The sequence below is a fragment of the Haloarchaeobius baliensis genome, from assembly GCF_052060055.1.
Lineage (GTDB): Archaea > Halobacteriota > Halobacteria > Halobacteriales > Natrialbaceae > Haloarchaeobius > Haloarchaeobius baliensis.
Genome location: NZ_JBPPFR010000001.1, coordinates 1,495,560 through 1,550,718 on the forward strand (window position 1 = coordinate 1,495,560; position 55,159 = coordinate 1,550,718).

54 protein-coding genes and 1 pseudogene (2 of these 55 only partly in view) are annotated in these 55,159 nt (G+C 68.9%); 21 read left to right on the plus strand and 34 right to left on the minus strand.

Features of this window, described 5'->3' with window-relative positions; all coding sequences use genetic code 11:
• The 7 genes from ACSG06_RS07590 to ACSG06_RS07620 all read right to left on the minus strand — a co-directional run.
• Positions 1-868, minus strand: partial view of a hypothetical protein gene (locus tag ACSG06_RS07590; protein ID WP_440989659.1) — the 5' portion only. Its footprint begins 242 nt before the window's first position; only the first 868 of its 1,110 coding nucleotides appear in the window; the start codon lies at positions 866-868; its stop codon lies off the left edge, out of view.
• The gene (locus ACSG06_RS07595) at positions 865-1,137 is read right to left on the minus strand and encodes a hypothetical protein (protein WP_440989660.1); all 273 of its coding nucleotides are present in this window, start codon (positions 1,135-1,137) and stop codon (positions 865-867) included. Before ACSG06_RS07595 ends, ACSG06_RS07590 begins: the two co-directional genes overlap by 4 nt.
• Positions 1,134-2,609, minus strand: a complete 1,476-nt coding sequence (locus ACSG06_RS07600; protein ID WP_440989661.1) for a cell division protein FtsZ — start codon at positions 2,607-2,609, stop codon at positions 1,134-1,136. Before ACSG06_RS07600 ends, ACSG06_RS07595 begins: the two co-directional genes overlap by 4 nt.
• Before the next feature lie 159 nt (positions 2,610-2,768).
• Positions 2,769-4,385, minus strand: a complete 1,617-nt coding sequence (locus tag ACSG06_RS07605) for a hypothetical protein (protein WP_440989662.1) — start codon at positions 4,383-4,385, stop codon at positions 2,769-2,771.
• 9 nt (positions 4,386-4,394) lie between these two features.
• The gene (locus ACSG06_RS07610) at positions 4,395-5,999 is read right to left on the minus strand and encodes a cell division protein FtsZ (RefSeq protein WP_440989663.1); all 1,605 of its coding nucleotides are present in this window, start codon (positions 5,997-5,999) and stop codon (positions 4,395-4,397) included.
• An 81-nt stretch (positions 6,000-6,080) separates the two neighbouring features.
• Entirely contained in the window at positions 6,081-7,955 is a 1,875-nt protein-coding gene (locus ACSG06_RS07615; protein WP_440989664.1) for a hypothetical protein, read from the minus strand.
• 105 nt (positions 7,956-8,060) lie between these two features.
• Complete coding sequence (locus ACSG06_RS07620) at positions 8,061-8,348, minus strand: hypothetical protein (RefSeq protein ID WP_440989665.1); 288 nt, start codon at positions 8,346-8,348, stop codon at positions 8,061-8,063.
• A gap of 113 nt (positions 8,349-8,461) precedes the next feature.
• On the opposite strand from ACSG06_RS07620, the gene ACSG06_RS07625 reads away from it, so the two are divergent.
• On the plus strand, positions 8,462-9,502 hold the full coding sequence (locus tag ACSG06_RS07625) for a DHH family phosphoesterase (RefSeq protein ID WP_440989666.1): 1,041 nt from the start codon (positions 8,462-8,464) through the stop codon (positions 9,500-9,502).
• Positions 9,503-9,571: 69 nt separating this feature from the next.
• Here ACSG06_RS07625 and ACSG06_RS07630 read toward each other — a convergent pair whose 3' ends face one another.
• Together ACSG06_RS07630 and ACSG06_RS07635 are read right to left on the minus strand one after the other, a co-directional pair.
• Entirely contained in the window at positions 9,572-10,414 is an 843-nt protein-coding gene (locus ACSG06_RS07630) for a beta-keto acid cleavage family enzyme (protein ID WP_440989667.1), read from the minus strand.
• 5 nt (positions 10,415-10,419) lie between these two features.
• Positions 10,420-10,605, minus strand: a complete 186-nt coding sequence (locus tag ACSG06_RS07635) for a hypothetical protein (protein ID WP_440989668.1) — start codon at positions 10,603-10,605, stop codon at positions 10,420-10,422.
• A gap of 120 nt (positions 10,606-10,725) precedes the next feature.
• Between ACSG06_RS07635 and ACSG06_RS07640 the strand changes: the two genes are divergently transcribed.
• From ACSG06_RS07640 to ACSG06_RS07650, 3 genes are all read left to right on the plus strand, one after another.
• Positions 10,726-11,934 carry an iron-containing alcohol dehydrogenase family protein gene (locus tag ACSG06_RS07640; RefSeq protein ID WP_440989669.1) on the plus strand — a complete coding sequence of 403 codons (1,209 nt, stop codon included), beginning with the start codon at positions 10,726-10,728 and terminating at the stop codon, positions 11,932-11,934.
• A 64-nt stretch (positions 11,935-11,998) separates the two neighbouring features.
• Positions 11,999-12,409 carry an SRPBCC family protein gene (locus ACSG06_RS07645; RefSeq protein ID WP_440989670.1) on the plus strand — a complete coding sequence of 137 codons (411 nt, stop codon included), beginning with the start codon at positions 11,999-12,001 and terminating at the stop codon, positions 12,407-12,409.
• 54 nt (positions 12,410-12,463) lie between these two features.
• Complete coding sequence (locus ACSG06_RS07650) at positions 12,464-12,871, plus strand: translation initiation factor IF-2 subunit beta (protein WP_440989671.1); 408 nt, start codon at positions 12,464-12,466, stop codon at positions 12,869-12,871.
• Here the strand turns inward: ACSG06_RS07650 and ACSG06_RS07655 are convergent, their stop codons facing one another.
• From ACSG06_RS07655 to ACSG06_RS07675, 5 genes are all read right to left on the minus strand, one after another.
• Positions 12,872-13,051 carry a DUF7836 family putative zinc-binding protein gene (locus ACSG06_RS07655; RefSeq protein WP_440989672.1) on the minus strand — a complete coding sequence of 60 codons (180 nt, stop codon included), beginning with the start codon at positions 13,049-13,051 and terminating at the stop codon, positions 12,872-12,874.
• Positions 13,052-13,148: 97 nt separating this feature from the next.
• Entirely contained in the window at positions 13,149-14,144 is a 996-nt protein-coding gene (locus ACSG06_RS07660; protein ID WP_440989673.1) for a transcription initiation factor IIB, read from the minus strand.
• A gap of 216 nt (positions 14,145-14,360) precedes the next feature.
• Positions 14,361-16,439 carry a DUF7282 domain-containing protein gene (locus tag ACSG06_RS07665; RefSeq protein ID WP_440989674.1) on the minus strand — a complete coding sequence of 693 codons (2,079 nt, stop codon included), beginning with the start codon at positions 16,437-16,439 and terminating at the stop codon, positions 14,361-14,363.
• A gap of 203 nt (positions 16,440-16,642) precedes the next feature.
• Positions 16,643-16,945, minus strand: coding sequence for a DUF8036 family membrane protein (locus ACSG06_RS07670; protein WP_440989675.1), 303 nt, complete (start codon positions 16,943-16,945; stop codon positions 16,643-16,645).
• Between the two features lie 61 nt (positions 16,946-17,006).
• Positions 17,007-17,282 carry an ArsR/SmtB family transcription factor gene (locus ACSG06_RS07675; protein WP_440989676.1) on the minus strand — a complete coding sequence of 92 codons (276 nt, stop codon included), beginning with the start codon at positions 17,280-17,282 and terminating at the stop codon, positions 17,007-17,009.
• A gap of 144 nt (positions 17,283-17,426) precedes the next feature.
• Between ACSG06_RS07675 and ACSG06_RS07680 the strand changes: the two genes are divergently transcribed.
• Both ACSG06_RS07680 and ACSG06_RS07685 read left to right on the plus strand, forming a co-directional pair.
• Positions 17,427-18,587, plus strand: coding sequence for a trans-sulfuration enzyme family protein (locus tag ACSG06_RS07680; protein WP_440989677.1), 1,161 nt, complete (start codon positions 17,427-17,429; stop codon positions 18,585-18,587).
• Between the two features lie 4 nt (positions 18,588-18,591).
• Positions 18,592-19,794 (plus strand): M20 family metallopeptidase, encoded by a 1,203-nt coding sequence (locus ACSG06_RS07685; protein WP_440989678.1) that lies wholly within the window; start codon positions 18,592-18,594, stop codon positions 19,792-19,794.
• An 18-nt stretch (positions 19,795-19,812) separates the two neighbouring features.
• Here ACSG06_RS07685 and ACSG06_RS07690 read toward each other — a convergent pair whose 3' ends face one another.
• Both ACSG06_RS07690 and ACSG06_RS07695 read right to left on the minus strand, forming a co-directional pair.
• The gene (locus ACSG06_RS07690) at positions 19,813-20,097 is read right to left on the minus strand and encodes a DUF357 domain-containing protein (RefSeq protein WP_440989679.1); all 285 of its coding nucleotides are present in this window, start codon (positions 20,095-20,097) and stop codon (positions 19,813-19,815) included.
• Between the two features lies 1 nt (position 20,098).
• Complete coding sequence (locus ACSG06_RS07695; protein WP_440989680.1) at positions 20,099-20,446, minus strand: winged helix-turn-helix transcriptional regulator; 348 nt, start codon at positions 20,444-20,446, stop codon at positions 20,099-20,101.
• Between the two features lie 136 nt (positions 20,447-20,582).
• Here ACSG06_RS07695 and ACSG06_RS07700 point away from each other — a divergent pair, with 136 nt between their 5' ends.
• On the plus strand, positions 20,583-21,035 hold the full coding sequence (locus tag ACSG06_RS07700) for a DoxX family protein (RefSeq protein ID WP_440989681.1): 453 nt from the start codon (positions 20,583-20,585) through the stop codon (positions 21,033-21,035).
• A 26-nt stretch (positions 21,036-21,061) separates the two neighbouring features.
• On the opposite strand, the gene ACSG06_RS07705 is transcribed toward ACSG06_RS07700, so the two are convergent.
• Positions 21,062-21,493, minus strand: a complete 432-nt coding sequence (locus ACSG06_RS07705; protein ID WP_440989682.1) for an SRPBCC family protein — start codon at positions 21,491-21,493, stop codon at positions 21,062-21,064.
• 130 nt (positions 21,494-21,623) lie between these two features.
• Between ACSG06_RS07705 and ACSG06_RS07710 the strand changes: the two genes are divergently transcribed.
• From ACSG06_RS07710 to ACSG06_RS07720, 3 genes are read left to right on the plus strand one after another with little or no spacing between them, the layout of a single operon-like run.
• A complete protein-coding gene (locus ACSG06_RS07710) occupies positions 21,624-22,544 on the plus strand; it encodes an ABC transporter ATP-binding protein (protein WP_440989683.1) in 921 nt (306 codons plus the stop codon).
• Positions 22,545-22,600: 56 nt separating this feature from the next.
• The gene (locus tag ACSG06_RS07715; protein ID WP_440990300.1) at positions 22,601-24,442 is read left to right on the plus strand and encodes an ABC transporter permease family protein; all 1,842 of its coding nucleotides are present in this window, start codon (positions 22,601-22,603) and stop codon (positions 24,440-24,442) included.
• On the plus strand, positions 24,432-25,559 hold the full coding sequence (locus tag ACSG06_RS07720; RefSeq protein WP_440989684.1) for an ABC transporter permease: 1,128 nt from the start codon (positions 24,432-24,434) through the stop codon (positions 25,557-25,559). The genes ACSG06_RS07715 and ACSG06_RS07720 overlap by 11 nt, the downstream gene beginning before the upstream one ends.
• On the opposite strand, the gene ACSG06_RS07725 is transcribed toward ACSG06_RS07720, so the two are convergent.
• Complete coding sequence (locus ACSG06_RS07725; RefSeq protein ID WP_440989685.1) at positions 25,556-26,029, minus strand: PKD domain-containing protein; 474 nt, start codon at positions 26,027-26,029, stop codon at positions 25,556-25,558. The two genes, ACSG06_RS07720 and ACSG06_RS07725, sit on opposite strands and share 4 nt — an antisense overlap.
• Positions 26,030-26,102: 73 nt before the next feature.
• Here ACSG06_RS07725 and ACSG06_RS07730 point away from each other — a divergent pair, with 73 nt between their 5' ends.
• The gene (locus ACSG06_RS07730) at positions 26,103-27,077 is read left to right on the plus strand and encodes an aldo/keto reductase (protein ID WP_440989686.1); all 975 of its coding nucleotides are present in this window, start codon (positions 26,103-26,105) and stop codon (positions 27,075-27,077) included.
• Positions 27,078-27,126: 49 nt separating this feature from the next.
• A complete protein-coding gene (locus tag ACSG06_RS07735; RefSeq protein WP_440989687.1) occupies positions 27,127-27,492 on the plus strand; it encodes a hypothetical protein in 366 nt (121 codons plus the stop codon).
• 12 nt (positions 27,493-27,504) lie between these two features.
• On the opposite strand, the gene ACSG06_RS07740 is transcribed toward ACSG06_RS07735, so the two are convergent.
• Together ACSG06_RS07740 and ACSG06_RS07745 are read right to left on the minus strand one after the other, a co-directional pair.
• Entirely contained in the window at positions 27,505-28,008 is a 504-nt protein-coding gene (locus ACSG06_RS07740) for a macro domain-containing protein (RefSeq protein ID WP_440989688.1), read from the minus strand.
• Between the two features lie 487 nt (positions 28,009-28,495).
• A complete protein-coding gene (locus ACSG06_RS07745; protein WP_440989689.1) occupies positions 28,496-30,685 on the minus strand; it encodes a S9 family peptidase in 2,190 nt (729 codons plus the stop codon).
• Positions 30,686-30,778: 93 nt separating this feature from the next.
• On the opposite strand from ACSG06_RS07745, the gene ACSG06_RS07750 reads away from it, so the two are divergent.
• Complete coding sequence (locus tag ACSG06_RS07750; RefSeq protein ID WP_440990311.1) at positions 30,779-30,922, plus strand: hypothetical protein; 144 nt, start codon at positions 30,779-30,781, stop codon at positions 30,920-30,922.
• A gap of 41 nt (positions 30,923-30,963) precedes the next feature.
• Here the strand turns inward: ACSG06_RS07750 and dpsA are convergent, their stop codons facing one another.
• The gene (dpsA, locus tag ACSG06_RS07755; RefSeq protein ID WP_440989690.1) at positions 30,964-31,494 is read right to left on the minus strand and encodes a DNA starvation/stationary phase protection protein DpsA; all 531 of its coding nucleotides are present in this window, start codon (positions 31,492-31,494) and stop codon (positions 30,964-30,966) included.
• A 194-nt stretch (positions 31,495-31,688) separates the two neighbouring features.
• Here dpsA and ACSG06_RS07760 point away from each other — a divergent pair, with 194 nt between their 5' ends.
• A complete protein-coding gene (locus tag ACSG06_RS07760; RefSeq protein WP_440989691.1) occupies positions 31,689-33,116 on the plus strand; it encodes an aldehyde dehydrogenase family protein in 1,428 nt (475 codons plus the stop codon).
• A 152-nt stretch (positions 33,117-33,268) separates the two neighbouring features.
• On the opposite strand, the gene ACSG06_RS07765 is transcribed toward ACSG06_RS07760, so the two are convergent.
• The 4 genes from ACSG06_RS07765 to dgoD form a co-directional block, all read right to left on the minus strand.
• Positions 33,269-34,546, minus strand: coding sequence for a hypothetical protein (locus ACSG06_RS07765; RefSeq protein ID WP_440989692.1), 1,278 nt, complete (start codon positions 34,544-34,546; stop codon positions 33,269-33,271).
• A 58-nt stretch (positions 34,547-34,604) separates the two neighbouring features.
• Positions 34,605-35,933 carry a hypothetical protein gene (locus tag ACSG06_RS07770; protein ID WP_440989693.1) on the minus strand — a complete coding sequence of 443 codons (1,329 nt, stop codon included), beginning with the start codon at positions 35,931-35,933 and terminating at the stop codon, positions 34,605-34,607.
• A 72-nt stretch (positions 35,934-36,005) separates the two neighbouring features.
• Positions 36,006-37,307 (minus strand): hypothetical protein, encoded by a 1,302-nt coding sequence (locus ACSG06_RS07775; RefSeq protein ID WP_440989694.1) that lies wholly within the window; start codon positions 37,305-37,307, stop codon positions 36,006-36,008.
• A 59-nt stretch (positions 37,308-37,366) separates the two neighbouring features.
• Positions 37,367-38,515, minus strand: coding sequence for a galactonate dehydratase (dgoD, locus tag ACSG06_RS07780; RefSeq protein ID WP_440989695.1), 1,149 nt, complete (start codon positions 38,513-38,515; stop codon positions 37,367-37,369).
• 73 nt (positions 38,516-38,588) lie between these two features.
• On the opposite strand from dgoD, the gene ACSG06_RS07785 reads away from it, so the two are divergent.
• Positions 38,589-39,014 carry a DUF7988 family protein gene (locus tag ACSG06_RS07785; protein ID WP_440989696.1) on the plus strand — a complete coding sequence of 142 codons (426 nt, stop codon included), beginning with the start codon at positions 38,589-38,591 and terminating at the stop codon, positions 39,012-39,014.
• Positions 39,015-39,027: 13 nt separating this feature from the next.
• Here the strand turns inward: ACSG06_RS07785 and ACSG06_RS07790 are convergent, their stop codons facing one another.
• Positions 39,028-39,843 carry an enoyl-CoA hydratase/isomerase family protein gene (locus ACSG06_RS07790; RefSeq protein WP_440989697.1) on the minus strand — a complete coding sequence of 272 codons (816 nt, stop codon included), beginning with the start codon at positions 39,841-39,843 and terminating at the stop codon, positions 39,028-39,030.
• A gap of 83 nt (positions 39,844-39,926) precedes the next feature.
• Here ACSG06_RS07790 and ACSG06_RS07795 point away from each other — a divergent pair, with 83 nt between their 5' ends.
• A complete protein-coding gene (locus tag ACSG06_RS07795) occupies positions 39,927-41,297 on the plus strand; it encodes an NAD(P)/FAD-dependent oxidoreductase (RefSeq protein WP_440989698.1) in 1,371 nt (456 codons plus the stop codon).
• 17 nt (positions 41,298-41,314) lie between these two features.
• On the opposite strand, the gene ACSG06_RS07800 is transcribed toward ACSG06_RS07795, so the two are convergent.
• From ACSG06_RS07800 to ACSG06_RS07815, 4 genes are all read right to left on the minus strand, one after another.
• Complete coding sequence (locus ACSG06_RS07800) at positions 41,315-42,388, minus strand: hypothetical protein (RefSeq protein ID WP_440989699.1); 1,074 nt, start codon at positions 42,386-42,388, stop codon at positions 41,315-41,317.
• A gap of 609 nt (positions 42,389-42,997) precedes the next feature.
• Complete coding sequence (locus tag ACSG06_RS07805) at positions 42,998-43,897, minus strand: cupredoxin domain-containing protein (protein WP_440989700.1); 900 nt, start codon at positions 43,895-43,897, stop codon at positions 42,998-43,000.
• A gap of 18 nt (positions 43,898-43,915) precedes the next feature.
• Positions 43,916-44,941 (minus strand): methyltransferase, encoded by a 1,026-nt coding sequence (locus tag ACSG06_RS07810; RefSeq protein WP_440989701.1) that lies wholly within the window; start codon positions 44,939-44,941, stop codon positions 43,916-43,918.
• 143 nt (positions 44,942-45,084) lie between these two features.
• The gene (locus ACSG06_RS07815; protein ID WP_440989702.1) at positions 45,085-45,456 is read right to left on the minus strand and encodes a winged helix-turn-helix transcriptional regulator; all 372 of its coding nucleotides are present in this window, start codon (positions 45,454-45,456) and stop codon (positions 45,085-45,087) included.
• A 282-nt stretch (positions 45,457-45,738) separates the two neighbouring features.
• Between ACSG06_RS07815 and ACSG06_RS07820 the strand changes: the two genes are divergently transcribed.
• A complete protein-coding gene (locus tag ACSG06_RS07820) occupies positions 45,739-46,179 on the plus strand; it encodes a YybH family protein (protein ID WP_440989703.1) in 441 nt (146 codons plus the stop codon).
• Between the two features lie 24 nt (positions 46,180-46,203).
• Here the strand turns inward: ACSG06_RS07820 and ACSG06_RS07825 are convergent.
• Positions 46,204-47,874, minus strand: a pseudogene (locus tag ACSG06_RS07825) (lipopolysaccharide biosynthesis protein).
• Positions 47,875-47,903: 29 nt separating this feature from the next.
• Between ACSG06_RS07825 and ACSG06_RS07830 the strand changes: the two are divergent.
• Positions 47,904-49,124 carry a hypothetical protein gene (locus ACSG06_RS07830; protein ID WP_440989704.1) on the plus strand — a complete coding sequence of 407 codons (1,221 nt, stop codon included), beginning with the start codon at positions 47,904-47,906 and terminating at the stop codon, positions 49,122-49,124.
• 151 nt (positions 49,125-49,275) lie between these two features.
• Positions 49,276-50,142: a 2-oxo acid dehydrogenase subunit E2 gene (locus ACSG06_RS07835; RefSeq protein WP_440989705.1), complete on the plus strand. Its 867-nt coding sequence runs from the start codon at positions 49,276-49,278 to the stop codon at positions 50,140-50,142.
• 186 nt (positions 50,143-50,328) lie between these two features.
• On the opposite strand, the gene ACSG06_RS07840 is transcribed toward ACSG06_RS07835, so the two are convergent.
• Both ACSG06_RS07840 and ACSG06_RS07845 read right to left on the minus strand, forming a co-directional pair.
• Entirely contained in the window at positions 50,329-51,663 is a 1,335-nt protein-coding gene (locus ACSG06_RS07840; RefSeq protein WP_440989706.1) for a RimK family alpha-L-glutamate ligase, read from the minus strand.
• Between the two features lie 186 nt (positions 51,664-51,849).
• Positions 51,850-52,959, minus strand: a complete 1,110-nt coding sequence (locus ACSG06_RS07845) for a pyridoxal-phosphate-dependent aminotransferase family protein (RefSeq protein WP_440989707.1) — start codon at positions 52,957-52,959, stop codon at positions 51,850-51,852.
• A 161-nt stretch (positions 52,960-53,120) separates the two neighbouring features.
• On the opposite strand from ACSG06_RS07845, the gene ACSG06_RS07850 reads away from it, so the two are divergent.
• A complete protein-coding gene (locus ACSG06_RS07850) occupies positions 53,121-53,414 on the plus strand; it encodes a GYD domain-containing protein (RefSeq protein WP_440989708.1) in 294 nt (97 codons plus the stop codon).
• 82 nt (positions 53,415-53,496) lie between these two features.
• Positions 53,497-54,294 (plus strand): GNAT family N-acetyltransferase, encoded by a 798-nt coding sequence (locus ACSG06_RS07855; protein ID WP_440989709.1) that lies wholly within the window; start codon positions 53,497-53,499, stop codon positions 54,292-54,294.
• 24 nt (positions 54,295-54,318) lie between these two features.
• Here the strand turns inward: ACSG06_RS07855 and ACSG06_RS07860 are convergent, their stop codons facing one another.
• Positions 54,319-55,159, minus strand: the 3' portion of a protein-coding gene (locus ACSG06_RS07860; RefSeq protein WP_440989710.1) for an NAD(P)/FAD-dependent oxidoreductase. 527 nt of this gene lie beyond the right edge of the window; 841 of the gene's 1,368 nt are visible here — the last part of the coding sequence; its start codon lies beyond the right edge, outside the window — the gene reads right to left on this strand; its stop codon occupies positions 54,319-54,321.

Consider the following 55,159-nt stretch of genomic DNA (forward strand, 5'->3'; position numbering starts at 1 on the left):
TCGACCGTGCGTCGGCCGCCCGCGAATCGAGCGCCGACCCGTAGCTCGCCATCGCCTCGTTCGCGTTCGAGTCGGCGGTCCGTTCCTCCTCGCGCGAGGCGTCGATGGCGTCGACCGCGACCCCGGGCGTGGGCGACTCGCCGGCGACCCCGAACAGGTACGAGCGGTACGCGTCGCCGCTGCGGTCGGTCGCGTTGGTCGCCGACGCGAGCGCCCGGAGCGTCTCCGTCGCGTTCGCCGCCCGTGCCTCGGTCAGGCCACCGTCGTTCACCGCCGTCGCGAGGGACGCCAGCCGGTCGGACGCGGTGCGCGTGTCGTTGAGCGCCGTCCGGAAGCCGTCCTCGCGTTCCTCGTACGTTCCGACGCCGTCAGGGGTCGGGAGGAACAGCGTCCCGTCGACGAACGCCGGGTCGACGACGGTCGGCGAGGGCTCGGTGAACGTCGGACCGCGGTCGGCCTTCCCGGTCGGTCGGACCCGGTCCGCCACCGCGAGCTGTCCGTAGCCCTCGGTCAACCGGAGGGTGGCGCTGCTGTCGGTCGTGTTCAGGATCTCGTAGCCGTCGCCGTCCGCGAGGGACCAGGCGCCGTTCTCGCCGTAGGGCGTGACGACGCCCTCGGCGTCACAGAGCCGTATCGTGAGCTCCGTCCCCGCGTACAGCGCGCGGTCGTCACCGAGCGGTTCCTCGCTGCCCGCCATGGTCGCCACCGCGACGGTGTCGCTGCCCTCGACCGAGTCACAGACCGCCACGTCCGTCGGGCCCGGTGTGGACGACGGCTGGCCTGCTGCACCGCCACCGGCGACCGGCACGGCGAACAGGCAGAGGGCACAGAGCACGACGAGCGCCGTTCGGCTTGCGCTCCCTGTCATTCGTAGGTCTCGTCGATCCGCGACTTCTGGACCCGGTACATCACGACGCTGCCGACCACGATACCGAGCCCGAGCCCGATGCCGCCGCCGCCGAGGTACTGGAGCAGCGACTGGCCCGCGAGGGACTCCAGCTCGGCGACGCGGTCGGTACGGTCGATGGCGTCGTCGACGGTCGCGGTGTCCTGGGCGGCCACACTCTGCCCGACGCCCGCGACCACGAGCAGTGCGGCGACGGCCAGTCCGACGAGGGTGACCCGACGCGACCTCACTGGACCATCGCCTCTGTTCGGTCCTCGTACTCCGCTGCCTTCTCCTCTATCTCGGCGAGCCGGGAGATGTCGTCGCGCTCGTAGGTCAGCAGCGTCGTCACCGTCGCGAGGTTGCGGTCGTTGAGCGCGACGCCGAGGTTCACCTCCTGCAGCGCACACTGCGCCTGGAGGTACTCGCGGATGGTCGAGGTCTCGATGCGGTTGCTCCCGCCGGCGAGGTAGCTCGACGGCGCACGCACGAGCCCGATAGCCTTCTGTGCGTCCGACGGGTCGAGGTCGGAGACGGACTGCTTGCTCGTCGCCAGCCGCACGAGGGCGGCGCTGTCGATCGCCTTCTTCCCGACGAACGGCACGAGGTAGCCCGACAGCGAGCGCGTCATCGTCGCCGCGCGTCCGAGCGCCGCGTACCCGGCCTTCGAGTCGCCGCCGCCGACGCCGAACGAGAGCGACGTGACCACGTCCTGCACGTCGATGTCCGGCGTGTCGATGTCCGCATAGTCGCTCGGGTCGATGCCCGAGAGGACGGGGCCGGCGACGAGGTCGTAGATGCCGGCCGCGATGTACTCGTTGTACTCCGCGAACTGACTCTCGGCAGCCGCCTGGTACGAGATGCGCTGGTTGTCGACGAGCACGATGCCGTCGACCCGGTCCTCCAGCCGGTCGAGTCCGTACCGGGCGTTCCAGGCCTGCCGTCCCGCACCGCCGGCCTCGTCGTCGCCGCCGCTCGTCATCGGTCCCATCGTGTTCGGCAGGATGGCGAGTGCGACGATGCTCGCGCGGCCGTCTGTGTACTCGTCGATGGCGTCGACGACGTGCGGTGCGATACCACAGCCGGTGCCGCCCCCGAGTCCGAGGCAGACGAACGCGAACTGGATCTCCTCGCTCTCGGTCGCGTCCCCGGATTCGCCGCGTACCTCCGACTCCAGGTCCTCGACCTGGCGGTCGACTTCGTCACCGTCGTCCCAGGAGTCGCCGGTCTCCTCGCCCCACTCGTCGGCTGGTTCGTCGTTCCAGCCGTCCTCGCGGTCGTCGACCGGGTCCTCGCCCCAGCCGTCGTCGTACTCGTCGGTTCTGTCGTCCTCGTTCCAGCCGGGGTCGCCGCCATCGGTGGCCAGCCCGCGGCTGGCCCCGAACCGACGCTCGAGCAGGTCGACGAGTTCGTCGGCGTGGGCCCCCATCACCTCGTCCGCCTCGACCGGGTCGCGCCCGAAGCCGCCCGCGACCCGCTCCTCGAAGCCGGCGGTGGTCCCGTCGACGATACCGTGCTGGTCGGCGATGCCGAACTGGTCCGACTCGGCCACGTTCGAGAGGTTCTGCAGGTCCCGAACTGTCGAGTTGAACACCATCGGTTCGGCGAGCGCCCTGATGTCGTTGCCGCCGAACAGTCCGAGCGTCGAGTCGGACGTGTACTCGAACACGGCGTCGACGATAGCACTCCCTGCCTGTCCGGCCCCCACGAACAGATACGTCATTGATTCACTCGACTGTCTGTTCCGCTATCTGGAATAAAACAGTACTGGCCATTGAAACGTTGTTTCACGTCACCTGTTCTGCGTACGAAACGGGCGGTGGCAGAATTTGTCAGCTCCTGGAAACGGACGGATAACTCTGGTGGCCGGGGGACCCCGAACCTAGCCGCGGAGTCGCCGCAGCATGATGGAGAACTGGTTGCGCTCGTAGAGCTGTTCGGTCGCGTCGAGCAGCGAGAGCGCGGCCTCCAGCGTGCCCGTCGCTCGCTCCGGATCGCGGCTCGCCAGTCGCTCGCCCTCCTCGTGGAGCGAGCGGGCCAGCGAGACGAAGTGACGGGGAATCGTGTGGTTGTGGTCGTCCCGGAGCTGGTAGTACTCCTCGACCTCGTCGATGCGCTCGCCGACGCGCTCGACCAGCCGGGTCGGCGTCTCCGCCGTGGTGGCGTCCGACCCCGTCGAGTCGAGCGTCGGCAGCAGCGTGTCGCGGTAGAACGACAGCTCGTGGCGGACCACGTACGGCCGGACGAGGTCGGCCTGACCGGCTCGGTCGAGCTCGTTCTGCAGGTCGGCGACCCGCTCCAGCAGCGCGGACTCGACGGGGTCCGACGGGTCGAGGTCACGCTTCACCGAGTTGGCGAGCTCCGTCACCGACTCGCGGTCGACGCCCGCGACCAGCTGTCGCGTCGCGGCATGCTCGTCGAGCGCGCCAGCAGCCGTCCGGAGCGCCGCCCTGAGGCTGTCCTCGTCGGTCGTGGCCGCCGACTTCAGCTCGTCGAGCAGCCGGATCGCCGCCGCGCTGTCGGGCGACCGTCGCGACTCGACCGTGGCCGCGACCGATGCGACGTCCGTCTCGCCCGTGCTGAAGGAGAGGTCGCCGCGCTCCAGGCGCTCCACGAGGTCGTCGCCACGGGCGGCCGTATCACCGCCGTGGAGGGACACCGTCGTGTCGCGCTCCGCCCGGTCGCAGACATCGGCGAGGACGCTCGCGGTGGCGGACTGGCTCGACCGCGTCTCGTCGAGGTCGGCCAGTGCGTCGACCAGCCGCGAGGAGACGGGCCGGAGCGCCGACGCGAGCGGCCCGTCCACGTCGTGGAGTCGGTCGTCCAGCGTCCGGGCCTGGTCCACGCCGCGGACGTTCCCGGCACGCTCTGCCGCCTCCGTCACGCGGTGGGCGCGGTCGAGGTCGGCGACCGCGCGGTCGAGCGCGTCGTAGACGTCGCCCCGTCGGGCGTTCGGATCCGAGAGCGTGTCGAGCAGCTCCTGGCCGGCCGGCGCGTTCGGCGGATGCGACGACCGGAGCTCGCTCGCGACGCCGTCGACGGCCGGGCCGTCGGACTGCTGGGAACCGCCACCAGTGCCGGCGGTGCCGCCGCCACCGCCCGCCGCCCCGGGCCGCTGCTCGGTCAGGTGGAGGTCGCCACGCGAGAGCGCCCGCGAGAGCGAGGTCAGCGCCTCCGAGCGCGAGTCCTGCCGGCTCACTGCGGGGGTGTCGCTCGCCGCGCGAAGCACGGAGTCGGTCGCCTGCGTCAGGTTCGTCAGCTCGTCGTAGACCGCGTTCGCGTCCGGCTCGGTCGACAGCGGCTGGGCGAAGCGCGAGACGGGTGCGCCCGAGCCGCCGGAGCCGCCCGAACTCCCGAGGAGTCGGGCACCGAGCGCGCCCGCCCCGAGGCCGACGACGAGCGCGGCGACGGCGGCCGCGACGACGACCATCGTCGAGTGGCCGGAGGTCCGTTCGACGGTCTGCTGTAACACCAGGTCGGCCGCGAGTGTTGCCCCCATCGGCTCACCTCAGGGCATGTTCTTCCGGCCGAGGCAGTCGAACAGCGGTTCCACCTTGTCCCACACCTCGCGCACGCCGGCCGAGAGCTGGCTGTTCCCGTCCTGCTTCATCGTCAGCGCGTGCTCGTACATCTCCTCCAGCGACGGCATCTCGGGGTTCCAGAGGGTGCCCCAGAGGTAGACGTCGTCCAGGTACGGCGTCACGAGCTGGTGCGTGTGGATGTCGACCGTCTCCACGCCGGCGACGTTGTCCCGGTCGAGGAAGTCCGGACTCCCGAGCACCTCCGTCAGCACGCCGTCGTTGATGAGCGGCGCGACCTTCGACATCTTCTCCTCCGGCCCGTAGATGAGGAAGGTGCCACCCCACGCCGTCGTCGGGTCGAAGTCCGCGAGCTTGTTCTGGAACAGCGCCTTCCGGGCGAGCATCTGGAGCTTCGACCGGTCGAACGAGCTCGCGTGGATCTTCCCGAGCACCGGCGCGAGCACCACCGCCGGGTTGTACGCCCGGTCCGGGTCGAACGGGTACTTGTCCTGCACCGGCCGGAAGCTGTCCGCCGGGTCGAACACCTCGCCGCGGATGGAGAGGTCGGTCTCCTGCTCGACGACCTGCGGGATGGAGGACATCGTGAACGCCTCGAGGAACGCGACGAGCGGCTTGTTCAGGTCGGCGAACTCCGGCGGATTGTACCGGTCGACGCCGTGGATGCGCGGCTCGATGTCCTGTGTGGCCTCCCTGAGCTTCCGGTTGTCGAACGGGACGATGGCGTCCACGCTCGCCGCCGTTCTGGCCATCCCGATGACGCCGTTGACCATCGCCCGGCCCGACCGGTCGGCGTACTCGCTGGGGATGACGACCGACGAGAACACCGGCTTGCCGACGACCTTGTCGTCGTCCAGCACCGCCTCCCGGAGCTTCTCCGCGATGACCGGCGTCGACCCGCAGCCGGTCCCCTTCGTCACGCTGTGGACGAACATGATGGCCTGCGAGTCCCGGAGCTCCACCGGGTTCATGTCCCAGCGCTCCTGGAACGGGTTGCCGCCGTCCTCGAAGTCCGCGAGCACGAAGTCCCGGCCGTGGTCCCAGCGGTAGCCCGCCCCCGCGTAGTTGTGGACGCCCTGGCCGATGATGCAGTTCGCGACGATGTCGTGGCGGTTGTAGCCCTTCTCCTCCTGGGCGTAGTACGTCTCCTCGACCTCGGCGACGTTCGTGTTCAGCACGCCCGCCCCCGCGAGGCCGCCCTCCCAGATGCGGACCCGCTCCTCGTTCTCGTCGGCGAGCGTGTTCCGGCGCAACAGGATGGCGTCGACGATGTGGTTCCCCGCGCCACCGACGCCGATGACGTACCACTTCTTCCCCACCGAGGAGATGCCGAAGTCCGCCTCCGAACCGGTGGTCGCCCCGTTGCCGTTTCCACCCCCCGGAACTGGCTGCTCGTCCGCCTCCTCCTCGTCGTCCCAGTAGCGCTCCTCCACGAATATCGGGTCGTAGAGGTCCGGGTACACCTGTTCGACGGATTTCGGTTCGTCTCGATGCTCGTGAGCGATGTGTCCCTCCAGCGTGTCGTGGTCCCACTCCGCACGCGGAGAGACGCAGATTTTACACGTTTCGGACATGATAACCGACGGTCACTGTGGAGAACTGGTATCGGGGGCGATATGAACGTACTGGCCCCTAAAAGATGGACGTGACCCGAATCACACGTACTGCTCCTTGAACCGGTCGTAGAGCGAATCGAGTGCCGCAGGCGCGTCGTGCCGGTCCGTGAAGCGAACGTCGACGATGCCCGGCGGCGCACCGGCGGGCACGTCGACGGTCTCCACGAGGTCGCTCTGGCGGTTGCAGAACCGCTCGATGGCGGCCAGTGACTCGGACTGCACCGCGTACTCCGGGAGATCGCCGGTCTCCAGGTGGACGGTGTCCGAGCCGGCCTCGGCGACGGCCGAGAGCTCGTCGAACAGCAGGAGCACCTCGTCGACGTACTCCTCGGGGTTCACGTACTCGTCCCGACCGCTGCTGCCGTGACTGGATGTGGTGGTCGACCGCCTCGCCGACCGGTCGGTCGTCGGCTCCGCGGTGACGGGCTCGCCGCGGGTGTCGACGCTGATGTGGCCGTCTTCGACGTGGTAGTCGACGCCGTACTCGCTCTCGAAGGCGGGGGCGAGGTCGCGCGCCAGTTCGGGGTCGACCTCCCGCGGGAGGCTCACGCGGTCCTGTCCGTGGTCGAGCGCGCCGGCGAGGCTGCCGAAGAACTGGACCGTCGTCAGCAGGCCGTCGGCGGTCTCGCGGGCCTCGTCGACGAGCCGTTCGGCCTCGTCGAACCGGCAGTCGTGGAGCGCCTCGCGAGCCTCGCGGAGCCCCGCCTCGACGCTGTGGACGCTGTCGACGTCGGGGTCGTGGCCCTCGACGAGCTTCGCCTCGACGCGCTCGCGGACCGCACCCTCGAGTCGCTCCAGCTCGTCGCGGGCGCGCTCGACGTCGGTCTCGGCGGCCTCGTGTGCGTCGTGGAACGCCTCCTCGGTGTCTGCGACGTGGCGCTCGATGCGGTCCCGGTGGACCCGGATCTCGTCGAGGGCGTCGGCGACGGTCGCGAGGTCGACGTCGTCACGGTCGCACAGCCGCCCGATGGTCCGGTCGACCTCGGCGACGTGCGTGGGCTCGTTGCTCGGCGGGAGCCGGACCTCGCGGAACGTGCTCGGGAGGTTGACGACCTCGTAGGTACGGCCGTAGCGCGACCGCACCGTCAGGTCCACGTCGCCGCGTTCGACGGCCGCACGGACGCCGTCGGCGAGGTCGGACTGGATGCGGTCGACCGCGGCCTCGGGGTCCCGGCGCTTCGCGCTCTCCAGCAGCTCCGCGGCACGGCGGCGCCCCTCGCTCGCGTCGGCGACCGACGACCGGACGGTCTCTATCTCCGATTCGAGCTCGTCGTAGCTCTCGCGCTCCCGCTCGGCGGCGTCACGGGCCGCCGCGACGGCGTCGGGTGCGAGCCCGGTGACGCCCTCGAGGGTGTCTTCGCCGACCTGGCGACGGGAGGCCGACTCGAACGCCTCTCGCTTCCGGGCGACCAGGTCGGCCGCCTCCGAGAGGTCCGTCGCCGCGGCCGATTCCAGGTCGACCTCCCAGTCCCGGAGCCAGGCGCCACCGAGGGCACCGGCGCTGGCGACGAACGGGACCGCGAAGAACAGCCCGAGCTGTGCGACGCCGACCCCGCTGCCGAACAGCGACGAGTAGACGCCGAAGAACAGGACGAGAAAGAGCACCGAGACGAGGCCCGCACAGGCGAACGTGACGTCCCGGTTCCGCAGCAGCCCCATCGCGAGACCCTGGCCGACCCACGCCGCGGCGATGAGCACGAAGAGCACGAGCACGACCGCAGTGCTGGCCTTGAACTGGATGGCGGCCTCCCTGAACACCTGCAGCGAGATGAACGCGTCGACGACCCCGCCGACGACGGGGAGCGTGCGTGCCTCCACGCCGGCGAGTGCGAACGAAGCCTGCAGGAACGTCCCGACGACGGGGAGTCCGGCGAGCCCCCACCCGGCGAACGGCAACAGCTGTCCGTCTTGCATACCCACTCATCAGACGGGTTGCATGAAAACGTTTGTCGCCGTCTCCGACGATGGAGTCCGGTAGCACCGCCGCTGTGCGGACCGGGCTGGCAGGGTGCCGTGGTGCTACTCGTCTGTTCCGTCGCGGATGGCTCGTGCGAGCACGGGGTGGAGCATCGGGTTGCCGTCCTCGTCTCGCTGGAACAGCGGCTCGCCGCCGAGTCGGTCCTCGAGCGTTCCCGTTCGCTTCTCGACGGTCCGCTCGGTGTAGCCCGTCTCCTCGACGAGTTCGTCGAGCGTCAGTGGGCCCTCGGCGTCGGCGAGAGCCTCCGCGATCTCGTACTCGGACTGGACGTACTCCGAGGCCATCTTGTCGACGAGCGCGGCGACTTCGTCCGGTATCTCCTCGGTCATGTCCCGGGCTTGTACGTCGGGTGTCCTAAATGATTCGGGACGCCCCGACGAACCACCGGCAAACGGAGTTCGAGGCAGCAGACCGATGTACCCTCGGGACGAATGTCGACCAGATGAGTGCAGCTACCGACCTCCGGGCGCTCCTCGGCGAGGCGGACGAACTCACCATCGTCTGTCACAACAACCCCGACCCGGACTGTCTGGCGAGCGCCCTGGTGCTCGGCCGGATCGCGGCCGATGCGGGCATCGACGAACGGCGGATACTCTACAGCGGCGACATCTCGCACCAGCAGAACCGCGCGCTCGTCAACCTGCTCGACATCGACCTGCACGAGTTCGACCCGGAGCTGGTGCGGGACCGCGACCCGGGAGCGCTCCTGGCGCTCGTCGACCACTCGGTGCCCGGCGTGAACAACCACGTCCCCGAGGGCACGCCACTCGACGTCGTCATCGACCACCACCCCACCGACGAGGTGGAGGCGCGGTTCGTCGACCACCGGGAGGACGTCGGCGCGACCGCGACCATCATGACCGAGTACGTCAGGGAGCTGGGCGCGGAGATCGACGACCGACTGGCGACCGCGCTCCTGTTCGCCATCCGCCGGGAGACGCTCGGGTTCCTCCGCGGGGTGACGACCGCAGAGTACGAGGCAGCGGGCTTCCTCCACGAGCTGGCCGACCGCGACCTGCTCCGCCAGCTGTCCAGCCCGGCGGTCAGCAGCGCGACCGTGGACGCCATCGCCGACGCCATCGAGAACCGGACCGTGTTCGGGTCGGTGCTGCTCTCGAACGTGGGGCGGACCAGCGAACGGGACGCGCTCCCGCAGGCGGCGGACTACCTGGCGACGCTGGAGGGCGTGGGGACGACGATCGTCTTCGGCATCGTCGGCGACGCCATCCAGCTCAGCGGGCGGACGACGGACAACCGCATCAACGTCGGCGACGTCCTCCAGGACGCCTTCTCCGACGCGGGCAGCGGCGGCGGCCACCGGGAGATGGCCGGTGCGGAGATCCCGCTCGGTATCTTCGCCGACTACACAGACGACGACCGGCGACTGGTCGACATCGTCGAGCAGGTCGTCACCGCGCGACTGCTCGCGACCATGAACATCGAGGCGGACGACGACGACGACCACGGGAGCGAGGCAGACTGAGACCGTTCCGGGTTCCGGTCTCCGGGTCCCGGTCAGCTGTCTCGCTCGGCGGGCGTACAGGCGACTCGGCTACAGCGCGAGGAGCTCCCGCGCCTCGGCCGGCGATGCGACCGGGCGGCCGAGTTCCTCGGCGACGCGAACGACGCGCTCGACGAGCTGGGCGTTGCTCTCGGCGAGTTCGCCGCGGCGGTAGTAGACGTTGTCCTCGAGGCCGACCCGGACGTGGCCACCGAGCAGGATGCCGAGCGTCGCGAACGGGAGCTGATGTGGCCCGAAGCCGAGCGTGTTGAACTGGGCGCCCTCGGGGAGGTTGTCGACGGCGTTGAGGAGGTTCCGCGGTCGTGGGCGGGTGAGCGTGCCGCCGCCGAAGATGAGCGTCGCGTAGACGGGGTCGGCGAGGTCCCGTCGCGCCAGCAGGCCGTGGGCCTCGTTGCTGTGGCCGTCGTTGAACAGCTCCAGCTCCGGCTTGATGCCGCGCTCGACCATCTCCTCGTGGAGCGCGTCGACCATCCCGCGGGTGTTCTCGCTCGTCAGGTGGTCGTACCGGTTCAGCGGCCCCATGTCGAGCGACGCCATCTCGGGGGCCGGGTCGGTCCGAAGCGGGAGGTGCCGGTCCTCGGCGGGTGCCGCGGTCCCACCGGTGGAGTGCTGGATGACGACGTCGTCGGCGTACTCGCGAACCGCGTCGTCGATCTCCTGGAAGCGTTCGGTCGCGAACGACCGCTCGCCGTTCGGGGTCCGTGCGTGGAGGTGGACGACCGCCGCCCCCGCAGCCTCGGCCTCGGCGGCTGCCTTCCCGATCTCCTCCGGAGTCTCCGGGAGGTTCGGGTTCGCCTCCTTGCCGTGGACGCCGCCGGTGAGCGCCGCGGTGACGATGACCGGTTCCCGGTCGAGGTAGTCCGTGTATGTCACGTCACTCACCCACCGGACCCGGCGTCCCGGTAGATCTCGCAGTGCTCGGCGTGGTCGAGGTCGTACCGGTCATTGCAGACGTCGGCCCGCATCGGCTGGACGAACGCGTCGGTGACGGTGCAGTACGCTCGCGGCTCGTCGAACGCCCGTCCGTCGCCCTCCTGCCGGTACTCCAGATTGGGACAGCTCATACGGGTCGTTCACCGGGGACAGAGGTAATTGTTTGGCAATCGTTGACGTGTGGCGCATTACGGTCTGTCCTCCCCGTCGGCCGAAACGACATAGCGCGGGGGAGCGTACTCCGATGTATCATGCACCACGACTCCGGCGGCGACGTCCGCTTCGAGTACGACGCGCCGACGCTCCGACTCGGGAGCGGGGCCGTCGCCAACCTCGGTGAAGAGCTTGCGGCGGCGGGCTGTGAGCGCGCGCTTGTCGTCTGTGGCGCCACGGTCGGCGAGACCGACGACGTCATGGAGCCGGTTCGCGCCGGCCTCGGCGACCGGCTCGCCGGCGAGTTCCCACGGACGACGCCCGAGAAGCGACTCTCGACCGCCTACGACGGTGTCGCCGCGATGAGACGTCACGACGCCGACGCACTCGTCGCGGTCGGCGGCGGGAGCAGCATCGACGTGGCGAAGGTGATGAGCGTCCTGCGCGAGGACGACCGTGCCCCCGACCAGGTCGCCGCGGAGCTGGCCGAGACCGGCACCATCTCTGTCCCGGACGGTGGGCTCACCCCTATCGTCGCGGTGCCGACGACGCTCGCCGGCGCAGACCTCTCGCAGGTCGCGGGCATCACGGCCCACCCGTCCTCGAGCCTCGTCGAGGAGTTCGTCGCCGGCGGCGTCTCGGACGAGCGGTTGCTGCCGGCCGCCGTCGTCGGTGACGCGGCGCTCGTGTCGACGACGCCCGAAGCGGTACTCGCCGGCTCCGCGATGAACGGCTTCGACAAGGGCCTGGAGACGCTCTACGCGAGCACGCGGACACCGGTGACGGACGGTACCGCCAGCCGGGGGCTGCGGCTACTCGCCGAGAACCTCCCCCGGCTGCGGAGGGAAGGTGGGACCAGCGACGTGCTCGAACCCGTCGTCGAGGGTACCACGCTGGTCCAGTACGGTATCTCGCGTCCCTCGGCGACGACGCTCTCGGTCGTCCACGCCTTCGGCCACGGACTGACGCGCGGGTACGGGGTCCAGCAGGGCGTCGCCCACGCCGTCGTGGTCCCGCACGTCCTCGAGTACCTGTTCGAGCACGTCGACGGGCGCCGCGAACTGCTCGCCGACGCCCTCGGTGTCGACGACGCCACGGACCCGGCGTCCGCCGTCGTCGACGCCGTCACGACGGTCCGGGACGCACTCGAGTTGCCGACACGGCTCCGAGACGTCGACGGGCCCGAGCCGGAGGCGTTCCCGGCCGTCGCCGAGGTCGTCCTCGCGGACCCGTTCATGCGGAACGCGCCGTCCGGGCTCGACGCGACCGAGGCAGAGATCGAGGCCGTCCTCGAGGCCGCGTACTGACCCGGCTCCCGACGCGAACGTGTTCCCACCGGGACTTTTCCGGCACCGGGACGAAGCGTCACCGATGAACACCGTCTCCCTGTCCCGGTCGGTCGATGGGTCGGTCGAGTCCGTCAGGAGCGCGATGGCAGACCTCGAGGCCTTCACGGCGGCTGCCGGCTTCGACGATGTCGTCGTCGAGGGTGACACCGTGACCATCACGAACCACGTCGGGTTTCTGGAGCTGTCGCTCGAGCTCGTCGTCACGACGGACGACCCCGAGACGCTGGTGCTCGAGCAGACCGACGGCATCTTCGAGTCGATGACAACCCGGTACACCGTCTCCGGCGACTCGGAGTCGTGCGAGGTGACCGCGGAGACCGAGTTCGCCCTCGACGTCGCCATCGTCGGGCAGGTGCTCGATTCGACCGTCATCGAGCGACAGCGGACCCGGGAGCTGACGGGACAGCTCGACTGGCTCGAACGACAGGTGTAGGCGCAGCGACAGCGGACGAAGCAATTTTAGTTCCCTCACCGCATCCCTGTAGGTATGGACTACGAGGACCAACTGGAACGCGCGATGGAGGAGACGCCCGAGATCAGCTCCGCGGGCGAGCGCTTCAGCGTCCCCGACGCGGAGGTCCGCCAGGAGGGGAAGATGACCGTCTACGAGAACTTCAGGGAGACGACCGACACCCTGAACCGCGAACCGTCCCACGTCATGAAGTTCTTCCAGGACGAGCTGGGGACCAGCGGTCACATCGACGAACGGGGCCGGGCGCGGCTGAAGGGCGAGTTCCGTCAGGACCGCGTCGCCGACGCCCTCGCGGAGTACGTCGACTCGTTCGTCCGCTGTAGCGAGTGTTCCTCGCCGGACACCCGGCTGGTCACCGAGCAGGGGACGACGGTGTTGAAGTGTGACGCGTGCGGGGCGCTCTCGGCCGTCCCCGACCTGTAGTCACTTGAGCTGCTTCAGCGTCTCCAGATCGCGTTCTGTCCGCATGAACTCCGCCAGACGACGCGTCGCGTGACAGCTCGGGCAGCTGTAGTTCCGCTTCGGACCGGGGAGCTCGTCCGGAGCCAGTTCCCACTCCTTGTTGCATTCAGGACAGAGAAGCCGGACGTAGGTTTGCACCATGCCACCGGATAACACCACGTGGGGAGAAAAAGGTTGAGGCTACACCTCGTGATCACGAGCGATCTCCCGGCGGCGAACCGGGAGCCGGGTCGTCGTCTCAGGCGGCGGTGAAGCCGGTGTCGGACGCCTCGAGCAGCTCCTTGTAGCGGTTCCGGATGGTGACCTCGGAGATGTTGGCGACGTCGCTGACCTCGCTCTGGGTGACCTTCTCGTTGGTCAGCAGGGCGGCCGCGTAGATGGCCGCCGCGGCGAGGCCGACCGGCGACTTGCCCGAGAGGAGCCCCTCGTCGCGGGCGTTGTCGAGCAGCTGTCGTGCCCGGCGCTCGGCCTCGTCGCTGAGGCCGAGGTCGCTGGCGAACCGCGGCACGAACTTCTCGGGGTCGGCGGGCTGGATCTCCAGCTTCAGCTCGCGCACCACGTACCGGTACGTGCGGGTCAGCTCCATCTTGTCGACGCGGCTGACGACCGCCATCTCGTCGAGGCTGCGCGGGGTGCCGGCCTGTCGGGCGGCGGCGTACAGCGCGGCGGTGGCGACGCCCTCGATGGAGCGTCCCGGCAGCAGGTCCTCGCTGAGCGCGCGGCGGTAGATGACCGACGCGGTCTCGCGGACGTTCTTCGGGAGGCCGAGCGCGCTGGCCATGCGGTCGATCTCGCCGAGGGCCTGCTTGAGGTTGCGCTCCTTCGAGTCGCGGGTGCGGAACCGCTCGTTCCAGGTGCGGAGCCGCTGCATCTTCTTGCGCTGTCGGCTGGAGAGCGAGCGCCCGTAGGCGTCCTTGTCCTGCCAGCCGATGTTCGTCGACAGCCCGTCGTCGTGCATCATCTTCGTCGTCGGTGCACCGACGCGGGACTTCGAGTCCCGCTCGCCGGCGTCGAAGGCGCGCCACTCCGGCCCGCGGTCGATGTTCTGGTCGTCGACGACGAGGCCGCAGTCGGTGCAGACGGTCTCGCCGTGCTCGGCGTCGAACCGGACGTCACCGCCGCACTCGGGGCAGGTCGTCTCGGCTTCGCTGGTCTCCTCTCGTGTTCGCTCGTCCGTGCTGGACTCCGTCGTTCGTACCTCGTCTGTGAAACGAGTGGTTACTGAATCGCTCATGATGATCTCCTGAAGCTCGCCTCCGTTCGGGCCAGAAAGAAAGGGCGCCCTCCCCGGAGTACTCTTCACCCATAGTTAGCGCGACAAGTATATAAACCTTTCTCCCACTTTATAAACTAGCCGCCGGAGAGTACATTCTGAAGCCGCTTTCCGGTGAAAGCTTTAAATACCACTGTGGCACTGGTTCACGTGGAAATATAAAAGGGTTCGCCTTCCTCAGCGGCCGGTGCGCCGGCGCGCGAGGCCGGCGGCCGCGACGAGCGCGACGAGCGCCACGGCGATGCCGAAGCCGGGCGAGCCGCCGTCGTCGGACTCGTCCCCGCCGTCCATCCCGCCGTCGTCCATCGCGGTCGTCTCCTCCATCATCGTCGTGCCGTCGTCCATCTCGGTCGTCTCCATGGACTCGTCGTCGCTGTCGGTCTCGGTGCCATCGTCCATGCTCCCGGTGACCGTCGCGCTGGCCGTGTCGACCACCGCACCGCTGGTGGAGACGTACGGGCCGTCGGCGGCACCCTCGGACTCCTCGAAGGTGTACTCCATGTCACCGTCGCTGTCGTAGTGGGCCATGGGGACCAGCGTCGTATCCTCCTCGAGCGGCTCGTCGAGCGTGATCTCGACGTTCTCGTGCGTGCCCGGGCCGAGATACTCCGAGGTGCCGCGGATGCTCTCGAAGACGGCGCCCTCCGTGACCGTCGCGTCGTGGACCGTCACGAAGCCGCCGTTCTGGAGCGTGACGGAGTCGACGACGACCGTCTGGCCGTCGGTCTCCTGGTCGCTCATGCTGACGAACGCGCCGACCTGCACGCGGGCGGTGTCGACCACCGCGCCGCCGTCGTAGGTGTACGGGCCGTCCGCCTCGCCCTCGCTCTCGGCGAAGGTGTACGTCTCGTCACCGTCAGAGTCCATGTGCGCCATGGGGACCAGCGTCTGCGTCGAGCGGATCGGCCGGTCGAGCGTGACCGTCACCTGCTCGTGGTGACCGGCTTCGAGGTACTCAGAGGTGCCGACGACGCTCTCGAACACCGCCCCCGCGAACAGCGAGCTGTCGTGGATGGTCACGAAGCCGCCCTCTGCGAGGTCGACGTCCTCGACGACGACCGTGCGGCCGTCGGAGGTCTGGTCGGCCATGGAGACGCTGGCACTCAGCGTGACCATCCCGGTGTCGACGACGGCACCACCGTCGGCCGTGTACGGGCCGTCAGCGCCGCCCTCGGACTCCTCGAACGTGTACTCCATGTCACCGTCGGTGTCCTTGTGTGCCATCGGGACGAGGGTCGTGCCCTCGGTGACCGGCTCCTCGAGGATGATCTCGACGTCCTCGTGCGTGCCCGGTGCGAGGTACGCGGACGTCCCGCGGATGCTCTCGAAGACGGCGCCCTCGGTCACGGTCGCGTCGTGGACCGTCACGAAACCGCCCTCGGGCAGGAACACCTCGTCGACGACGACGCGCTCGCCGCCGGTGGACTGGTTCGCGAAGCTCAGGCTCGCTTCGGTGCCGATGGTGACCGCTGCCGTGTCGACGACGGCGCTCCCGTTGGCGGTGTAGGGGCCGTCTGCCGCGCCCTCGGACGTGTCGAAGGTGTACGTCTCGTCACCGTCGCTGTCAACGTGGGCCATCGGGACCAGCGTCGTGTCCTCGGTCAGGGGGTCGTCCAGCGTGATGCGGACGTTCTCGTGGACGCCTGCCTCGAGGTACTCGCTGGTGCCGCGGATGCTGTCGAAGACTGCTCCCTCCGTAACCGTCGCGTCGTGGATGGTGACGAAGCCACCCTCGCTCAGCTCGACCCGGTCGACGACGACCGTGTCGTTCGCGACGACGCCGTCGTCCATCGAGACCGTCGCGGAGACGGTTATCTCGGCCGTGTCGACGACGGCGCTCCCGTCGGCCGTGTACGGACCGTCGACCTCGCCGTTCGAGGCGACGAAGGAGTAGGTCCGGTCGCCGTCGGTGTCACGGTGCGCCATCGCGACCAGCGTCGCGTCCTCGCTCACCGGGTCGTCGAGCGTGACGGTCACGTTCTCGTGCGTGCCGGCTTCGAGGTACTGGGACGTGCCCAGCACGCTGCCGAACACGTTCCCCTCGGTGACGCTGGCGTCGTGGATGGTCACGAAGCCACCCTCGGCCAGCGTCACCTCGTCGACGGTCACCGTCGTGCCGCCGCTCGTCTGTGCTTCGAACGTCACCGAGGCGTGGTTCGACTCGGCCGTCGTGTCGGTACCTGCCGCCGCCACACCTGCGACCGCGCTGGTGCAGAGTGCGACGACGACGAGCAGTACTGTCAATCTGTCCCGCATACCCAGACCGTCGGCAAGGTATTAAAAAGGAATTTTCCGAACTGCGGCCCGCCTCTCACCCAATTTCGTTCCAGATGTCGCCGCAGTATCGTGGTTTCACGCCTCGAGAGCGTCACCAGCTTGCGCTCTCCCTTCAACAACACGCCGATATAAACGAGTCTGGTACGCAACCGGTCGTCTCAGCCCGACGAGAACCGAGGGGTTCAGTCCCAGCTGACCCAGACGAGGAAGGCGAGGCCGAACGTCTGGAGCCCGAGGATTATCATCTGAGCCTGCCAGACCGGGGATATCTGGTCGTGCCACCAGCCCGACAGCGTCGGGTCGACGAGGTAGTAGTAGAGCACGAGCGCGTTCTCCAGCAGCAGGAACACGGAGAATATGAGCAGTCCGAGCGTGTGCTTCGAGCGGAACGTGAGCCAGTTGCGACCCCAGATGTAGCCGAGGACCAGCAACAACGACACGTTGGCGACGGTCGACACCTTCGCCAGGTCCACCCAGATGCTCATCTGTCTCCTCCTTTGGCGAGTCGCATGAAATACTCTTTCCCAATTTCGGCCATAGTAGTGCTCAGTCCACCTGTTCGATGATCTGCTCGACCGTGTCCCAGTGGTCCCGCGCCTGTTCCGTCGGGAGGTAGACGGCCCCGTAGTCGTCGCCGCTGTTCTCCACGATGTCGTTCTCCATCAGCACGTCGAGGTGGTGTCTGACCGTCTTGTAGTCCAGATCCAGCTCCTCGGCGAGCTTGTTCGCGTTGCGCGGCCGTTCGTCGATGGCACGGAGGATGCGGACCCGGTTCTCACCACCGCGGGTCCCGGTCATCACGTACCAGAGAACGGCCTCCATCAGTACGACCCGACTCGGGCACCCCTTGTAATTCCATCGCCAACGGGCAGGGGTCCCCCACGATGCAGACGGCGACCGTCCCCCGACATCGGCAGGCCCTGCTTCGGGGAACACGTATAAATCAGAAACCGTCGTGGGTGGCGTATGGACGAGCGTCACTTCGAGACACGGGAAGTGCACTCACACGCCAGGAACGACCAGTACGGCGCGATGATGCCGCCGATCTACGCGAACGCGACCTACGAGTACGCGTCGCCGACCGAGCAGCGGAGCGAGCACCGCTACTCGCGGATGTCGGAGCCGACCCGCGACGCGCTGGAGCAGTCGTTCGCCATGCTGGAGGGCGGCAGCCACGCCTACGCCTTCGCGACCGGGATGGCCGCCATCGACGCGGTGTTCGCCTCGACGCTCTCGCCGGGCGACCACGTCGTCGCGGCGAAGAACCTCTACGCGGAGACGCACGACCTGCTCGCCGACGTCTACGCCGAGTACGGCATCGAGACGACCCACGTGCCGGTGAACGACGCCGACGCCATCGCCGATGCCATCGGGCCGGACACCGAGCTGGTCTACTTCGAGACGCCGACGAACCCAGTGCTCAGGGTCGGTGACATCGAGGCAGCCGCCGAGGCCGCCCACGAGCACGACGCGCTGCTCGCCAACGACAACACGTTCGCGTCGCCGTACCTCCAGCGGCCGCTCGAGCTCGGCGCCGACATCGTCGTCGAGTCGCTGACGAAGTACCAGGGCGGGCACTCCGACGTGCTGGCCGGGGCGGTGGCGACGAACGACCCAGCGGTGGCCGAGGACATCGAGTACACCCAGTACACCCGCGGTGCCATCCTCGGGCCCTTCGACTCCTTCCTGGTGCTCCGCGGGATGAAGACGCTCTCCGCGCGGATGGACCGCCACTGCGTGAACGCCCGCGCAGTCGCCGAGTTCCTCGACGAACAGCCCGGGGTCGACCCGGTGTACTACCCCGGTCTCGAATCCCATCCGAACCACGAGGTGGCGGCCCGGCAGATGGCCGACTTCGGCGGGATGGTCGCGTTCGAACTCGACGGCGACCGCGACACCGTCGCGGAGTTCGCCGCCGGGCTGGAGGTGTTCGCGCTCGCGGAGAGTCTCGGCGGCGTCGAGAGCCTCGTCGAGGTGCCCGCGCTGATGACCCACCAGGACCTCTCCACCGAGGAACTCGCCGAGGCCGGCATCGACGAGGGGCTCGTCCGCCTGAGCGTCGGGATCGAGCACCACGAGGACCTGCTGGCCGACCTCGAACAGGCGCTCGACGCGGCGCTCGAGTAGAGCCATGCCGGGGATCTCCGACGACGGCCCGGCTCCCGACGGCACGTACCCGACCGACGTGGTCGAGCTGGCGGCGCGGCTCGTCAGCATCGCCTCGGAGAACCCGCCGGGGAACGAGCGCCCCTGCGCCGAGTACGTCGTCGACTGGTTCACCGAGCACGGCGTCGACGCCGACCTGGTCCCGACGCCCGGGACCGACCGCCCGAACGCGGTGGCGACCGTCGGTTCGGGCGACCCGACGCTCGTGCTGAACGGCCACACCGACGTCGTCCCGGCGGACGACCCCGACGACTGGTCGCACGACCCGTTCGGCGGCGAGGTCGACGACGGTCGGCTCTGGGGTCGCGGTAGCGCCGACATGAAGACCGGCCTCGCGCTGGCGATGGTGACCGCCCGGAACCGCGCCGACGAGCTGGCCGAGGGCGAGGACCGCCCCGGGACGCTCGTCGTCCACGCCGCCGCTGGCGAGGAGACCGGCCTTCCCGGAACGCGGACCCTCGTCGACGAGGGGTACGGCGGCGACTACGCGGTCGTCCTCGAACCGACCGAGTTCCGCGTCGCCACGAGCGCGAAGGGGGTCGTCACCTACCGGGTCGTGGTCCACGGCGAGTCGACCCACGCCAGCAACCCCGACGAGGGCACGAACGCCATCGACGTGGCTCGCACCCTGATGGACCGCATCGACGAGTACGACGCTCGACTCCGGGAACGGAGCGACCCGCTCGTCGGGAGGGCGTACGCGAACGTCACCGCGTTCGAGGCCGGCACCGGCTCGAACATGGCCGTCGTCCCCGCCCGTGCGGAGTTCCTGCTCGACCGGCGCATCCTCCCAGACGAGTCCATCGAGGACGTGGACCGGGAGGTCGACGACCTGCTCGCCGCCGCCGAGCGCGAGGACGGCGTCGTCGCCGAGCGGGAGACGGTCCAGCACTACGCCTCGGCCGGGATCGAGCCGGACCACCCGCTCGCGGCACTCGTCCGTGACCACACCGGCGACCTCGCGCCGGACGAGCCGTGGGGCATGGCGGCCGCGACGGACGCCCGGGAGTTCGTCGCCGACGGGGTTCCGGCGGTCGTCTGGGGCCCGGGGTCACTCTCCGAGGCCCACACCGTCGACGAGTCGATGCCGGTCGCCGATGCGGAGCGGGCGCTGCCGCTGCTCGAGGGGATCGTCGACGACGTGCTCGCCGGGGAACTGGACGGCTGAGGAGGAGACGACCGGTGCTCAGACTGTGAACAGGTGCCCCTCGCGCGGTACGTCGAACAGGCCGACCCGGGCACCGGCATCCAGCCACGCATGGCCGTAGGAGAACGCCGCCAGGGCGTTCACGAGGTCGTCGTTCGCCCGGAAGTGCTCGCCGTCGTCGAGGTAGGACGCGGCCATCTCCAGACAGTCGAGCGCGGCCTCGCCCATGGGCGTGTCCTCGGGTGCCGAGACCGTCACCTCCTCCAGCGCCTCCGCGAGCAGGTCGTGGTACCGGTCGGTCTTCTCCTGGAGGTCCGCCGCCATCTCAGAGCCAGTCCGTCGCCCAGCTCTCAATCTCGTCGAAGACGGGACAGAGCGACTCGCCCTTGTCCGTGAGACTGTAGTAGGAGGCGATGGGCGCGTCGGCCTCGACCCGGCGCTCGACGAAGCCGAGTTCCGCGAGGTCGTCGAGCACGCGCGAGAGGGTGCGCGAGCTCGCACCGGTCGAGCGCTTCAGCTCGTTGAACCGCTTCTCCTCGCCGCGCAGGTCGTGCAGGACGACGAGGCGCCACTGCGAGCCGATCTGCTCCAGGGATTCGACGACGGGACAGGCACCGGCGTTCTTCTCGGCGGTGCCGTCCGTCTCCGCGGATTCGAGTGTTTCCGATGACATCGGTGTTATCTGGTTGCTGTATTGTCGCCTGAAGTATATATAGGTTCGGAATCGAACCAGGTAACGTAATGCAACCAGATTGCAGAACGAGACTCGTATCGATCCGGCCGACCCAGAACCGCACGGAGGCGACCCGATGACGCTCGCCATCACCGGCGAGGTGGCCGCCGTCTTCCTCGTCGCGCGGGTGCTCGTCGGGGGCGTCGTCGCGTTCATGGGCGTCAATCACTTCCTGAACGCCGAGGACATGGCCGGCTACGCCGGGATGAAGGGCGTCCCCGCACCGGGGCTCATGGTACCGTTCACGGGTGGCATGCTCCTGTTCGGCGGCCTCTCCATCGCCCTCGGCTTCTACCCGGTCCTCGGGGCGGGTGCCATCGCCGTCTTCCTCGTCGTCACGACGCCACTGATGCACGACTTCTGGCGGATGGACGACCCCGAACAGCAGCAGACCGAGATGACCGCGTTCCTGAAGAACGTCGTCATGCTGGGCACCGCACTCGGCTTCCTCGTGCTCGCCAGCACGACGTGGGAGTACAGCATCGCGACCGGCGAGATCGCCGCCGCACTGGCCGCACCGCTGTTCTGAGCGGCGCCCGGACCCCGGACACCACGTCAGAGTCCGCGTTCGTCGGCGAGCAGGATCGCCTCGATCTTCTTCAGCGCGCGCCGACACACCGGGACGTAGCCCGCCGCGAGCGGGGGTATCTCGAAGACGACCCGACAGCGCTCCTCGGCGACCGGCTCGACGCGGTGGCCCGTCGCGGGAATCCGCGCGACGTCCCACGTCCAGCGGCCGTCCCCACAGGACGTTATCTCGTAGGGGACCCAGACCGCTCCGAGGACGTTCACGCTGCCGTGGCTCCCCTCGGCGATGAACCTGGTCGGCGCGTCCACGTCGTGGACGGTCGGACCCCACTCCGACCAGCGCCACGTATCGGTCAGCAGCTCCCACGCCCGGCGGTGGTCGACGCCGACCTCGCGGGCGACCTCGACGCGCCGGCCGTCGGGGGTCGACCCCAGTGTGACGGTCGTTCCTGCTGGCACGGCTCCCACTGGGGTTCGTGTGCCGATAAGCGTGCCGTCGAGGTCGACGTCGGCGGGCGTTCGTGTCAACAGAACCGATAGACGGGGCCGGTATCTTCAAATCTCACGGGTCCTTGGCAGGTGACAACGGATGATAACGGTCGAGGACCTCCGCAAAGAGTACGACGGGTTCGTCGCGGTCGACGGCAGCACGTTCTCCGTGGGGCGTGGCGAGGTCTTCGGCGTGGTCGGGCCGAACGGCGCCGGCAAGACGACGACGCTCAAGACGCTCGCGGGCCTCATCGAACCGACGAGCGGGACGGTCTCGGTCGCCGGGCTGGCGGCCGACGACCCGGAGATGCGCCGCAACCTCGGTTTCCTCCCCGAGGAGTCGCCGCTGTACGAGGAGATGACCGCGAACTCCTACCTCGAGTTCTTCGCGGACCTCTACGACGTGCCGGGTGACGTGGCCACAGAGCGCATCACCGAGGCGCTCGACCGACTGGACCTCGAGCACAGGGACCGCCGCATCGGTGACATGTCCAAGGGGATGAAGCGGAAGGTCGCCATCGCGCGGTCGCTCGTCAACGACCCCGACGTGCTCATCTACGACGAGCCGGCGTCGGGGCTGGACCCGCTCACGACCAACTACATCATCGAGTTCACCGAACAGCTCGCCGAGCAGGGCAAGACCATCGTCTTCTCGGCGCACAACCTCTACCACGTCGAGAGCATCTGCGACCGGGTCATCGTGATGAACCACGGCGAGATCATCGCCCGCGGCACGCTGGCGGAGATCCGCCGCGAGCACGGCTCGACGTCGTACCACGTCTACACCGACGTCGCACTGGACGGCTCCGAGCCGGCGGGCGAGGACCGCTACGAGTCGGTCGTCGGCGACATGGACGCCGTCGAGGCGCTCCGGTCGCAGGCGACCGCGCGCGGTGGCTCCGTCGTCGACATCCAGACCCGCGACCCGAGCCTCGAGGACATCTTCCTCGACATCGCCGGCGAGACGCCGGAGCAGGCGAGCGAGGGCGAACGAGACCGGACCGTGGAGGCGGAGACGTGACGCGAGGCCCCCGCCTCACCTCAGTCACGTCACGTCTCCGTTCGCTCCCGTCCCGAATCCGCGAGAGCTGGCCGCCGCTGTCCCCGCGCAAGACGCTCCGCATCGCCCGCTGGGAGGTCGAGAAGAGTGCGGGCACCGTCGACAGGGGGACCGCTGCCGTCGCCATCCTCCTGCTCGTCATCGGCGGTCTCGCGGCACCGGTCGTCGTCGCGCAGGGCCCCGGCCTCGACGACGGCATCTACCGGGTCGGCGTCGAACCCGGCGAACCGTACTACGACGTCGTCCAGGAGAGCTCGCAGTTCGCGGCCAGACCGGACCACGCCTCCGCCGCCGCGCTGAACAACGGCGAGATAGACCTGCTCGTGACCGAACGGGGGCCACCCATCCCGCGTTCGACGCGGAAGGGACAGGCCGCCTACGCGGAGTTCCGGTCCGCGGTCGTCGAGTTCAACGACGGCCAGATGCGCCAGGACGACAACCAGAGCGCCGCGTTCCCCGTCGTCGTCGACGTCACCTACGAGTCCCGAAGCGGGTCGGCGTTCGCCCCGGACGGTGGAACTGACACCGCCGACGGCGGGACGGGGACCGACGGCTCCGACGGCGGCGCCAGCGGCACCGACGGGACCGACGACGACGGTGCCGGTACCGGTGGAACCAGCACGGACGACGGCGCGGGTTCAGACTCGGGCGGCGACGACATCCCCGCGCCGAACCTCGGCGGCGGCTTCGGGAGCGGTACCAGCTCGGGCGACCCCAGCAGCATCAGCCCGCCGTTCCCGTTCAGCTCGCTCGTGCTCGCGTTCCTGTTCATCGTCCCGATGAACTTCGTCATCCAGGCCTACGGCAGCACCATCATCAACGAGCGCATCAACCGCCGCGGCGAACTCCTGCTCGTCGCGCCCGTCTCCCGGCGGGACATCATCGCCGGGAAGACGCTGCCGTACTTCCTCGGGCTGGTCGCCGTCACGGTCGGTATCGCGTGGGCCATCGGCGGCGGCGTGGCGTCCGTCGGTGCCGTCATTCCCATCGCGCTACTCTTCCTCTCCTCGACGTTCGTCGGGGGGATGTTCGCGCGGTCGTTCAAGGAGCTCACCTTCGTCACCATCGCGGTGTCGGTGTTCCTCACGTCGTACGTGTTCGTGCCGGCCATCTTCACCGACGTGACGCCCATCGCGCTCATCTCGCCGCTGACCGTCGTCGTGATGGACCTGCAGGGGCAGTCGGTCTCCCTCGGCGAGTTCGCGTTCGCCACGGTGCCGTTCCTGCTCACGTCGCTCGTGCTGTTCACGCTCGGAGCGGGCACCTACCGCGAGGAGGACATGTTCAGCCAGCGCGCGGTGCACCAGAAGGCGCTGGACGCCATCGCGACGCGGGTCCGGAGCGTCCGGTCGGTGTTCCTCGTGACGATGCTGCTCCTCCCGTTCGTCTTCCTCGCGGAGCTGCTGGCGATCGCGCTGGTGTTCATCCTCCCGCGCTCCATCTCGGTCCCCGCGCTGTTCCTCACGGTCGCGGTCATCGAGGAGATCGCCAAGAGCATCCACGTCTACGCCGGCTTCGAGTACGCACGGTTCGAGCGCTCGAAGAAGGCGGCGGTCGTCCTCGGCGTCGCGAGCGGCGTCGGGTTCTTCCTCGCGGAGAAGCTGACGCTCCTCGTCCAGCTCGTCCAGCTCCAGACGCTGCCCGAGGGACAGAGCGCGTTCCCCGACGCGGCGGTCGGCGGTGTCGACCCGTTGCTCGCGCTCGGGCTGCTGACGCTGCCGCTCCTGCTGCACACGGTGACCGCGACCATCTCGGCGCTCGGCGCACAGCGCTCGCGGCGCGCCTACCTCGGCGCGTTCTGCGTCGCCGTCGTCGTCCACCTGCTGTACAATCTGGGGGTGTCCGGCCTTGTCGCGTGACGGGCCGCCGACCCACCACGTCCGCGACGACGACGAACCGGCGGTCGGGCGGGGCCGACGTGCCGCGATGCGCGCCCGGCTCGCCATCGCGAAGCGCGAGGTCGCGTCGCTGCGTTCGGAGAAGACCATCGTGCTCGCGCTGCTCATCCAGCTGTTCGTGGCCTCGTTCTCCTCGTTCCTCGTCGTCGGGCTCGTCTCGCTGTACGACCCGGGGAGCGTCGACGGCTACACCCTCCAGATGGCCGTCAGCGGCAACGCCTCCGACGAGGTCATCGAGGTTGTCGGGAACGACGACAGCATCGAGGTCGTCCGGTACCGGACGCCGGCCGACGCCCGCGAGGGGTTCCGGAACCGGCGCGTCGACGCGATGATGGTGGCGACCCACACCGGCAACGGCACGGTGGCGGTCAGTGCCACGGTCCCGGACGAGAACCTGCGGACGACGGTCATCATCGTCCAGGTGCGCGAGACACTGCAGGCGATGGAGGAGAACCTCCGCCAGGAGTACCGACACAGCCTCGACCGCGAGGTGCTCGACGTCCCGCCCAAGCAGGGCTCCAGCCCGTACTTCGGGTTCACCTACACCGTGCTGGTGCCGCTGCTGATGTTCCTGCCCGTGTTCATCTCGGGCTCCATCGCGGTGGACTCGCTCACCGAGGAGAGCCAGCGCGGCACGCTCGAACTGCTCAGGGTCGCGCCCGTCACGCTCGGTGACATCGTCGACGCGAAGCTGCTCGCGACGGCGACGCTCGCACCCGTGCAGGCGGCGCTCTGGCTCGGACTGCTCTGGTTCAACGGCACCGGCATCTCGAACCCGCTCGTGCTCGTCGGGCTGGTCGGCGCACTCGCGGTGCTCGTCGTCTCGGTCGGCATCGGCATCGCGCTCGCGGCCGCCGACCGGCGGCAGGCGCAGTTCCTCTACTCGACGGGCGTGCTCGGGGCCATCACGGTCGCCGGGCTGCTGCCGGAGCACCCGGCGAACACGGTCGCCCGGCTGGCCATCGGGAGCCCCGGCGAGTGGACGTGGGCGTTCGTCGTGGTGTACGCCTGTCTCGGGGGCATCGCGTACCTCGCGACCCGGCTCGCAGTCCAGTTCATGGACCCCGAGGGGCTCTAGATGGTCTGGTAGAACCAGGGCAGCACCCTGAAGTAGAGCAGGACGACGAACCCCATGAAGACGACCGAGATCCCGAGCATCCCGAGCACCGGGAGGGCCTGTGAGTCCCCTGTTCCGGACGTGTACCGGTAGACCTCGTAGTCGAGCGTCCGCGTCGTCGTGCCGGTATCGTCGGCGACCATCACCGTGACCGTCACGTTGCCCTCCCGCTGGAACCGGTAGCTCGCCTGTCGCGTGTCCGCGGTCGAGCCGTCGGGGAACTCCCACTCGACCGAGACGTCACCGGTCGCGTCGCTCACGCGCACCTCGAACGTCGACGTGGCGTTGAAGACGGCGCGGTCGGGCGCCTCGACGGTCACGTTCGGACCGCCCGTGTCGGCCTCCTGGGTGGGTGTTGCTGCGACGGGGACGCTGGCGGTACAGAGGACGAGACAGCACAGCGCGAGGAGGGTGTTGCGGCTCGCCGACATGTCCGGACGTGCTCGGAGCCCGAAAATAAGCGTTCCGCTCACGTTTTTGCCCCCTCGGTCCGTGGTCCCGTCCATGGAGTACACGACTCTCGGCGACACCGGACTGGAGGTCAGTCGCATCTGCCTGGGCTGTATGAGCTTCGGCGACCCCGACTGGCGCGGCTGGGTCCTCGACGAGGACGAGGGGAAGGAGCTGGTCGACCGCGCGCTCGACCTCGGTATCAACTTCTTCGACACCGCGAACATGTACTCGCAGGGCGAGTCCGAGCGCATCCTCGGCGAGGCGCTCGAAGGCCAGCGCGACGAGGCCGTCGTCGCCACGAAGGGGTACTTCCAGATGGACGAGCACGACCCGAACTCGGGCGGGCTCTCCCGGAAGGCCATCGAGCAGGAGCTCCAGAACAGCCTCGACCGGCTCGGGATGGACACCGTCGACCTCTACCAGATCCACCGCTGGGACGACGACACCCCCATCGAGACGACGCTCCGCGCCCTCGATGATGCCGTCCGCCGCGGCCAGGTCCGGTACGTCGGTGGCTCGTCGATGTGGGCCCACCAGTTCGCCGAGTCGCTCTACACGAGCGACGCGCTCGGCCTCGAACGGTTCGTGACCATGCAGAACCACTACAATCTGCTCTACCGCGAGGAGGAGCGCGAGATGCTCCCGCTCTGTGCGAAGGAGAACGTCGGCGTCATCCCGTGGTCGCCGCTGGCCCGGGGCTACCTCGCCCGGCCGCACGAGGAGTACGACGCGACGGCCCGGGGTGCGCGCGACGAGCACGCTCGCGGCCACCCCTACTTCGAGGGCGGCGGCCGGGAGATCAACGAGCGCGTACAGGAGCTCGCGGCCGAGCACGGCGTGACGATGGCCCAGATCGCCCTCGCGTGGCTGTTCTCGAAGGACGTCGTCGACGCGCCAATCGTCGGCACCACCAGCATCGAGCACCTGGAACAGGCCGTCGAGGCCCTGGACATCGACCTCAGTCACAGCGACGTGGCGTGGCTGGAGGAGCCGTACGAGCCCGTTCGCGTCTCCGGGCACGAGTGAACGGGCACGGACTCACGGTGCGGGACCGACCACGAGGTACTTGAGGCCGGTGAGCCAACGACTGCACGACATGGCCGACCGCCAACTCGCGGACACCCTCGCCGACAATCCGGTCGCAATCCTGGCGTTCCTCTGCTGGGCGGTCTCGGTGGCCGTCGCGGTCCAGCTCGGCGACCCGGTGCTCGTCGCCAGCGGCTACCTGTTCCTGCCGGCCATCCTCGTCGGCTGGGGCGGCACCATCCTCGCGTCGGCCGACGGATTCTCGCTCGGTGCCATCGGTGGCACCCTGCTCCTGCTGGGCGGCCTCGGGGAGTACGCGCTCTACTTCGGGCTGGGGCCGGCCGTGGAGCCGTTCGCCGTCACGGTCATCTGGCTCCTCGGACTCGTCGCCGTCGTCGCCGACCGGCGGGAGTAGTGCCACCCCCGGTCAGTCCAACGCCGCTGCCACCGTCCGGATGGTCTCGAACTCCTCGTCGCTGTAGGCGATGAACCGGACGTCCGAGAGCGTGGTCGGCTCCCACGCCGCCAGCTCCTCGCAGATGATGCGCGCGCCGTCTTCGAGGTCGAACCCGGCCACGCCACAGCCGAGGGCCGGTATCACGAGCGACTCGCAGCCCCGCTCCTCGGCGGCCGCGAGCGCGTTCCGGGTCGCGTCGCGGATGCTCTCCTCTGTCGCCTTGCCGTCGCCGTAGTGCGGCATCGCGGCGGCGTGGACGACGTACTCCGCGTCGAGGTCGAACGCGTCCGTCACCGCGACCGCGCCGAGGTCGACCGGCCCCTTCGCCATCGCGGCCTCGTCGATCTCCTCGCCCGCACCGCGTCGGAGTGCGCCGGCGACGCCCGAGCCCATCCGCAGGCTCGTGCCGGCGGCGTTGACGAGTGCGTCGGCGGACTGTGCGGCGATGTCGCCCTGGACGACGGTGAACTGCATCGTTGGTTGGCGTGTCCGGTTGCTGGATACCTCAAAATGGGGGCCAGAGTGAGTCGGTTGTCGGAACTGCTTTGACCGCAAACAGCCAGAAAGCCCCGGCCGTCTCGAATCGGGAGGCTCGCTGCGGTCCTCGTTCCTGCGGTCCTTGCGTCGCCTGCCGTCGTCGAGACGCTCGCCCCTTTCAGTCCCACCCACCGCAACCGCACCGCACCTCACACCTCCCCAGCCTCCTGCGTCCCCAGAAATCGAAGATTTCTGGTGTGCTCACGAGACGCGAGCGTCTCGTGACCGGTGCTCGCTGGCGCTGCGCTCCTCGTCCACTGCGAGAGCAAGCTCTCGCAAGCCTTCGGTCGCAAGCTCCCGAAGACCTCGCGCGGATGGCTCGCGGTCTCGCTGACGCTCGACACGCTCGCCAGCCGCGCGCCGGTGGTGGAAAGTTTACGATAATTGTAAACCCAGAGAGGGTCCGCGGGACGCGGGTGGAAACTCACCCGCCGTCGTCGTCCTCTTCTTCTCGCCCGTGCGGGTCGTACTCCTCCCGCGAAACGTCGTCCGTCGCGGGGTCGAACCGGTCGAACCAGCCGAGCAGCTCCTCCAGCCGGTGGATGGCGCGGTCGGGGGTGGAGATGTTGTGGTTCTCGTCGTAGATGACGAGTCGCGACGCCAGCCCCTGCTTGCGGAGGGAGACGTAGAACTGCTCGGCCTGTTCGGGCGGGCAGCGTCGGTCGTTCGCGCCGGCGGTGAGCAGCGTCGGGGTGTCCACCTGCCCGACGTCCGGGAGGCTGGAGATGTCGTCGTAGGTGTCGCCGTCCTCCCACGGCAGGCCGAACTCCTGGCCCCACCAGACGTGCGAGTCGTCGGTGCCGAAGGCCGAGCGGGCGTCGTAGATGCCGTGCTCGGCAGCGGCGGCGGCGAACCGGTCCGTGTGGGTGACCAGATAGGCGGTGTTGATGCCACCCTGCGAGAAGCCGGTTGGGAACAGCCGGTTGGGGTCGGCCCAACCGCGGTCGACGAGCTCGTCGGTGACGGCGAGCAGGTCGTCGACCTCGACGGAGTTCCACCGGCCACGCAGCGCGCCGGAGAACTCCCTGCCGTAGGAGGTCGAGCCGCGGTAGTTCACCCGGCAGACGACGTAGCCCCGGGACGTGAAGGCGGCGTCGGCGAACTGGAACCAGGGCTGGTCGTAGAACGCCGGCCCGCCGTGGATGGCGAGGACGGTCGGGCGCGGGTCGGGGTCCTCCGGGTCGAAGTCGGCCGGGTGGAACGTCCACGCGTCGACGGCCACGCCGTCGTGCTCGACGGTGAGCTTCCGACAGCCCGGCTGTTCGTACCGGTCCAGCAGGTCGTCGTTGAGCGCGGTGAGGCGGGTCCGTTCGACGGTCTCGTCGGCGGCCAGCGCGTCGACGTCGAGGCCGTAGAGGTCGACGCCTTCCCCCGGAGAGGAGACCACCGCCGCAGCGCTCCCGCCGGCTGCGTCGAACGTCATGACCGACTCGGTGTCGCGCTGCTCGTCGTAGCGCCGGGTCGCGCCGTTCCCGTCCGCGTCGAAGCGCGCGAATCGCGTCCGGCCCTCGTCGCCGACGAGCGCCAGGAGGTCGCCGTCGACCCAGCACGGGCCGCCGAAGTACCAGAGCGTGCGGTCGAGGTCGGCCGCCACCGACCCGTACTCCCCGGACTCCCGGTCGAGCACGAAGGGTTCGACGGGCTCGTACACGTCGTCGGCCCGGCTGGCGGCGAAGGCGAGCCGGTCGCCCGAATCGTTCCAGGCGGCCCGGCCGGCGCTCAGGCTGCCGTCGGTGTGGACGACGTGGTCGGTGCCGTCGGGCGCGACGCTATGGAGGTCGCGGGCGTTGCTGTCGTCAGCATCGTCGCGCCGGTTCGCGAAGAACGCGATGCGTTCGCCGTCGGGGCTCCACGCAGGGCCGAGTCCCTCTGCCGCCGCCGCCGTCCCGGTGGCGGTGTCGTCGAGTCGCTCCTGCTGGCGCGTCTCGACGTCGACCACGAACAGGTACGTCCGCACCTCGTCGAGGAAGCCCTGCCCCTCGTGGACGTGCTGGAGGCGCTCGGTCTCGGTCTTCACCGGTCCGTCCTCGCGTGCCTGGGCGTCTGCCTCCTCCCGCTCGGTCGGGTCCCGGGCGGAGACGACGATCCGGTCGCCGTCCGGCCCCCAGTCGAAGTCGGCGACGCCCTCCTCGAACGACGTGACCTGTCTCGCGTCGCCGCCACGTGCGAGGTCGAACAGCCAGACCTGGGGCTTCGGTTCGTCGCCGCTGGCCCCGCCTGCCCCACCTTCATCGTCGTCGTCTTCGCCGGCCGCGTCCGCTGCCTCGTCGGTGTCGTCGTCTGCCTCCTCGTCTGACTTCTCGTCGGCCTCGTCGGTCGCCGTGGACTCCTCGCCGGCGACAGTCAGGCCGAGGTCCTCCTCGCGGCCGGCCACGAACGCGAGCCGGTCGCCGTCGGGACTCCACTTCGCCGGCCCGGCGTCGGAGGCGCGGTTCAGTCGATGTGGCTCCCGGCTGCCGTCGGTCGGTACGACGAAGAGCGAGCCGTGTGGGTCGTCCTCGTCGGCGTCGAACTCGGTGACGGTGTAGGCGACGCGGTCACCGTCCGGCGAGACGGCGGGCTGGAACCCGGGGATGTCGAGATCGTAGTAGGCGTCGAGTGAGAGACCGTCCATGTCGGGCACTCTCCCGGCGACGTGATGAATCCTCTCCCCGTCGTTTAGGCGAACCAAAACCATTATAGCTTTAGGCCCGCCTAATCCCTGGTAATGAGTCAGATGCCGCGGCAGGATTCCACCGAGGAAACCGTCGTCAGGGCCAACGAGACCGCCCCCGGGAAGGTCGTCTTCTCCGAGGACGACAACACGGACGCGTGGATCGCGACGGACCTGACGGTCGACGTCCAGCGATAACGGAAGAACTGCGGTCGGTTCGACGGGCGAGTCGACCGATTCTACTGCTTCAGCGAGTCGTCCTCGAGGTAGTGCTCGAGGTGGTGGACGTTCTCCTCGAGCTCGGTGAGTTCCTCGCGGAGGATGTGCGCCGTCGCGTGGTCGCCGAGGTTCTGGGCGACCTCGATGTGCTCGCGCATCGTCTCGATGATGTCGCCGCCCATCTCCAGATCGTTCTCGAGCGAGGTGCGGATGTCGTAGACGTCCTCGTCCTCGGGTTCGACGGGCGAGCGCTCGGCGAGGGCCTGCATCCCGGCGACCGGGACACCGCCGAGGGCCTGGAGACGCTCGGCCTGCTCGTCTGCGGCCGCCTCGAGGTCCTCCGCGAACTCGCCGAGGAAGATGTGGAGGTCGCGGAACTCCGCGCCCTCGACGTTCCAGTGGTGCTTGCGGATCTGGTGGTAGAACGTGTACGTCGCGGCCAGGTCGGTGTTGAGCGCGTCGATGATCTGCTCCGCCTTCTCGACGTCGAGCCGTAGCGAACTCTCCTCGACTGTACCCGCCTCCTGAAGGACCGTCTTCTGGGTGCTCATTGCAACTACAGGTTCGCTCGCCACCCACTTAAAAGTTCACACTAATAAAATAATTCTTTGGCTATCCTAAACTCTGTTTATCGCTACCGGACCATTTGGGGACGGAAAGCGAACACCGGATTCTTTACTCACGCTTTCAGGCTCTTTATTCGCCCATGAGTAAATTTTTGTGCTCCGGCTCCGTTACAGTGAGTATGGCTACCAGAACCGCACAGCGAAAGGAACGGTTGCTCGTCGACGGCGAGTGGGTCGACGGCACGGACGTCATCCCGGTGACGGACCTCGCCGACGGCGGCCACTTCGCGGAGGTCGTCGCCGCCACGCCCGAGCAGGCCCAGGACGCCCTCGCCGCCGCCCAGCGCGCGGAGGCGACCATGCGCGAGACGACCATCGTCGAGCGCGGGGAGTGGTGCGAGGAGATCGCGGACCGGCTCGAGGCCCGTACGGAGGAGATCGCCGAGGTCATCGTCCGCGAGGCCGGGAAGCCAATCTCCAGCGCCCGCGGCGAGGTCGGCAGCGCGGCCGAGCGCTTCCGGCGCGCAGCCGAGGAGATCCGGCACATCAAGGGCGAGTTCCGCGAGGGGACCACCAGCGGCCACGAGGGCTGGGAGGCCGTCGTGAAGCACGAGCCGGTCGGCACCGTGCTCTGCATCACGCCGTACAACTACCCCCTGGCGACGACGGCGCTCCAGGTCGCGCCCGCGCTCGCCGCAGGCAACAGCATCGTCCTCAAGCCCGCGACGAAGACGCCCGTCAGCGCGGCCATCCTCGCCGACGTGATGCGCGACGTCGTCCCCGAGGGGGCCATCAACCTCGTCACCGGCCGCGGCTCCGAGATCGGTGACGTCCTCGCCGGCGACGACCGCGTGAACGCCATCGCGATGACCGGCTCCTCGGGCGCCGGCAAGCACGTCGCCTACGAGTCCGGGATGGTCAATCTCCACATGGAGCTCGGCGGCAACGCCCCCGAGCTCGTCTTCCCCGACGCCGACCTCGACGAGGCCGCCGCGGCCGCCGCGAAGGGCTCCCTGAAGTACGCCGGCCAGCGCTGCTCGGCCGTCTCCCGCGTGCTCGCCCACGAGGAGATCCACGACGACCTCGTCGCCCGCATCGACGACGCGATGGACGACTGGACGCAGGGCGACCTGTTCGACGAGGACACCGACCTCGGCCCGCTCATCTCCGAGGACCAGGCGGACTGGGTCGAGGAGCTCGTCGACGACGCCCTCGAGAAGGGCGCGACGCTCGTCCGGGGCGGGGGCCGCGACGGCCTGACCTACGAGCCGACGCTTCTGGCGGACGTGCCCCACGACGCCCGCATCCTGCAGGAGGAGCAGTTCGGGCCGGTCTGTGCGGTCACCTCGGTCGCGGACGAGGACGAGGCCGTCGACATCGCCAACGGCGGCGACCTCGCGCTGGACGCCTGCGTGTTCACCGCCGACTACGACCGTGCGATGCGGCTCGCGGACGTCATCGACGCCGGTGCAGTCCGCATCAACGGTGCGCCGAGCCACGGTCTCGGCGACATCCCGTTCGGGGGCAACCGCGACTCCGGCATCGGCCGCGAGGGCATCGACGCCTCCATCCACGCGTTCATGCGGAAGAAGAGCATCGTGCTCTGAGGCGTCCGCGGACATCTCTCCGCGAGTTCTTGGAAGTGCGAAGCAATCTCTCTCGCCATCGTCGCAGCTCCACCCAGCCGCCGCCTCGAGGTCGTTTCCACGGTCGATTCGCTGACAGCCCCGCGTGAAAAGACGCTACCTGGTGACGGTCATCAGGGGAGCACGAAGCTCGCGATGACCTGCTGGCTGTCGCCGTCGCCCGACCAGACGAGTCGGATCTCCGCCCCGTCCGCGGCGCCGCTCACGTCCACCGTGGTCGACGACCCGGCCGTGATCGTCTCGCCGTCCTCCGCGAACCGGACGGGCTCCTCGACGCCGTCTATCTGGATGGTGAGTCGACTCGCGTCGACCGCGTCTCCGCCCTCGTGGACGATGGTCACCGTCTCGGCGTCGTCGTCGTATTCGAAGCCGAACATGACCTGCGGCACGGCGGTGTCGTTCGACCCCGTGTTGCTCCCACCGCCACCGAACAGCGAGAACTCCTCGGTGGCGAGCGCGGCCGTCGTCGAGACGACACTCCCGTCGACGCTACCCTCGAAGTCGCTGTAGGCCATCGGCGTGGCGTCCTCCTCGAGGTACGTCGCGAAGTCGGCCGCCGCCGGCACGGAGTCCTCCGGGTAGACCGCGGTGGCGGTGAACGTCGTCTCGTCGGCCCCGATCTCCCAGGCGTAGACGAGCGTCTCCGCACCGGAGAGGAGGTTCTCACCGCCGCCGACCGCCGCCGCAGGGTCCGTACCGATGACGCGGATGTGTGCATCCGCGGTCCGTTCGTACAGCGTCGCGACGTCGTCGTTCGCATCGGCGAGCCGGGCCGCGTCCCCGGCCGCGGCGTCGACCAGTGTCTCCACGGTGTCGCCACGCCCCCGGACCATGACGTCGCCCTCGACCGCGATCGTCAACCCGGTGTCCGAACTGTCGCCGTCGGCACTGGCGTACAGCGTCGCCGACCCGTGGCTCCCGGTCTCCTCGAAGCCCGCGTCCACGACCGCGCTGCCCAGCTCGTCGCCGCTCATGTCCGTCCGGACGACCACCGCACGGACGGTCTGGATGGCGATGGCCGACTGGAGGCGGTCGTCGGGGACGATGGGGTCCCGGCCACCCGTCACCATCCCGCGGACCGCGCTGTCGTAGAGGCCGGCCGTGAGCGAGTCCTGCATCCCGCGGAGGGCCGCGAGGTCGGTGTGGTAGAACGCCACGGACTCGGTCCCCAGCGCCTCGGGGGTGGGGACCCAGTCGACGAGCGCCGGCACCGACCCGGTGTCCTCGTTCGAGGTCGTCTGCTGGGCGGTCGGCGTGGCGGTCGGTGTCGCGGTCTCGTCGTCGTCGCCACCGGTGTCGCCACCGTCGTCGCCGAGACAGCCCGCGAGGGCCAGGGCGGCGGTCGTCGATCCGAGGCCAGCGAGAACTCGTCGTCTGGAGGGATTTCGCATACAGTATTCTCTCGAGAACGGATGTAAAAAACCTGCTATCCGTCGCGCCCGCTCCCGGTTACTCGCGGTCCGACGCCGACGACGGAACGACCGACTCCGCGACGATCTGGGCGGCGTCACCGTCGGCGCTCGTCCAGATCACCTGCACCGCCGCGCCGCGCTCGACACCCGAGATGTCGACGGTGATGGCGTCACCGGCGGCGAACGTCTCGTGTTCGTCCGCGAACTGGGTGTCGGCGCGGGATTCGGCCACGTTGACGTGCAGCCGCGCGGCAGCGACGGAGCCCCCGCCTCCGTTGGCGATGGTCACGGTCCCGGCGTCCATGTCGTAGTCGAACTCGAACTCGATGACGGGCGCGCCGTCGCCGTCGTCTGGACTCCCGTTCGAGAAGGGGGCGAACCGACCGGTGTCGACCGACGCGGTGACGGTCCGGACGGAGCCGTCCACGGTCGGTTCGAACCCTGCGTACCGGTCGGTCGGGAGCTTCGACCGGACGAACGACGAGAACTGCTCGGCGGTCGGTCCCTCGCCGTCGCGGACCGTCGAGACCGCGGCGAACTCGGTCTGTTCGGCCCCCACCGTCCAGGTGAACGCGAGGGCGGTGACGCCGGGAAGGTGGTTCTGCGTCGCGCCCACGACCGGGGGGCCGACCGCCCGGATGTGGCTCTCGTCGACCCTGTCGTACAGCGTCGCGTGGGGGTCGCTGACCTCGAGTAGCCGGTCTGTCGCTCCGGCCCGGGCGTCGAGGACGGTCTCGACCGAGTCCCGACCCGGCTCGCCGGCCCCCTGGACGAGGACGCCGTCGACGACGGCGACCGTCTCGGGCCACTCCCGGCTCGACATCCGTGTCGAGGGGTCCTCGCCGGTGGTGGTCATCACCTCGGTCGACGGGTCGTCGTCGTCCGTCTCGTCCGTGGGCATCTGCGTCGTCGGGGCCGGTCCGTCGCGCCGGGAGTAGAGCGGCACATCGCCGTACGTGGCCACCTCCGAGAGCCCGGCGTCGGTGAGCGCGGCAGTGAGCTGGTCGTCCGAGCGGTCCGTCCGGACGAGGACGACCCGTTCCTGGACCATCTGCACGACCTCCTCCACGTGTTCGGTGGCGAGGTACTGCCCGAACCTGCCGGTCAGCACCGTCTCCACGAGGTTCCCGAACGTGCTCGCCGGCAGCGCGTCGCGGTGCTCCCCGACGGCAGCGACGTCGGCATCGTACAGGGTGATCGCGTCGCTCCGGGACGCGGACGGTGCGGGGAGCCAGGAACGGAACTCGCTGGCCGGTGGCGCATCGGACGGCCCGTCGAAGCCATCGTCGAGACAGCCGGCGAGCGCTGCCGTCGCGCCGACCGACCCGACGCCCGCAAGTATCTCTCGCCTGGAGGGACATCGCATGGAAGACATGTCCGAAACCGGACCGAAAAGGCTGGCGAAAAGCCGCGGGCCGAGACGGGTCGACCGGGAGGGTCAGGGAACGGACGACTGGGCCAGAACGGCTGTGCTTCCCTCGCCGGACCAGGTGACGAACACGTCGGTTCCGCTGTCGAACCCGGAGATATCGACGGAGATCGAGTCACCGGCCTGCAGCTCGTCGTACTCGTCGGCGAACTGGACGTCGGCCGGGGTCTCCCCGATGATGAGCGTGAGGTTCGACGTCGTGACCGCGTCGCCGCCATCGTGTGCGATGGTCATCGTCCCGGCATCGAACTCGAAGACGAACTGGACGGCCGGCGCCGCCGTGCCCCCACTCCCCGATTCACCGGGCGTCCCGGCACTGAGGAGGTCGAACTCGTCGGTCGCGATGTCGGCTCGCAGGAGGACACTCCGCCCCTCGACCGACGTCTGGACGTTGCTGTAGTCGGAGAAGGCGGCCTGTCCGGTGAGGTAGTCGGCGAGCGCAGACTCGTCGGCGGTCCGGCCCTCGGTGTACGTCACGGCGATGGCGATGTCCGACCGGTCAGCCTCGAACTCCCACCCGTAGCCGATCGCGGACGAGTCCTCGAGCGACGGGTCGTTGGCGGTGTTGCCCTCGGGGCGCTCCGCGACGACGAGCAGCTCCGTCTCGCCGACGGCATCGACGACGGACCGCACCTCACCGTTGTTCGACAGGAGTCTGGCCGTCTCGCCGGAGCGAGCCGCCAGCACCGCCTCGACCGCGCTCGACGCGTTCGAGCTGAACGACTGGACGACGACGCCATCGACGACGGCGACCGTGGAGGGCGTGCTGTTCACGCTCCCCTCGTAGATGGTGGCGTCGCCACGCGTGGTGGTCTCGGAGAGCCCGGCATCGGTGAGCACCGTGGCGAGTTCGTCGTCGTTCATCGACGTCCGCAGGACGATGGTGAACGCGGGGACGATCTGGACGACGTGCTCCCGACGGTCGGACGGGACGAGGTCAGCGAGCTCCGCCCCGAGCAGGCTCCGCGTGACGCGCTCGAAGGTCCCGTCGTAGAAGTCGTCCTCGTGCTCGGCGAGGGCGGTGAGGTCGGCCTCGTAGTAGCTCGTCGCCTGGAGGTCGAACTCGAACCCGTCCGTGACCGGTATCCACCGGGCGAGCTGGTCGGCACCGACCGGTTCACCGGAGCCGCTGGTGTCGGTCCCCTCGTCGGTCGTCGGTTCCTGTGTCGTGGTCCCGTCCGTCGACGGCGCCTGCGTGTCGGTCGGTGTGCTCTCGTCGGTCCCCTGGTCGGACGAACAGCCCGCGAGTGAGAACGATGCGGCGGCAGCGCCCGTGGCTGCGAGGAGGCGCCGTCTGGAGGTCTCTTTCATGCAGAACCGTACGCGAGTGGACGTAAAGGTCTTCTGACCTGTCTGAGCCGACGTATCCCTCACCACTCGGCGACGCTGCCGTCCGCGCGTCGCCAGACGGGATTGTGCCAGTCCGGCTCCCTGCTCGCCCTCGCGAGCGCCTCCTCGTCGATCTCGACGCCGAGACCGGGGCCGTCGGGGACCTGGACGAAGCCGTCCTCGTAGTCGAAGACGGACGGGTCCCTAACGTAGTCCAGCACGTCGGCGCTCCCGTTGTAGTGGATGTCGAGGCTCTGCTCCTGGATGAGCGCGTTCGGCGAGACAGCGTCGACCTGGAGACAGGACGCCAGCGCGACCGGGCCGAGGGGACAGTGGGGCGCGAGCGAGGCGTCGTACGTCGCGGCGAGGTCCGCGATGCGCTTGCACTCGGTGATGCCCCCCGCGTGGGAGAGGTCCGGCTGGACGACGTCGACCGCGCCCGCCTCCAGCAGCGGCCTGAAGTCGGTCCGGTGGTAGCACCGCTCCCCGGCCGCGATTGGCGTCGAGGTCCGTTCGGCGATGCGGGGCAGTGCGTCGGCGTGCTCCGGGGCGACGGGTTCCTCCACGAAGAACGGGTCGTGCGGTTCCAGCGCCTCCACGAGCTGTTTCGCCATCGCGACCGTCGCGCGGCCGTGGAAGTCCACCCCGACATCGACGTGCGGCCCGACGGCCTCGCGGACCACGCGAAGCCGGTCCGCTGCTGCCTGCACCGTCGCGGGGGAGTCGATGCGCTCCAGCTCCGGCGTCGCGTTCATCTTCAGCGCGGTGAACCCGGCGTCGACCTGCTCGCGCGCGGCATCGGCCACCCCCTCGGGCCGGTCCCCGCCGACCCACTGGTACACCCGGACGCGCTCTCTGACCGGCCCGCCGAGCAGTTCGTGGACCGCCGCGCCGAACTGCTTCCCGCGGATGTCCCAGAGCGCCTGGTCGATGCCGGCGAGCGCGGACGAGAGGACGGGCCCGCCGCGGTAGAAGCCGCCACGGTACAGCCGTTCCCAGTGGTCCGCCACGGGAAGGGGGTCCTCCCCGAGCAGGTAGTCCTCGACCAGTTCCTCGACGGCGGCCCGGACCGTGTGGGCCCGTCCTTCGACGACCGGTTCCCCCCAGCCGACGGTGCCGTCGCTGGTCTCCAGTTTGAGGAACAGCCAGCGGGGCGGGACCGGATACAGCTCGTAGTCGACGAGTTCCATCGACTCGGCGGTGGGCTGCCCGCTACTTGGACGTACCGTTGCGGTTTTGTCCGGGCCCGTCGAACGGCCGGGCGTGACAGCCGACGCTGCCGGCCGTGCACGCGAGCACGTCCTCGACGAACACGCGGACCTCGTCACCGACCTCGGCGACTGTGCGGACCGGGTCGCCGCGGCCTGGAAGACGCCGCCGACCGACCGGGCAGGCGTCGTCGTACCCCTCCGTACCGTCCTCGCAGACTCAGGCGCACTCGACGGGCTCCCGATACTGCTCGCCGACGCGGTGGAGGCGGCGGGCTACGACCTCCAGGCACGGCCCGTCGCCGCGCCGCCGTACGTCGCGGTGACGAGCGTCGGCCCGGTCTGCCGGGCGACGGTCGCGGACGGGCGGCTCGTCGTCACGTTCGAGCTGTTCGAGCTGGACCGGGCCGGCGACGCGGCGACATACCGTCGGCGCGACTGCCCGCCGATGGAGAGCGTGGTGGTCGAACTGCGGGACTGACCGACTCTCTCCACTAACGGCCCTCGAAGTCGGGCTCCTCGTCGCCGAAGAACGCCTCGTAACCGGTCGCGTAGTCCGCGCTCCCGGAGAGACGGGTGATCGTGTCCTTCTCTGCGGCGAGCTGGGCCGGCAGGTCGCGGTCCTCACCGCGGGCCAGCAGCCGCTTGATGTTCGCGTAGGCTCGCGTCGGGCCGTCGGCGAACTGCCGTGCGACCTCGTCGACGCGGGCCTCGAACTCGTCGTCCGGGACGGCCTCCGTCGCGAGCCCCTCGGCAGCCGCCTCCTCGGCGGAGATGGGCTCGTCCAGTAGCGCGAACTCTCGGGCGCGTCGGTACCCGAGCAGCCGCGGGAGGAACCAGGTCGAGCCGCCGTCACCGGAGAGGCCGATGCGGGTGTAGGTGAACTCGAAGCGCGCGTCCTCGTGGGCGAGCACCACGTCGGCGGCGAGGGCGAGACCGAGCCCACCGCCGGCCGCGACGCCACCGACGGCCGTCACGGTCGGCTTCTTCGCCGTCGCGAGCGTCTCGACGGTCTTGTGCAGGGGCGTGGCGACCGAATCGAGCCGCTTCCGGTCGGTCTCGTCGCCCGCGAACGAGCCGAGGTCCGCGCCGGAACAGAACGCCGGCCCGGTACCGGCGAGGACGAGACAGCGCACCTCGTCGTCCGAAGCGAGCTCGACGACTGCAGCACGGAGGTCCCGTGCCGTCGCCGCGTCGAGGGAGTTGTACGCGTCCGGCCGGTCCAGCGTCACCCGGCCGACACCGTCCTCGCGCTCGACGGTCACGTTGTCGTACTCCGTGGCTCCCGTGTCGTCGGATTCGTCCGTCATGCGCGGACCTGCGGGGGGCACCGTGAAAAATCCGCCGAGGCGGTTCAGGGGGTTTAATACGCCACCATGAAACCACTCAGGGTATGGAACACGTGGACGTGGCCATCGTCGGCGGCGGTCCCGCCGGGACCAGCGCCGCCATCGAGGCGGCCTCCCACGGTGCGGACACCGTGGTGCTGGAGAAGGGCGTCCCCCGCGCCGACCGCGAGGGACTGGGCCCCGACTCGACCGACGCCGCCGGGATGCTCGACTACTGGATCGACATCATGGACCTCGACGTCTCCGAGCTACCCGACGGCGTCGTCCTGCAGGAGCTAGACGGCGTGGACTTCATCGGGCCGGCGACGACGACCCACATGAGCAGCACGGGCATCGACTCGTCGTACGACCGGTTCGGCTTCACCTTCCAGCGCGCCCGGATGGACGACTGGCTCCGCGAGCGCGCCGAGGACGAGGGTGCGCAGTACCGCGTCGGCGTCTCGGTTCGGGGCGTGGACTCGGACCTCGACGAGGAGTACCGCCACACCGTCCACCTCGCCGACGGCGAGGACGTGGCGGCGCGGTACCTCATCCTCTCCGACGGGCCGCAGCGTACCGTCACCATCCCGACGCTCGACCAGTTCCTCCCCGAGGGGCGCAGCGTCGCCGACGTGATGGCCTCGACGAAGGCCAACCACATCGCCTACCAGGAGCACCGCAGAGTCCCCGAGGAGGTGTTCGAGGAGAACAACCTCAAGTTCTGGTGGGGCTGGATGCCGGGCGAGACGGCCTACCCGTGGATCTTCCCGAACGACGAGAACATCGCCCGCATCGGACTGACGATGCCCATCGGGATGACGCTCGACGACGTGGAGAACCCCGACGCCTACCGCCTGCTCGAACCCGAGGACGAGAGTCTCCCCCGCGCCGGCGAGTACATCCGCCGCCTGCTCGAGATCGAGTACGGCGACGAGTACGACATCGAGGAGGACTTCCCGCTCGTCGAGGACCGCGGCAAGTCCGGGGGCACGGAGACGTACCCGATCTCCTCGACGAAACCGATAGACTCGCCCGTCGAGGCCGGCGTCGCCGTCACCGGCGGTGCGATGGGGACCACCTCCGCGTTCCACGAGGGCGGCTACCACGTCGCCTCGCGGTCCGGCAAGCTCGCCGGCCGCCTCGCCGCGGTCGACTCCCTGCACCGCTACAACGACGTCTGGAAGAACATCATCGGCGAGGAGCTCGTCCGCAACCTCTCCTTCGCGGACATCGTGAAGTCCTACGAGCCCGACGACTGGGACCGCACGTTCGGCATCGCGAACAAGCTCATGTCCGAGTCCGCCCACGAGCTCATCGAGACGAGACTCTCCGGCGGCCTCGCCGGCCTGAAGCTCGTCTACCAGTACAAGAAGCGCAAGCGGAGCTTCCTGAAGAACGGCTACGTCCAGATCCGCGAGGACGAGTACACGGTCTGACGGTCCGACCGACCGCGTCAGAAGACGCTGTTCTTGAGGTAGGTCTCGAGCAGGAAGATGCCGATGGGGAGCAACAACGATCCTGCGAGCTGCAGCAGGATGTCTATCTGGATCGGATACAGTCGCACCTTCTGGTAGTCGGTGTTGGTCTCCCGAACCTCCCGGATCTGTAACCGCCTGTTGAGCTCGGATAGTTCGTCGTCTGCACCGCCCCGGGCGCCGGCTTTCAGCGCGTCGATCCGGCTCTGCAGCTCCGACAGCTTGGCGTCCCGGACCGTTGCCGCGGCCCGGTTGATTCGGTACGTCGGGTAGATGAAGGTCAGGAGCAGGGTGAGGACGTACACACCCGTCACGAAGAAGACGAGGAGCTCGCTTCCGGAGCCGGCGCTGAACTGCAACGACAGCGGGATGAACAACGACGCCGACGAGAAGACGAGCGTCGTCCTGATGGAGAAGTAGCCGACGGTGCTCAACCCACCCAGCTGGTCCGGGTGGAGTGGCTGGATGTCGAACTCCAGGTCCGAGACCTCACGCATCAGCAGGATCGTCGTGACCGGCCCCTTGAACCCCGGCTCGGCGAGCACGAGTCCGATGTAGACGGCCCAGAGGTAGGTGAGATAGAGGAACAGACGGCCGTAGGCGTCCATGCCCTGTTCGAGCAACACGGGCGTTCCCGCCCAGCCACCGACGAGCAACAGTACCGCCCAGAGGATACCGATCGAGAGTCTGTAGTCGGCGTAGAACTCGTTGTACCGCCGCGAAACCGCGGAGAGGTGTGCCTCGTCCGAGTAGATGTCCCGGAACTTCGCGAAGAACTCCGGGATCACCCGCTCGTCGTAGTACCAGATGAGGAACGGTGAGACGTTGATCCACACCTGTCCCAGGAAGGAGGCGAAGAGGAAGCCGGCCGATAGCGCTCCCCAGCTGGTCCACAGGTAGATGGCGGTGATCACGTTCCAGGGTGTCCCGAACTTGAGTATCCCGGTCAGCAGCGGTCCGGTGTCGAACCCGAGGACCCCCCCGGCGCACTGCTCGCTCACCCAGTGTGTGGCGTAGTCGAACTGGTGGTCGTCCGTCTCGTTCTCAGCCATGATGGTGTTGCTCCACGCTGACGGTGCCCCCGTCGCGTACCACTACACGGCTCGACGACATGGATAAAAATTCTGGGCGTTCGGCTGTCGGCCCCATCCGCGACACGGCGACCGACTGTCGAAACTTGGCGCGACGGGCCGCTCGGGGAGTCGATACACCGTCCGACCCGCAAGACCTTACCGCGTCCGTCGGCTACCCACTCCTGCGTGCCACTAGTCCCCGCCCGAGCGCACCCGTTTCGGGAGCGATGAACCGGCGGAGAACCCAGGCACGCGACAGTGCGCCGGCCGCTCTGCGGCCCGCCGACCAGGTTCACGCCGGTCGGCACTCGGCAGTGCTGGCACACTGCCCGCCCGGCACGAGGGTTTCCCGGTCGACGCGGCACGCCGCCACGGGATGAGACCGGTCGTTAGTGTTCCGGGCGCACATTTCACCCATCTCCAGTGACGATGCTCTCTCCGCGTGGTTTCGGGCGGTTCCGGAGGCGGCCATCCACGTCCGGCGGACGAATAGAACGGCGGAGCGGAGGGACCCATCGTCAAGGCGTACAGGGCCGCTGTGGAGGGCAGCGTGGCCAAGCGCGCACGCCTGGGCGGCGGTCACCCTGTCTACTCCTGGTGCGCCCCACCGTTGATGCGGTCGATGTCGGCGAGCACCGTCTCGAACGACACGGTCCCGTCGCCTGACTGGATGTTGCCCGGATCGAGCGCCGGCGTGGCGAGTACCTCCTGTGGAGTGAGCCACGCCCATTCGAGGTTGAGGTTCTCGCCCGGTTCGCTGTAGTGCTCGAGCTCGCCCTCGAGGAACTGCTGGCTGAACGGGGCCAGCAACGGCGGTGGACCCGGCTCGTTCGCGAAGTCGTCCTCGTACGCCGGCACGTCGCTCTCGCTCATCTCGCCGACGACGATGCGCATGGCCATCCCGAGGATGTGGTGTGGCGCACAGAACACGTCGTACAGGCCCGGCTCGTCGAACCGGTAGAGCCACGCGCCCTCGAAGCTGATGACCGGCGAGGAGAACGGCGGCACCCCCTCGGGGACACGCCGCTGGTAGCCGTGGCCCGGATGGTACGCCGTGACCGAGTGGTCGGGGGTGGTGGCAGTGAACTGGACGATATCTCCGGGCTCGACCGCGAGCCCCGTCGGCTCGAAGTGGAACAGTGGCCCGTGGACGGTGGCAGGTGGCTGCCGCGGCTCCCAGGGCGTGCCCTCCTCGACGTGCAGTTCGACCGTGTGGTCCGGCTGGAGCTCGTCCGGGACGCTGTCCGCGTTCGGCGTCGCGTAGCCGTAGAGCGGATCGATGGTCTGCTGACTCCCGTCGGGGTCGGCGGTTACGGTCGAGCTGCCGGCCGCGGTGAGCGCGGTCCCGGCCCCGAGCGCCCACAGCAGGGCCCGCCGGCCGACGTCGGGCAGCGACCCCGACTGGTCGACGGTCCCCTCGGACACCGTGCTGTCTGCTGTCGATTCGCCTCCGCGTTCGGCCGCGTCGGTATGCGTCTCATCTGACATTGTTCTGTGGTGAGTCACTCACTTCCGTGCCACGACCATCGTGTCCGGCCCGGGCAGCGGTCTGGCCTCGCCACCCTCGAAGCCGGCCCGATGGAGCCACTCGATGCAGCGCCGGGGCGTGTAGTCCGAACCGTTCGGCGTCTCGATGAGCATGTTCAGGCTCATGAGCAGCGGCAACGCGTCCTCCCGGCGGTCGTCGTCTATCATCGTGCCGTAGACGACGACGGCACCGCCGGGCTCGACCGCCTCGTACACCTTCGAGAGGATGGTCCGCGTGTCGTCGTGCGACCAGTCGTGGAGGATGTGGCCGAGGACGTAGACGTCGGCCGCGGGCAGCGCCTCGTCGGCGAAGAAGTCGACGGTCCGGAACTCGATGCGGTCGGCGGCAGGGCTCTCCTCGGTGAAACGCCGGAAGTGCGGTTCGATGCGTGGGAGATCGGCACCGATGGCGCGGACGTGGTCGTTGACCTCGGCGACCCGGCGCGGGACGACACCCTCGCTGGTCCCCAGGTCGACCACCACCTCGTGGTCCGTCCAGGGGAACTCGTTGGCGATGACGTCAGCGGCGGCCATGCTCAGGCTGGTCATCGCGCCGACGAACTGCTCGAGGAGCTCGTCGTCGTGGTAGACGACGCCCTCGAACGGATGGGTCTCGCCGTCTTCGAGTTCGTTCTGGGGGCGACCCGTCCGGAGTGCGGTCTCGAGGTCGTCCCAGAACGGGTAGAGGCGGTCGTCGACCATCTCGAACCAGCCCGCAAAGGACGTCGGTTTCCCCGCCACGAGGAACGCCGATGCCTCCGGCGTGTTGCGGTACTCGTACGCCTCGCGCTCCAGCAGGTCGAGAGCGACGAGAGCGTCGAGGAAATCACGGGAGCTCCGTGGATGCAGCCCGAGCGCGTCCTCCAGCTCCTCGACGGTGCGCGGCCCGTTGCGTTCGAGCTCGGTGAAGACGCCGAGACTGGTGGCACTCAGCAGCGCCTTCGCCGCCCAGAATCCCTGGCCGAGCTCGAGGACTCGTTCCGGTGTTGGCTCGTCTGCGGACATGGCTGGTACCTCGGTGGTCTCGGTGACCACGGCTGGAACTATCGCGACCACCAGATGTATAATTTTTGTGATAGTAATGCAACCCGGTGGGACCAGCGCTACCGGCTAACCGGAGGTAACCGCCACCGGTCCGACGCCTGCGGTCACTCCCTGACCTCGACGGCGGGCATCTCCGCCGCGGTGTACTCGAACGCCCAGTCCTCGAACGCCTCGAACACGGTCTCGAGTGCCGCACCCGGTTCGGTCAGGTCGTAGTAGGTGGCGATGGGCCGGTCCTCCAGCCGCCGCGTGACGAGCTCCTGGTCCTCGAGTTCCTCGACGACCCTGGAGAGCGTCGACGAATCCGCGGTCGTCGTCTCCTGCAGTTCGCTGAACCGCTGTTCGCCGTGCAGATGGAGGCTCCGGAGGACGGCGAGTCGCCACTTGGAGCCGACGATCTCGAACGCTCTGGCGACTGGGCAGACCTCGAACAGGTCCTCGTCGGGGTCGGGTTTCGGTGGGTCGTCGTAGTCCATGGAATGTTGTATGCTACCATGGCACGCATCAAAAGTGTGTCCCGATTGGTCGTCGGAGAGACGCGAGCGAGCGACCCCTGGTCCGTTCGTCGTCGAGCGGTGCACCACCACGACGTGTCGCCATCGGGGTGGAACCGCACGGTCCGGAGGGCGCTCCCTGAACCGGTATGGCGTTGTTTCGGGCGGCCCGTGGGTCGTCACGACTCCCGGACAGAGCCCTATCTGGTCGCTGTCATGCTAACTGTGCTATAACAATCACCTCGTCGCGCGTCGGGAACCGGGATGACAGCGACACATACCGACGCGGCGGTCACCGACGCGTCGGACCGATTCTACGATGCGCTCGAACGGATGGCCAACGGGGATGCGGAGCCGATGTCCGCGGTCTGGTCCCACGGCGACGACGTGACCACCATGCACCCCATCGGTGGGCGGGAGGTCGGGTGGGATGCGGTCGCGAACTCGTGGGCCTCGGTCGCCGAGCTGGCGACCGACGGGCGCGTCACGCGGGGGGACCAGCTCGTCCGCGTCGTCGGCGACCTCGCGTACGAACTCGTCACCGAACGCGTCGACATGACGCTCGGGGGTGAATCCATCGACGCGGAGTACCGGGCCACGAACGTCTACCGCCGCGAGGACGGCGAGTGGCGGGTCGTCCACCACCACGCCGACCTCGACGAGGAGTTCGTCGACATCGTTCAGCGACTGGCCGGCGGTGAGTGAGTTCGGTGGGTTCGGCGCCGGGTCCTACGGATCGTTCGAGGGCTGTGAACGACGGTCGCCGACGGTCGCAGCGACTCCGTCACGGTACCGGGCGGCCAGCCCGGTGACCACGAGCCGGTCGCGGTCGTTGACGCCGAGCAGGAGGAGTGTGCCGACGTAGGTCACGGCCCCAAGCGCGACCCCGACTGCGACCCCACCGAACCCGGGGAGTGACTCGCGGACGAGGAGCATCACGCCCACCGTCGCACCACCCGCGCCGAGCGGTTTCAGGAACGTCGCGTCGAACGGCCAGAGCCCCTCGAATCGTCGCAGGAGGAACACCTGGATGCCGTTCTGGACCGCGATGGCGACGGCCGTCCCGAGCGCGGCACCAGCCAGCCCGAACTCGCGGACGAACGCGAACGTCAGGAGCGTGTTCAACACGGCGAGCAGCCAGTCCAGCGCCATCCGTGCGTACTGGTGGTCGGTCATCATCAGCAGCCAGCCCGTCGCACCGACGGCGCTGCCGACGAGGACGCCACCGAGGTACACCACCAGGGGAACGTAGCCGGCGGTGAAGTTCGAGCCGAACACCGAGAGGATGGCCTCACCGTAGACGACGAGTACGGCGAGGATGGGGACGACGCAGGTGACGATGAGCCGCGTAACCGCCGAGTAGACCGCGTTCAGCGTCGTCATCTCGTCGTCTGCGTACAGCCCCGAGGCGACCGGTGGCAGGAGCATGTTGAACGAGAGCAGGGGGATCCACGCCAGCGACACGAGGACGAGCACGACGTTGTACACCCCGGCGGCGCTCGCGGTCAGCAGGAAACCGACCAGCATGACGTCGACCCGGTTCTGGAACACCTTGCCGAGGCTGCTCAGCGCGATGGGGCCGGAGTGGTTGTAGAACCGCCGGGCCTCCGAGCGAACTCCCGAGAGGGCCGGTCGGATGCCGGTCGCCGAGACGACCACCGGGAACCCGACGAGCGCGAGTCCGGCCATCCCGAGGACGAACGCGCCGGCGACGCCGACGACCGAGTAGCCGAGCACGAGCGCGCCCACGGCGCCGACCAGCCTGACCGCCGGCCGGAGCACCCGGTTGAACAGCACCTCGCCGCGGGCCGACCGCATCGCCCGGAGGACGCCGGCGTGGATGTTGACCAGCCCGACGAGGAGTATCAGCGCGGCGAACAGCCGCACGGTCGGCGGGAACTCCGGGTGAGAGACCGTCGTACGGTTGAGCCAGTCGCCGCCGACGACCAGCCCGCCGGCGAGGACGAGGCCGACGACCACCGTCGTCAGGTACGCCAGCCCGACCACCCGGCCCTGGCGGTCGGGCTCGCCGTCGTAGGCCGAGAGGTACCGCTGGAGCGTCCCGACGGAGCCGAAGTTCACCAGCCTGAACAGCAGCTGGGCGACCCGTCAGGCGAACGCGTAGACCCCGTAGACGACCGGGCCGAGCCCCTGGGCGAGGGCGTACTCCGTCCCCGTCGTCAGCGCCCGCTGGAGGGACTGGCCGCCGGAGGTGACGACCGCGCCGTGGCCGATGGTCAGCAGGGCGTCGCGCTCGTCGTCGGGGATATCGGTTTCGGAGGTGTCGTCGCTGGCTGGCTCGGGGACCACTGTGGTGTCTCGGTCTCTCGGCTGCGTCGCGCATAAGTCGCCTGATTCCGCCCGGGGGTGGTTCGGCAACCGACTGGTCGGCCGGACCATTCATGCCGGGCGCACCACCATCGAGTCACGTGTCAGAACAGAACGACCTCCTGCTCTCCTTCGGACTCGACCGGCACCCGCTGTCGGCCGCCGACGAACTGGTCGCGGTGTGCCGCGCGAACGGGTTCGAAATCGCCCCGTTCGACGACGACACCCGCATCGAGTACACCATCAAGGTCGACGGGGAGGACCAGACGCGGTCGGCAACATCGCCCGAGGACGTCGCCGCCGATGGGGCCAGGGACGACGTCTCGAAGGTCGAGTTCCGGTGCGAGTTCGACGGCGTCGAGTGCGTCGTCGTCACCAGCGAACACGAAGCGGGCACGTTCGTGATGGACCTGTTCGCGATGCGGTTCGGCAGGACGCTGTTCGACGGCGACGGCCTCACACGGGAGACGGCCCGGGCGCGTGCGGACCGACTCACCGACTTCGTGGCCGATGCCGCCACCACCTTCGATGCGTGGTACGTCACCGGGCATCGCGACCTGCAACGGAAGAAGATGGCACTCGGTCGCCCGCCCGACAGCGACGTCAGCGAACTGGGCTGGCTGACAGTCTTCGACGACTCGTGGACCGAGGTCGTCGGCGACAGGCAGCGACTGCTCGACGCGCCCGTCTACGAGACACGCGCCCTCGACGACGAGCGGGTGCTGCTCAGGCGCCGCGACGTCCCCGCGGACCTGCGCGACGACGTCGACGACGACGGTCCCGCATCGCTGGCGACGGAGTACGTCTTCGAGGGCATGACCCACGAGGAGGTCCTGACCGAGGCCGGCTTCGAGGCGCGGAAGGCCGAACTCGACGAGCGCACCCACCGGGACCCGTTCCGCGCCTTCGACGACGGTGAGGTCGGGAGCGACGTGCTCGTCTGCCAGTACGACGCACCGTTCGACGTGGCCGAGATCGACTACGACGCCTTCCCGGACGAGATCGATCGCGAGGACTGGTGCTTCGTCCTCGCGGTCCGACGCGAGGGCGACAAACTGTACGGAGCCCGGAACGGCGAGTTCCTGCGGCGACTCGTCGACGACGACGGTCGACCCATCGGCGACCTGCCGCCGGACTGGCCACCCGAGCACGAGCTGGTCTCGATGACCCTCGACGACGGGCTGTTCGACCTGAGTCCCGGCCGGTTCTACATGCCGGACGCCAGCGGGGAGCAGCCGAGCAGTATCTCCAGATTGTTCGGGGTCACGGCCGTTCCCGAGGAGATGAGCCTCTGGGAGGAGATCGAGGCCATCCACGACTGAGCCGGCTGAGAGTCAGCGACTCGATGACCGTCTCGTGGCCGTCATCGCCCGGAAGTTGTCGGGCAGGGAATAAGTAGCCTGCCGAGGCATTCGCCATGCTCGGCCCCGCTCCGGACTCAAACGTTTTCCCGCAGTTCCACGTCCAGCCGGTATGGAAGAGCGCGGTGAGCGCATCGAACGGCTCGCACCGCCCCGTCGTGCGACCGCCGACTACATGCGGGTCGCGGGGGGTCGGAGCAACGTCCACGGCCTCGTCGAGGTCGACGTGACCGAGGCACGGCGACGCATCGACCAGCTCGAGACGGCGACCGGCGAGGCGCCGTCGTTCACCGCGTTCCTCGCGGTCTGCCTCGGGGCCGCCATCGAGGACCATCCGCGGGTCAACGCGTACCGGGACTGGCGCGGGCGACTGCACGTCTTCGAGGACGTCGACGTGAACGTGCTCGTCGAGACGGCCGCCGGTGACGGTGGGGGACTGGGGGTGCCACACGTCCTCCGGGCCGTCGACGATCGGTCGTTGCGCTCCGTCCACGACGAGATACGGCGGGCGCAGGCGTCCCGGGACCCCGCCGGGCTCTCCCGGGTGGAACGCGCGGCGTTCCGGCTCCCCGGGTCCCTTCGCCGGCTCGTCTGGCGACTGCCGCAGTGGTTCCCGCGGCGCTGGAAGTCGCTCGCCGGGACGGTCGCCATCACCTCGGTGGGGATGTTCGGCGACGGCGGCGGCTGGGCGGTCAGCCCGACGAACTACACCGTCCAGCTGACCGTCGGCGGCATCGCGGAGAAGCCACGCCTCGTCGACGGCGAGCTGACGAACCGGGAGCTGCTCTCGCTCACGGTGACGTTCGACCACGACGTCGTCGACGGGGCACAGGCGGCCCGGTTCGTCGACCGGCTCGTGGAGCTCGTCGAGGACGCCCACGGCCTCCCCGCGGAGCCGCAGTCGGCGGCGTCTGGACCGACGTCGAGCATCCGGTCGCGGCTGGCGGCGGCGGTCGACCGGCTGTGGCGACGGGAGTAGCAACCCGCTCGTGCAGTGTCTCGAAGACCGCCTGCTTGCCGTGGGTTCGAGCGTGGGGGACCGGACTATCGGCTGCGGTCCCGCCACGTCCTCGGTGGCGTCGGGCGCTTCGCTGCCGTGCGCCCGCCGACCGTCCCGTCCACACACCCTGCAGTACCCTCGGATAGGGCGACGCCGGGTCGACGGTCACTCCTCGTCCGCAACTTGGACGTGGTCTTCGACCCGGCGACTGACGTCGAGTTGGTAGTTCTTGAGGACGTCGCGGCCGAGCAGGAGCCGGTGGGTCATGCGGGACCTGTCCTCGATGTTCGCGGCGACCGTGTGCTGTCTGCCGCCGATGCCGATCACGAGGTCGACGACCGGTCGTCGGCTGGACTGCTTCGTGCTCCCCGACCGCACGCGAGTCACTTTGTGGATCGGTCCGGCGCCGATGTCGGCGGCGAGACCGATATCGACGCTCGTTCTGGCCGCTCCGGTGTCCGACTTGGCGATGACGGTCTTCGTGCCGCTGGTACCGCTGACGACGACCTGTTCGGTGAACCCGATGGTGATCGCCTGCTCCTCGTGTACCGTCGGGGGGACCGGCTTGCACGACGGAACGGAATCGTCGAGCGTCGATGCGAGAATCCGCACTCGCTCGGAATCGACCGATGCGCCCGCTCGTTCGATGGCCTGCCTGGCGATGTAGGGAGCTGGACTGCGCCCCGTCGCCTCGTAGAGCCCTTTGAACCCGGCAGTGGGGTTCACCTCGAGGATGTACCATCCATCCGTTCCCTGGATGAGGTCGACGCCGGCGTAGTCGAGCCCGACGATTCCGGCGGCCTCGCGGGCGAGGTCGAGCACCGCGTCGGGCGTGGAATCGGTCGCGTCTTCGACCGCGCCACCGAGTGCGACGTTGGTACGCCAGTCGCTCTCGGCTGCGGTCCGGTACATCGCGCCGATGACGGTGTCGTCGACGACGTACACACGGAGGTCCCGCGGTGTCTCGTCCTCCGGCCCGATGAGCTCCTGGAGGAAGGCCCGTCGCTGGCCGACGCTGGCGGTGAGTGGATCGTCGATCTCCACCTTCCACGCGCCACCACCGTGTGTGCCGATGGCAGTCTTGTAGACGGCTTCGTCGTCGAACTCGTGTCTGAGGTCGTTCAGTTGGTCCGTGCTGAGTGCGAACACCGTCCGGGGGACCGGGAGGCCTCCCTCGACGAGACTGGCGGCCGTGGCAGTCTTGTGCGCGGCACGTGCCGTCGCCTCGGGCACGTTGAGCATCGGCCGAATCCGGTCGAGCGTCTGGGCGAGGCCGAGCTCTTCCGAGGGTTGGTCGGTGTTCGAGAGCAGCAGCCGATTCACGATGACGTCCACGTCCGGGGAGAGCGTGGCCCGCCCGTCCGCGAACCGGACGACCGTGTTCTCCGTCCGCAACCACTCGGGGCTGTGCCCCAGCGCCTCCACAGCGTTCAGAATCGCCTTGGTCTCCTTGCTGTTGTGGAGGCTCAGAACGCCGACGCGAACTGGTTCCTCAGGCATGGGTGTGCCTCCAGACACGGGTCGTGTGGTTCGGTCTCATGGAACTCCCCAACCGTACTGACGCCGTGTTGGATGTTATCTCTTGTCACACAAGGGTCGATGAGTTCCTCCCGGGCGGTACTCGTCGACGTCTGGCGATCGTTGGTGGGCCTCCAACGGCCTCGGCGAGCCGTCCGAAGCCCGCGTTCAGAGGCCGGCGACGTCCTCGATGGCGTCGGTCAGTGCGCGGATCGACTCGACGTCGTGCTCGCCCATGTGGCCGATGCGGAACGTCTGCTCGCCGAGCTGGGAGCCGTAGCCGTTCGAGAACGCGAAGTCGTACTCCTCGCTCACCTGCTCGATGGTCCCGGCGACGTCGATGCCCTGCGTGTTCTCGATGCAGGAGACGGTCTGGGACTCGTAGCCCGCCTCGGGGAACATGTCGAAGTGCTCGTGGGCCCACTCCTGGGTGTACGCCGCCATCTCGCGGTGGCGGTCGTCGCGCGCTTCGTGGCCCTCCTCCAGCATGTACTTCATCTGCTTGCGGTAGGCGAGCATGACCGGGATGGCCGGCGTGGAGTGGGTCTGTCCCTTCCGCTCGTAGTAGTCGATGGTGCGCCGGAAGCCGCCGTACCAGGACGAGGTCTCCTTCTCGACCTCGCGCTCGTAGGCGTCGTCGCTGACGACACAGACCGCGAGTCCCGGGGGCATGGCGAACGCCTTCTGGGTCGACGCGAAGATGACGTCGATGCCGTGTTCGTCGATGTCGACGTAGTCGCCGCCGAGCGCGGAGACGGCGTCGACGACGAAGTACGTGTCAGGGTACTCCGCGACCACGTCGCCGATCTCCTCGATCGGGTTGCGGACACCGGTCGAGGACTCGTTCATCACCGTCGCGACCACGTCGTACTGTTCGTCGCTTGACTCGAGTTCGGCGCGGATGTCCGCCGGCTTGACCGCCTGTCCCCACTCGTACTCCAGCCGGTCGACGTCCTTGCCGAGGCGCTCGGCGACGTTGGCGTGGCGTTCGCTGAAGCTCCCACACGTCGGCACGAGGATCTTCTCGTCGACGAGGTTGAGCGTCGACGCCTCCCAGAACTCGGTTCCGGACGCCGTGAGGATGACGACCTCGTTCTCAGTGCCGAGGAACTCCTTCGTATCCTCGACGATGGTCGTGTACAGGTCGGTCATCCGGTCCATCCGGTGGCCGAACATCGGCTGGGCCATCTCCTCGATGACGTCCTCGCGGACCTCGGTCGGACCGGGGATGTACAGCGTCTTCTCGCGGTAATCGTCTCTGTATTCGCGTTTCTCCATGCCGGTGTCCACCTGAGTACGGCCCACTGCGCGGCGAGGTGGCATGGTCCTTGTGATACCGGTCCTTGTGGCGAGGGGTTCGACTGCGGAGTCGTCCGGTAATCCCGACCTATCGGTATACCGTGTGGATACCTATCACGGCTCGTGCCGACTGCTGACCCATGCCGACGTACATCACCCTCTGGGACTACACCCAGGAAGGCATCGAGAGCATCGAGGACAGTCCGGAGCGCCTCGACCGCGCGAAACAGGTCATGGAGTCCGTCGGTGGGGAGCTGCACGGCTTCTACCTCACGATGGGCGAGCACGACATCGTCACCGTCGCCGAGTTCCCTGACGACGACGCGGCCGCGAAGGCGCTGCTCCGCATCAGCCAGTCCGGCAACGTCAGCTCGGAGACGATGAAGGCGTGGCCCGAGGAGGACTACCGCGACCTCATCGCGAACCTGCCCTGACCGCGGGGTGGGTGTCCGACAGTCCGGTCTCCCGACCCCCGCCGGGCGAACAGCTATCAGAGAGAGCGTGCTACTTCGACCCATGCCCGGTCTCGAGGAGTTCGAGCACGACAGACGGCGGCGCATCTACGAGTACGTGGAGTCACGGGGCGCGGTGGAGCCGGAGACTGTGCGTCGGAACGTGCTGGTCACGCCCCAGACGAGCTCGAAGCCCGCTCGGTCGGGCCCGGAGCTCCCCCCGTCGACGCCGATGTCGTTCGAGGAGTTCAGCGGGCACGTCGCCACCCTGGAGCGCGAGGGCTACCTGACCGAACTCGACGGCAAGCTACGGGTCGCACTCCCGATGACCGACGAGGAGACCACGGTCGAACTCGACGGTGTCGAGGCGACGGTCCGGCCCGCCCGCCAGGAGGACATGGACGGCATCGTGGGCGTCGTCGAGACCATCGCGGCCGAGGACGCCTACGCCGTCGCCCGCCGGCTCGCCGACCAGGTCGCCCGCGAGGACGTGCTCCTCCGGCACCACGAGGGCGGGAACCGGGTGTTCTTCGTCGCGACCGTCGACGAGGAGACCGTGGGCTGGCTCCACGTCGAGGTCGTCTCGTCGCCGATGATGGACCACACCGCCGAGCTGACCGTCGGCGTACTGGAGCAGTACCGCGGGCACGGCCTCGGCTCGACGCTCGTGGAGGCCGGGCTCGACTGGGCCCGCGAGCAGGGGCTGCGGAAGGTGTACCAGAGCCTGCCCGCGACGAACGAACGGGCGATCGCGTTCCTCGAGGACGCCGGCTGGTCGGTCGAATCGACGCGCGAGGGCCACTACCAGGTCGACGACGAACTCGTCGACGAGGTCCAGCTGGCCGCCTGGCTGGACGAGTAGCGGTCGTCGGCCCGCCAGCTGCCGTCACCCGCCGGGCTGGACGGCCCGGGGCGCGAGCACCCGCCAGAGGATACCCGGCTGGAACAGCGAGGTCGGCGGCCGCTCCATCATCATCACCCGGACGAAGGCGTCGCGGAGGTGCCCGTCGTCGTGCGCTCTGCGCGTCAGCCTGGAGACGTACCGGTTCAGCAGGTCGGTACCGCGTGGCTTGTCGCCGGTCGTCTCGGGGAACTGGAAGTCAGAGCCGATGGCCAGCTGCCAGGCAACGTCGACGACGTCGCTGGCACGCTCGTAGAACCGTGGGGCGAGCGACGCGTCGTCCGCCACCCCGAGCGCGTCGTGGAGCACGAGGCTCTCCAGCGCGGCGACGGACATGCCCTGCCCGTACAGCGGGTTGAAGCTCGCGATGCCGTCCCCGACGACCAGCAGCCCCTCGGGGAACCAGTCGAGGGCCTCGTACCGTCGGCGGACGTTCGACGGGAACGGGTAGTGCGCGATCTCGTCCCCGACCAGCGTACGCTCGTCGAGCAACCCTGCCACGTCGGGGATGGGGAGCCCGGCGGCGAACCGACGCAGGCCGTCGGGGTCGGCGGGCGGGTGGTCGCCGTGGAACCCTGCCACCGTGACGATCCAGCGGCCGTCCTCGACGGGGAGGACGCCGGCTCCCCGGGGCTCCTCGGTCGACGGCGTCACGAGGTAGGCCGTGTGATCGTCGGGTGGCCGGTCCACGAGGGCGGTGCTGTACGCCAGGTCGATGTGTACCTCGTCGACCGGTGGGGGGTCGAAGCCATTGCGCTCCAGCCACCGCGGCGTCCGACTCGTGCGTCCGGTGGCGTCGACGACCAGCGAGGCGTCGAGTACCGTC

Coding starts and splice junctions, on each gene's coding strand:
- ACSG06_RS07840 (WP_440989706.1), bottom strand. CDS start 51,663: ATGCCTGAGGAACCAGTTCGCGTCGGCGTTCTGAGCCTCCACAACAGC.
- ACSG06_RS07695 (WP_440989680.1), bottom strand. CDS start 20,446: ATGTCATCGGAAACACTCGAATCCGCGGAGACGGACGGCACCGCCGAG.
- ACSG06_RS07690 (WP_440989679.1), bottom strand. CDS start 20,097: ATGGCGGCGGACCTCCAGGAGAAGACCGACCGGTACCACGACCTGCTC.
- ACSG06_RS07700 (WP_440989681.1), top strand. CDS start 20,583: ATGACGCTCGCCATCACCGGCGAGGTGGCCGCCGTCTTCCTCGTCGCG.
- ACSG06_RS07850 (WP_440989708.1), top strand. CDS start 53,121: ATGCCGACGTACATCACCCTCTGGGACTACACCCAGGAAGGCATCGAG.
- ACSG06_RS07620 (WP_440989665.1), bottom strand. CDS start 8,348: ATGACCGAGGAGATACCGGACGAAGTCGCCGCGCTCGTCGACAAGATG.
- ACSG06_RS07680 (WP_440989677.1), top strand. CDS start 17,427: ATGGACGAGCGTCACTTCGAGACACGGGAAGTGCACTCACACGCCAGG.
- ACSG06_RS07775 (WP_440989694.1), bottom strand. CDS start 37,307: ATGAAAGAGACCTCCAGACGGCGCCTCCTCGCAGCCACGGGCGCTGCC.
- ACSG06_RS07625 (WP_440989666.1), top strand. CDS start 8,462: ATGAGTGCAGCTACCGACCTCCGGGCGCTCCTCGGCGAGGCGGACGAA.
- ACSG06_RS07750 (WP_440990311.1), top strand. CDS start 30,779: ATGAGTCAGATGCCGCGGCAGGATTCCACCGAGGAAACCGTCGTCAGG.
- ACSG06_RS07640 (WP_440989669.1), top strand. CDS start 10,726: ATGCACCACGACTCCGGCGGCGACGTCCGCTTCGAGTACGACGCGCCG.
- ACSG06_RS07795 (WP_440989698.1), top strand. CDS start 39,927: ATGGAACACGTGGACGTGGCCATCGTCGGCGGCGGTCCCGCCGGGACC.
- ACSG06_RS07660 (WP_440989673.1), bottom strand. CDS start 14,144: ATGAGCGATTCAGTAACCACTCGTTTCACAGACGAGGTACGAACGACG.
- ACSG06_RS07655 (WP_440989672.1), bottom strand. CDS start 13,051: ATGGTGCAAACCTACGTCCGGCTTCTCTGTCCTGAATGCAACAAGGAG.
- ACSG06_RS07725 (WP_440989685.1), bottom strand. CDS start 26,029: ATGTCGGCGAGCCGCAACACCCTCCTCGCGCTGTGCTGTCTCGTCCTC.
- ACSG06_RS07765 (WP_440989692.1), bottom strand. CDS start 34,546: ATGCGAAATCCCTCCAGACGACGAGTTCTCGCTGGCCTCGGATCGACG.
- ACSG06_RS07855 (WP_440989709.1), top strand. CDS start 53,497: ATGCCCGGTCTCGAGGAGTTCGAGCACGACAGACGGCGGCGCATCTAC.
- ACSG06_RS07645 (WP_440989670.1), top strand. CDS start 11,999: ATGAACACCGTCTCCCTGTCCCGGTCGGTCGATGGGTCGGTCGAGTCC.
- ACSG06_RS07600 (WP_440989661.1), bottom strand. CDS start 2,609: ATGACGTATCTGTTCGTGGGGGCCGGACAGGCAGGGAGTGCTATCGTC.
- ACSG06_RS07605 (WP_440989662.1), bottom strand. CDS start 4,385: ATGGGGGCAACACTCGCGGCCGACCTGGTGTTACAGCAGACCGTCGAA.
- ACSG06_RS07730 (WP_440989686.1), top strand. CDS start 26,103: ATGGAGTACACGACTCTCGGCGACACCGGACTGGAGGTCAGTCGCATC.
- ACSG06_RS07805 (WP_440989700.1), bottom strand. CDS start 43,897: ATGTCAGATGAGACGCATACCGACGCGGCCGAACGCGGAGGCGAATCG.
- ACSG06_RS07675 (WP_440989676.1), bottom strand. CDS start 17,282: ATGGAGGCCGTTCTCTGGTACGTGATGACCGGGACCCGCGGTGGTGAG.
- ACSG06_RS07665 (WP_440989674.1), bottom strand. CDS start 16,439: ATGCGGGACAGATTGACAGTACTGCTCGTCGTCGTCGCACTCTGCACC.
- ACSG06_RS07760 (WP_440989691.1), top strand. CDS start 31,689: ATGGCTACCAGAACCGCACAGCGAAAGGAACGGTTGCTCGTCGACGGC.
- ACSG06_RS07835 (WP_440989705.1), top strand. CDS start 49,276: ATGGAAGAGCGCGGTGAGCGCATCGAACGGCTCGCACCGCCCCGTCGT.
- ACSG06_RS07710 (WP_440989683.1), top strand. CDS start 21,624: ATGATAACGGTCGAGGACCTCCGCAAAGAGTACGACGGGTTCGTCGCG.
- ACSG06_RS07670 (WP_440989675.1), bottom strand. CDS start 16,945: ATGAGCATCTGGGTGGACCTGGCGAAGGTGTCGACCGTCGCCAACGTG.
- ACSG06_RS07800 (WP_440989699.1), bottom strand. CDS start 42,388: ATGGCTGAGAACGAGACGGACGACCACCAGTTCGACTACGCCACACAC.
- ACSG06_RS07770 (WP_440989693.1), bottom strand. CDS start 35,933: ATGCGATGTCCCTCCAGGCGAGAGATACTTGCGGGCGTCGGGTCGGTC.
- ACSG06_RS07820 (WP_440989703.1), top strand. CDS start 45,739: ATGACAGCGACACATACCGACGCGGCGGTCACCGACGCGTCGGACCGA.
- ACSG06_RS07610 (WP_440989663.1), bottom strand. CDS start 5,999: ATGTCCGAAACGTGTAAAATCTGCGTCTCTCCGCGTGCGGAGTGGGAC.
- ACSG06_RS07845 (WP_440989707.1), bottom strand. CDS start 52,959: ATGGAGAAACGCGAATACAGAGACGATTACCGCGAGAAGACGCTGTAC.
- ACSG06_RS07650 (WP_440989671.1), top strand. CDS start 12,464: ATGGACTACGAGGACCAACTGGAACGCGCGATGGAGGAGACGCCCGAG.
- ACSG06_RS07745 (WP_440989689.1), bottom strand. CDS start 30,685: ATGGACGGTCTCTCACTCGACGCCTACTACGATCTCGACATCCCCGGG.
- ACSG06_RS07815 (WP_440989702.1), bottom strand. CDS start 45,456: ATGGACTACGACGACCCACCGAAACCCGACCCCGACGAGGACCTGTTC.
- ACSG06_RS07635 (WP_440989668.1), bottom strand. CDS start 10,605: ATGAGCTGTCCCAATCTGGAGTACCGGCAGGAGGGCGACGGACGGGCG.
- ACSG06_RS07740 (WP_440989688.1), bottom strand. CDS start 28,008: ATGCAGTTCACCGTCGTCCAGGGCGACATCGCCGCACAGTCCGCCGAC.
- ACSG06_RS07685 (WP_440989678.1), top strand. CDS start 18,592: ATGCCGGGGATCTCCGACGACGGCCCGGCTCCCGACGGCACGTACCCG.
- ACSG06_RS07615 (WP_440989664.1), bottom strand. CDS start 7,955: ATGCAAGACGGACAGCTGTTGCCGTTCGCCGGGTGGGGGCTCGCCGGA.
- dpsA (WP_440989690.1), bottom strand. CDS start 31,494: ATGAGCACCCAGAAGACGGTCCTTCAGGAGGCGGGTACAGTCGAGGAG.
- dgoD (WP_440989695.1), bottom strand. CDS start 38,515: ATGGAACTCGTCGACTACGAGCTGTATCCGGTCCCGCCCCGCTGGCTG.
- ACSG06_RS07790 (WP_440989697.1), bottom strand. CDS start 39,843: ATGACGGACGAATCCGACGACACGGGAGCCACGGAGTACGACAACGTG.
- ACSG06_RS07810 (WP_440989701.1), bottom strand. CDS start 44,941: ATGTCCGCAGACGAGCCAACACCGGAACGAGTCCTCGAGCTCGGCCAG.